Source organism: Planctobacterium marinum, assembly GCF_020687805.1.
Taxonomy (GTDB): Bacteria; Pseudomonadota; Gammaproteobacteria; order Enterobacterales; family Alteromonadaceae; genus Planctobacterium; species Planctobacterium marinum.
Window position 1 is genome coordinate 139,933 of sequence record NZ_JAJEWQ010000003.1, and the last position, 57,671, is coordinate 197,603.

Sequence of the window (57,671 nt, forward strand, 5' to 3'; positions counted from 1 at the left end):
GATAAAGGTTGCTTTAATTGGGTTCGGTAGTGTTGCACAAAACCTGCACCTGCCTTTGATTCGACATCAGTCGCAACTACAAATTACCGCCGTTGCCAGCTCAAAACCGGAATTGGTTGCAAACCTGGTTCCTGAGGCCCGGTGTTATGCCAATTACCAACAACTTTTAGCAGACTCTGACGCAGATTTAGTAGTTATCACCACACCGAATGAATTTCACTACCCCATCGCGATGCAAGCCCTAAAAGCCTCAAGGCACGTGGTTATAGAAAAACCGGTAGCGCTATTGCAAAAGGAAGTTCAGGCCATGCAGCACGAAGCGGAAGAGCATGATGTGCGGTTATTTCCGTTTCATAATCGCCGTTGGGATGGTGATTTTCAGACCGTCGCCCATCTCATCAAAGAGGATCGCCTGGGCAAGGTTAAGCTTTTTGAATCTCATTTTGACCGATTCCGCCCTGAACCGACGGACAAATGGAAAGAAAAAGCCGGTCCCGGCAATGGCATCTGGTATGATTTGGGTCCGCACTTGCTTGACCAGACCTTTCTGTTGTTTGGCATTCCCGAAGCCATCACTGCGCGCTTGCTTGCAACACGCCCCAATTCCAATACCACTGATTATTTTCATGTTCAGCTCCATTACAAAGACAAAGAAGTCCACCTGCGAGCCAGCAACCACAATGCGGCGCCCGTGCAACGGTTTCACGTTCAGGGGAATAAAGGAACCCTGGTAAAATATGAAATGGATGTTCAGGAAAATCAGCTCAAAGCGGGTCTCGCTATCACTGATGACAGCTATGGTATAGACGATGAAGCAAACTATGGCGTGCTCTACGAGGAAAGCGATCAGGGCTTGATATGCAGCCAACGTATCGCCACACTACCGGGTGCCTATCCGCAATTTTACCAACAGGTCGTTGACAGTATTCGCTATGACGCAACACCGCCGGTTTCTGTTGACGCGGCCATTGAAGTAGCTCGCTTTCTACAACTGGGCATGTTGAGTCAGGAACAGGGCAAAACGATTAAAGTCAGGCAGTTCCGGGAAGAATAACGTACCGCCGGACACAATTGTATGTTGTAATTAACCCATTCAGATATCGGAACACTGGTAATAGCTAAACCTCGCTATGACAAAAACAACACTAAAGGGCTTTAACTCCCTCAGAACCCGAATTTTGCTTAATTTCTTGCTGGTACTCAGCATCGTCGTGATTGTCACCTTATACACAGTGCAGTCGGCCACCTATACTCACAGTACCGGACAGTTGATGTCTTATGCGCAAACCTCCGCCAGTGTGGTTGAAGATAAGATTTTAAACCGCTCTGTCTCGTTGCGGGATGCGCTCAATACCCTGAGTAAAGATTTTAGTTTTAAACAGTTGGTAGCCACCAGCGATGATGACACCGCCAGTTTACTGTCAGCACTGGTTAACTTTCAGGCCAGAGCGGGGGCTGACCTTGCCTGGGTGCAGAACAAAGACGGCCGTACGATAACCTCTAACCCGGAACTACCGGTAAAAGATCTCAATATTGATGCGCGGGACTTTTTAACCGATGGCATTCATTGGCACAGTGTTGAAGGTAAACTTTACCTGTTGCGCGCGATGCCGGTTAAGTTTGTAGAAAGCTCTCGTAATATTAATGCCTGGGTGTTGATGGGGGTGCTTGCAGAAAACCTGTTTAACGAGCGTCTCGCCAGCCTGACTGACCTGGATATCAGTCTGATGTTTATCGGGGCGAAAAATCAATTGATAGCCACAACCCATGAGCCTGAATTTGCCAGCGAACTGGTGCAACAGACCATATTAACCAATGGGCAGCTCAACCAATTTAACGGAGCATTGAGCCAATGGATTTACATTGCCAGTGATTTGGGCAGCTGGCGCGGATTACCCATGGAGCTGGTGCTTAGCACGATAGAGGACAAAGCGTACCTGTCTTACAACAGTTTATTGGGGCAACTCATCCTGATTCTGGTTATCGCCGCCGCGATGGCACTGGTGGCAGCCATGTTACTTTCAAACGGCATTACCCGCCCGGTTACTCGCCTGGTAGGTGTTGCCAACAAAATCCGTCAGGGCAATTATGTGCAGGAATTTCCCAAAGCCAGTACCAACGAAGTGGAGTCACTGTCTGATGCCATCCATTCGATGCAGGAAGGTATCAGGCAACGTGAACAGGAAATCCAACACCTGGCTTACTATGACACCCTGACCTTGTTGCCCAATCGCAACCAATTCAAAAATCACCTGACACAACTGATTAAAAGCAATCCGGAGCGTCCATCAGCGGTCCTGATGATGGATCTTGACCGATTCAAAGAAATAAACGACACCATCGGGCACGAGGCAGGTGATCAATTACTGAAAGAAATTGCTAATCGGTTAAAAGCCTTTGCTTATGAAGGGGTTTTTATCGCCCACATTGGTGGCGACGAATTTGCCATAGTGGTTGAAGATGTCAGTGGGCAGGATCCCAAAGCCGTTGCAGAGAACTTTTCAGGGTTATTCGATCGGCCATTTGTGATTGAGCAACTCACTCTGGACGTAGATGTCAGCATGGGGGTAGCCACCTATCCAAACGATGCTGATTCAACGGAAGGTTTATTACAGTGTGCCGATATTGCGCTTTACAGTTGCAAAGGTAAGCATTTCCCCTATGCAATTTATCAGGACAAACTCAATAAGTATTCGGTGCAACGCCTCAGTCTGATGTCGGAACTACGAGGGGCATTGGCAGAAGGTCAGTTGCAGTTGTTTTATCAGCCTAAACTGGCCATTGCTGAGCGCAAAATTACCACGGCAGAATGTCTGATTCGCTGGATTCATCCGGTGCATGGCTTTATCCCTCCCGATGAGTTTATTCCTTTAGCTGAACAAACTGGTGCCATTCGCGATGTCACCCATTGGGCGTTGCGGATCGCCTTTCAGCAATACAAACAATGGCAACAACAGGGCTTTGAAGTTGGCATGGCGGTGAATATTTCCGCTATTGATTTGGTGGATATGAAGCTGCCCACCTACGTCGCTGAATTGATGTCAGAGTTTGACGTAGACAATTCCATGCTGACCCTGGAAGTGACTGAAAGTGCGGTAATGTCTGATCCAGAAAGCGCTTTAAAAGCCCTGAACACACTCAGACGCATGGGAATCACCCTCTCCATCGATGATTTCGGAACCGGTTACTCTTCGATGGCCCAGCTGAAGAAAATGCCGGTAGATGAACTTAAAATCGATAAGGCTTTTGTGTTGGATCTGGCGAAAAGTGAAGATGATAAAATCATGGTTCGTACCCTGATGTCTTTAGCCCAAAATCTGGGACTAAAAACGGTTGCTGAAGGGGTGGAAGATGGTGATACGCTAAACTTTTTACAGGAAGTAGGCTGTACCAAAGCACAGGGCTTTTACATGAGCCGGCCGTTGCCTGCGGATAAATTCAGTGAGTGGCTGGTAAGCTTTGACGCTAATGAGTATTTCCGGGATTAGCCTCGCCGAACGACGGCCGAGAGTTGACGAAAATGGCACTATCCCATACTGAACGTTTTATGCAACTTACCAGGTTGCTTGGTGATTTTGCTATTTTGTGGCGGGATTCGGTTTTTCAGGAAACGTCGCCAAAGTGGAGCAGTCACTATCCGGTACTCTATGAACAACTGTTAACAATTGATGATGAAGAGCTATGCAGACTCGAATCGTCAGCCACTGCACTTCATCACTTTATCAGTCAAACGCTACCGGGTTACAGCGAAATACTGGATGCTATCCGGTTACCAGTGCACCACCAGTCCATACATGCTCCAAAATTCGCTGATGTAGGTGTCCCTGGCAAAAAATGGCAGCAAATCACCGCTTTTTTAAGCGATTTTTTACAAAGACACCCATCGCAAAATACACACTTGCATGAACCTTTACCCGGAAAACTTTTACCAGGACATCCATCCGAAAAAGTAAAAGCATCAGTTGCAGAGCTGGTAGATTGGTGCGCTGGAAAGTCTCACCTTGGCCGCACAGCCGCTTTAATTACCGGGCACAAGCTATATGCCATTGAGCGTGACGAAACTCTTTGCCGGGAGGGTGCATCACTGGCAAATAAAATGGGTGTCCTGGCAAATTTTAATTGCGCTGATGTTTTGCAGCGAAATTTTACGTTTAATAACAGGCAACAGATTTTCGCTTTGCATGCCTGCGGTGATCTGCATAGAAGGTTAATAGCTGAATGGAAACACAGCGACTCCCCTGAATTAACACTGGCGCCCTGCTGCTATGAAAAGTGGTTACACGGCGATTATCAGCCACTATCTGAACTGGCAAAAAATAATAATCTAAAATTGAGCAAGGATCAGGTACGATTAGCCATGCAGGAAACCGTTACAGCTTCACCCCGAGAGCAGGCCCAGATGCACAGGTTACAAATCTTGCGCCTCGCCTTTGACATTCTGCAAAGAGACATTCGCGGAACAGATAAATACTTACCTGCCCCATCACTGCCTTTATCAGCGGCAAACTGGCCGGTTACTGACATATTTACATTTTTAGCAAACAAAAAAGACCTGAAGCTGCCGAAACTCATTGATACCGAATACTATACAAATAAAGCTCATTCACGCTATCAGCAGGTAAGACGATTGCAACTAGCCGCACAAGGGTTCAGACGCCCACTCGAACTGTGGTTGGTGAGCGATTTAGCACTTTATCTGGAAGAAGCAGGTATTCAGGTTACACTTCAGGAATTTTGTCCCCGGGAGTTATCCCCACGTAATATACAGCTGACCGCCTTCCGCTATCAATTATCTGGATAGCCACCATAAATTATCCAGTTAACGGGACAGCCATCAATACTTCAGGCATCAAAACTGTACTTCGGTACAGTTTTCAAACTCACTGATTTGTGCAAAATAGAAGTGGTTCTTATCAGACTCAGGAGGAGTCCAGATGCCAAAAGCCAGGCAAGCACAAATCAGCCTTGAAGATACCCCCTATTACCATTGTGTTTCCCGCTGTGTGCGCAGGGCCTATTTGTGTGGTCAGGACAAACTCACCGGTATCAGCTATGAACACCGCCGTCAGTGGGTTCAGGACCGGATTCATTTTTTATCTCAGATATTCGCCATTGATGTCTGTGCCTATGCCGTAATGAGCAACCACACTCACCTTGTTTTACACATCCATAAAGCCTTGTCAGACAGCTGGGATACTGAAGAAGTAATTCACCGCTGGCACCGGTTACACAAAGGTACATTGCTGAGTCATCAGTTCCTGAATCCTGTGCAGCGACAACACATGCCTGAATCTCAAATGGCTACCCTTGAGGAAACTGTTGAAGTCTGGCGACAACGACTCACCGATATCAGCTGGTTTATGCGCTCATTAAACGAATACATTGCCAGAGAGGCCAACAGGGAAGATGAGTGTACGGGTCGCTTCTGGGAGGGACGTTTTAAATCTCAGGCCTTACTGGATGAAGCAGCACTTGCTGCATGCATGGCGTATGTGGATTTAAACCCAATCAGGGCCGGCATTGCCAAAACGCCGGAACAATCTGACCATAACAGTATTCAGTATCGCATCAATGCTGCCAGAGCAGGTAAAACACCGCGATATCTGACACCTTTTGTCGGAAGTCACAACGATGACAGGCCCCACGGCTTGCCTTTTCATTTAGCCGATTACCTGGCACTGGTGGATATCACCGGCAGAGCCATTGTACCCGATAAAAGAGGGCAATTGACGGCTCTGTACCCGCGATTCTGCAGCGCATCAACATTACACCGATGCAGTGGCAGGAGCTTACCACCCAATTTGAGGATTGTTTCCACCACGCCGCGGGCAGTGAGTCTTATCTGGAGGCCTACCGGCATCGACACAAACTAAAACGGCTCAGAGATAAAAACAGTGCGATAAGATTATTGGGCTGAACCAACATTAATTAATCGCTTTCAATACATTGTGGCCCCACAATGGACCCGGCTTTGCCTTAATTTTGATTTCGATATGCTTCAGCGAGCAATTTTCTGAGGCACAGATTCAAATTAGACAATCAACCGCCCAAAAACTCTAATCTCAGCAAAATAATCCACCAAAACCCCGAATGAACAGCAAAACGGATTAAAGCGTTATATCAAACTAAGTTGAGACAAATTAAGCTGGGTGTCTTGATTATTAAAATGATTAAGGTCACTCTAAAAGGCCAAACTTATAGTGGTCTGAAATACTCAACATCAGGGCATTAATCAGTGCGCCACCACTATCGCCATTTGTCATCACAACAAAACCATCCCCTTGATTTACAAAGGCTCGGAAGTTGTTGGTAAAGCCAAGATTTTTACCGCCGTGACCAAATACCAGCTTACCATTTCGGTCAGACATCTCAGGACCAAGCCCCCAATCGTTTTTATGTTTCCGGAACATGGCTGATAATGTCTCTTTCTTCAAAATACCTGAGCTATCGCCGTTCATAATATTCTGCAGATGGATAACATATTGCGCAATATCTGAAGGTGTGGTCCAAAGGCCCGCAGCAGGTTTTTCGGGGTAATTGTTGTAGACTTGCTGAAACATATTGCCATTGCGATCAAAGGCCGCACTGGCCCTGACTTTTAGATCTTCGGGCAAATCATGCTGATAAGTACTGCTGGTCATGCCCAGCGGCTTAAGAATATTGGCATCCGTATATTCTGCGAATGAAAGTCCGGTTATATCTTCCACAATTTTTTGCATAACAGTATAGCCGCCACCAGAATAACTCCATTTGCTGCCAGGACTTTCTTTGACTTCAACTCTGGCAGTATTCCCAGCACCTTTTAACACCTCAACGGTAGAAGGAATATCCTGCCCTGCATAGCCAGGAAAACCATGAACGGTCAGTCCTCCGGTATGAGTCAAAAGGTGCCGCAGAGTTACTGGATTGTCTTTCTTGAGTTTCTTTCCTTCAACCTTCCACCCCTTAAGGTACTGATTTACATCAGTATCCAGGTCAATCCGGCCCTCTTCCACCAGTTTGAGTGCAGCCAGCGCTCCTACCGGCTTACTGATAGAACCCGCCTGAAATAATGTATTTTCATCAACGTCTAAACCAGTTTCAGCGTTTGCAATCCCCCAACCTTTGGCCCAGACAAGTTTGCCATCGTTTATCACCGCCACACTAGCACCGGGCAAGTGAATTTCCTGCATTTTATCGGTAACTGAAAGTGGCTTTGAGCTTCTGAACAGAAAAAAAACGTCATCTTTAAGATTGTTTTCAATAGCCTGAATATCTGTGTTATCAGCAAATGTCTTAACGTTAAAAAACGTTGAAGCTAAAAATATTGAGGAACAAAAAAGAAGGGATTTACTTAATTTATTAGTTAACTTGCTCAAAATCACGTCCTTTTAGTTTTGTATACAAGGGGTAGAGTTTTACACATGTTAACACCAAATCCCAGCGCGTATTCCAGTGATATTGCAAGGACACCCACTCTAAAACTGAGGATGGCGGTTTCTTAATATGGGTGTCTTAGTAAAAATAGTCGACTTTTAGTATGGGTGTCTCGGTAAAAGTTACTGTTTTTCGGTGGCTTTTAAGGCGAGAAACTCCTGTGCTTGCGCTGACAGGCATCGGTTAGACAGGTAGGATTTGCCGGAGGGTAAATACAGTAACCAGCCCGCCGAGGTTTGTTGGATTTTAGTAATATCCTGCCAGGTGATTTTGCTGTTAACGTGAATGGAGTGACTTTTAACAGCTTCCTCATCGATAGTGAGTGTCACTTTATTATTGGCAGCTTTACTGATCATTTGCCTGGCTAACCACCAGGCTTTGTGAAACCGCACACTCAGTGCTTCCAGTCCCCCTAAACCAATGATAAACCAGGCGATATAGCCGCTGATTTCAGTAGCCAGTAATACGCCACTACCTACTAATGCCAATATCAGGGCTTTGATGTAACCCCGTTTAACAAAGTCATCCGTAACCGACTGATCATAAGTTTCACTGAAGTGACTCTTATCCAATTTGTAAGTGGTTGAATAATGAAATGCTTCAGCCATGGGATACTCAAATTCTCAAAACACCATTTTATCCGGCTTTTGCCCCATTTACAGCAGCAAGCACCGATAAAATGTTCGCCCGTATTTGGGGAATAGCCGCACCTGTGGCCGCTAAAAAAAGTTATACACCAGAGTGATTGCCGTTTCAGTGTCCAGGTTTTCTGAACCCTCTTCCACCTCACTGTTGTGATTGAGGATCACGGACAATTTCATAGACATAGAACCATTAATCTTTGCTGACAAAGACGATTCAGCACGAGACTTGGTGTTGATCGAGCCAATTTCGGTACTCAGAATTTGTTTGATGTTAGCTTTTTTCGAAATTTTCCAGCCATAATCCAGTTGCCCCCGTAATATAGGACCGCTGACATCTTCGCCGTCCTGCAATTCCTGAAAGGCATAACCCGGGCCAATACTGTAGGTAAAGTGGCTATTGGATTTTTTGAACCATTGACTACTCCAGCCGGCAGCAATAGTGGCCTGATATTCAAAGCTGCTGAAGCGGGCATCTTCATAAGACGCAAACCCAAACAACCGATTTGTGGGGTTGTCCAGTTTGTAATTTGCCTGCCCGGAAAGAAAGAAGCGCTGGGTACTGGTTTGAGCTTCTTCGTACTCTTCACCCGTTTCCTCGTCAGTGATCATCACATCGTCCTGACGATACAAGGCTTCTATAACATAATCATTACTCCAGCTTTGCATCTCGTGATGAGATCGCAAACTGCCTTTAAATGATGTTGTTTTGGTATTGCCGCCACTGAAAATCGATCCAAATTCGCCTTCCAGGGTAAAGTCTTTAGCGTCGTCTTCCGATGGTGATTCCGTTGCGATTACCGGAAGACTTAAAGACACAAAAGTTAAATAGCAGAAAGTAATTATTTTTTTCATTGTTCACCTGGCTCTTCGCGGTGAGCATTTTATGCAATCAATAGCGGGAAGTCTAGACGTCCGAATACGTATTCATGACAGGTTTAACCTGTGGATAGCCTTGGTGTTTAGTGAAAATAACAAGCGGGTAAATCAGCTTACCCGCCCGTAAATGGAGAGAAATTAAGTGCGGGATGCTGCAAAAATAGCGTCGATAGATTCACCCAGCATTTGGTTAAACTCAGCGTCAGATTGCTGTGCGGTTAAACCTTGTGCCAATGCACGGGAGAAACTGGCAATCATGCCGTGATTGCGCGCGATCATCGCGTTAGCTTCATCGCGTGAATAGCCACCCGACAGTGCCACAACGCGGATCACATTTTTGTGTTCCATCAGCACTTTGTAGAAGTTATCTTCCGATGGCAACGTTAACTTAAGCATGACCAATTCGTCATCCGCCAGCAAATCTAACTGCTCCAGAATTCTGGTGCGCATAATGGCTTCTGCCTGCGCTTTTTCCGGTGAATGAATATCCACTTCCGGCTCAACGATGGGTACCAGGCCTTTAGCACTGATCTGTTTCGCAACCTCAAACTGCTGCGCAACCACATCACTGATCCCCTGCTCATTCGCCAGTTTAATCACTGAGCGCATTTTGGTACCAAACACGCCTTGTGCAACAGCTTTGTCCAGTAAGGCATCCAAAGCCGGCATAGGCTTCATTACCTGCACCCCATTTACTTCGTCGGCCAGGCCTTTATCCACTTTCAAAAAGGGGACAATCTGCTTGTTTTCCCACAGAAAGGCGGCACTCATTTTGCCTTCAATCTGACGATCCAGTGTATTTTCAAACAGGATTGCTCCTAACACTTTTTCACCGGTAAAGACAGGGCTGGTAATGATGCGGGTTCGCATGGCGTGTACCGTATCAAACATTTCTTCATCATTGCTGTAGGCGCTTTCATCGACGCCATATTGCAATAATGCTTTTGGGGTACTGCCACCACTTTGATCCAGTGCAGCGATAAATCCGTCAGTTTCACTGACCTTTTTCAACATTTCAGCGTTGGCTGGTAAAGCCATCGTAATTTCTCCTGAGTGCGAGCCCGCCAATTAGTGACCTAAGCCCATGGGTTTACAGTGGAAAATGTCCCTTTTGTGGTTCTTTATTCCCGTGATTTATTTCGTCTCGCCCCGATTATCCGGCGCGTTTCTCTAACATCGCAACTGCGGGCAACACTTTACCTTCCAGAAATTCCAGAAAAGCACCGCCACCGGTAGAAATGTAGGATATTTTATCGCCAATGTCATACTTGTCTACCGCTGCTAATGTATCGCCGCCGCCGGCGATAGAAAACGCCTCACTATTGGCTATGGCCAGTGCCAGCGCTTTTGTTCCTTCGCCAAACTGGTCAAATTCAAATACCCCAACAGGGCCATTCCACACAATAGTACCTGCGGCCTTAATCATTTCAGCGAGGCGACCCGCAGTTTCTGGCCCGACATCAAAAATCATATCTTCATCGGTAACTTGTTCAACATCTTTCAAATGCGCAGCAGCATCTTCCGCAAATTTATCACCGACAATCACGTCCACCGGCACCGGGATATCTCCGCCATTGGCCTGCGCTGTTGCCAGTAAACGATTGGCTTCCGGAATTAGATCGGCTTCATATAGCGATTTACCGACATTGTGACCCTGAGCGGCAATAAAGGTGTTGGCGATACCACCGCCGACGATAAGTTGATCCACCTTGCTGGATAAAGACTCCAGCACGGTTAGTTTAGTCGAGACCTTTGAGCCCCCCACAATAGCCAGCATCGGCTTTTTAGGGTTGTGCAGCGCTTTGCCCAAGGCATCCAGCTCAGCAGCCAACAAAGGCCCGGCACAGGCAACCGGTGCATGTAAGCCAACACCATGAGTAGAAGCCTGCGCGCGATGCGCAGTACCAAACGCATCCATGACATAGACATCACACAACGCGGCATATTGTTTTGATAACACTTCGTCGTCTTTTTTCTCGCCGACGTTGAAGCGAACATTTTCCAATACCACCAGTTCCCCGTCAGCAACCTCAACGCCATTGAGGTAATCTTTTTCTAATCTGACTTTATTGCTCAATGCGTCCGAAAGGTAATTTACCACAGGTGCCAGGCTAAACTCTTCTTCGTACTGTCCCTCTGTTGGCCTACCCAGGTGCGACATCACGATCACTTTGGCACCGGCTTTCAGAGCCAACTCAATCGTTGGTAACGCCGCTTTTAAGCGGGCATCAGAAGTTACCTTACCGTCTTTTACCGGAACGTTTAAATCTTCCCGGATCAATACTCGCTTACCAGCGAGATCCAGATCGGTCATTTTGATAATGGACATGTTCGTAGTCTCCAAAGTTGTGTGTATTCAGTTTTATAATGCATCTTTATTATTTGCGTTATTGCATCATCGCCAGGCTGGTGTCTAACATTCGGTTGGCAAAGCCCCATTCGTTATCACACCATACCAGGGTTTTTACTAGTTTTTTATGACTCACCCGGGTTTGCGAACCATCCACAATACAGGAGTGCGGATCGTGATTAAAATCGCAGGAAACCAGGGGTTCTTCCGTATAGGATAAAATGCCTTCCAGGCGGCCTATTCGCGCCGATTCCAGTGCTGCATTGACGGTTTTAATGCTGACATCCTGACTAAGGGTGACACTTAAATCCATGGCAGTAACATTGATGGTTGGAACCCTGACAGCAATCGCTTCAAAGCGCCCGGCAAATTTAGGCAGTATCCGCTCTACCCCCAACGCCAGTTTGGTATCCACCGGAATAATGGATTGGGAGGCGGCGCGGGTTCTGCGCAGATCAGGATGGTAAGCGTCGATAACTTGCTGATCGTGCATAGAAGAATGAATCGTAGTGATAGTGCCACTTTCAACCCCAAAGTGGTCATCCAGCACCTGAATCACCGGCACGATACAATTGGTAGTACAGGAGCCGTTAGATACAATACGATGTTGCTTTTCTAACAGGTGATCATTAATACCAAAAATCACCGTGGCATCCATATCAGCCTTACAGGGCTGCGAAAAAAGTACCTTTTTAGCGCCTGCGGCAATGTGTTTTTCGCCGTCTTCCCGGTCGCTAAACTCACCGGTGCATTCCAGCACCAGATCCACATCCAGTGCCTGCCAGGGAAGGTCTTCAATGTTGGCGTGATTCAGTAATTGTATTGCTTTACCGGCAACGGTGAGAGTGCGATTGTTCAGAGTGACGGGGAATCTAAAGCGACCATGGGAGGTATCGTATTTGAGGAGGTGAGCAATGCCTTCAGGCTCTGCCAGTTCGTTGATGGCGACAACTTCTATAATGGCATCACGTCCGGTTTCAAACAAAGCGCGTAGTACGTTTCTGCCAATTCGACCAAAACCATTAATGGCCACTCTTATCATGTTGGTTCCTGAATCTACCCCTTTTTGAAAACCCGGAGATACTACATCATTTCCAACAAAAAAGCAGGTCCGAAGACCTGCTTTAACTGCAATTAATTGAATTTCTGAGCGGGTTACAGAATTTCTTTTGCTGCCGCAACAACCGCTTCGCTGGTGATGTTGAAATGCTTAAACAAATCACCCGCCGGTGCAGACTCACCAAAGGTGTCCATACCCACTATGCGACCGTTTAGTCCAACAAACCGGAACCAGTAATCCTTGATACCGGCTTCAACTGCAACCCGTTTAGTGACAGCAGCTGGTAAAACAGATTCCTGATACGCTGCATCCTGGTTCAGGAAAACATCAGTAGAAGGCATAGACACAACACGTACCTTTGTGCCTGATTCAGTTAACGCTTGTGCCGCGTTGACCGTCAACTCTACTTCAGAGCCTGTCGCAATTAAAATGACTTCGGGTGTGCCGTCACAGTCTTTCAGGATATAGCCACCTTTAGCGATAGCTGCAACCTGTTCAGGTGTACGCGCCATTTGCGCCAGTCCCTGACGGCTAAAGATCAACGAGGATGGACCATCCTGACGCTCGATTGCCGCTTTCCACGCCACCGCAGATTCAACCTGATCACAGGGACGCCAGTTCACCAAATTAGGGGTTAAACGCATGGAAGCCAATTGTTCTACCGGTTGGTGAGTGGGACCGTCTTCGCCCAGACCAATGGAGTCGTGAGTGTATACAAAAATTGAAGGTACTTTCATCAGTGCCGCCATGCGCACTGCGTTACGGGCATATTCCATAAACATCAGGAAGGTGGCGCCGTAAGGCTTAAAGCCACCGTGCAAGGTAATACCGTTCATAATGGCAGACATACCAAACTCACGCACACCGTAGTACAGGTAGTTGCCACTGGCGTCTTCTTTGCTAACGCCTTTGCTGCCAGACCAGATTGTCAGATTGGAGCCAGCCAAATCGGCAGAGCCACCTAACAACTCGGGTAAAATTGGGCCATAGGCATTTAACGCATTTTGCGATGCTTTACGGCTGGCTATTTTCTCTGGATTGGCTTGCAAATCGGCGATATAGGCCTCAGCCTGCGCCTGCCAGTCGGCCGGTAATTCGTTATTCAAACGACGCTGTAATTCTGTCGCCAGCTCAGGGTGAGCCGCTTTATAAGCAGCAAACTTTTCATTCCAGGCTGCTTCTTTTTGCTTGCCTGCTTCAACCGCATTCCACTGTGCAGCAATCTCAGTCGGGATTTCAAATGCCGGTGAATTCCAACCAAGACGCTCACGGGTTAAGGCAATTTCATCGTCACCAAGTGGTGCACCGTGGCAGGACTCCTGCCCTTCTTTATTAGGTGAACCAAAGCCAATCACGGTTTTACAACAAATCAGTGTGGGTTTGTCTGTTTCTGCTTTAGCCTGCTCAATAGCGGCGCTGATCTGCTCAGGGCTGTGACCATCAACCGCGCGAATTACATGCCAACCATAGGCTTCAAAACGCCCCGGTGTATCATCGGTAAACCAACCTTCTACTTCACCGTCAATGGAAATGCCATTGTCATCCCAGAAAGCCACCAACTTACCCAGGCCGAGTGTTCCAGCGAGGGAGCAAGCTTCGTGAGAAATACCTTCCATCAAGCAACCGTCACCTAAAAACGCGTAGGTGTGGTGATCGACCACGTCATGGCCTGGACGGTTAAACTGAGCAGCCAGTACTTTCTCAGCAATTGCCATACCCACGGCATTACTGATCCCCTGACCTAAAGGTCCTGTCGTTGTCTCAATGCCCGGCGCATACCCATATTCCGGGTGACCTGGCGTTTTGGAGTGCAATTGACGGAAGTTTTTTAGCTCTTCGATTGGCAATGCGTAACCCGTCAGGTGTAACAATGAGTAAATCAACATAGAGCCATGGCCGTTGGACAAAACAAATCTGTCTCTGTTTGCCCAGTCGGGATTCGCAGGATTGTGCTGCAAATAGTCACCCCAGAGTACCTGGGCAATATCTGCCATGCCCATAGGGGCACCTGGATGACCTGATTTCGCCTGTTGTACGGCGTCCATACTCAATGCTCTGATAGCATTGGCTAATTCTCTACGCGTTGGCATTATTACTCCTGTTCGCAAGCTATAGCACCGCTGGCATAGCGGTTTGGGAGGCATATTCTGGCCCAGGAGGACAATCGATGCAACGATATTCCCTAATCAATTCGGCTTTCTTTATTACTTTTATTTCTAGTGCCGATATAGACAAAGTACAGCAAGGGACTTTACCCCTTGTTTTGTTTACACCCCCTACGGACTGAAAAGCGGGCCCCAAAAAACCCGCCGGCGCCCAAAAATCTTGGCTGCCTTGTTCCCGGGAGAAGAATAAAAAATATAAATGTACTTATTTTTCATGCATTTAAATTTAGACATTTAGACGTCTAGAAGTAAACAATGGATTTTTTCCTTTTTTCCAGTACACTTGCCACTGTAAAAAAACGAATTAGTTAAAATTCATTTAAAAGAATCAGATAACGACAGAATCAGGAATCCCTATGGCAAAGCATTTATTTACTTCAGAGTCAGTCTCTGAAGGTCATCCGGATAAAATCGCGGATCAGATTTCCGACGCGGTACTGGATGCCATATTAGAACAAGACCCTAAAGCCCGTGTGGCCTGTGAAACCTATGTAAAAACCGGCATGGTCATGGTCGGTGGCGAAGTTACAACATCCGCCTGGGTCGACATTGAAGATTTAACCCGCAAAACTGTACGTGAGATTGGTTATGTTCATTCCGATATGGGGTTTGATGCCGACAGTTGCGCAGTGCTCAATACCATCGGAAAACAGTCCCCGGATATAAACCAGGGCGTTGACCGAAGCCGTCCCGAGGATCAGGGTGCCGGCGATCAGGGCCTGATGTTCGGTTATGCCAGCAATGAAACTGATGTGCTGATGCCTGCGCCGGTTACCTATGCCCACCGACTGGTTAAAAAACAGTCTGAAGTGCGTAAAGACAATGTCCTTCCCTGGTTGCGTCCTGATGCCAAGAGTCAGGTAACGTTTGCGTATGAAAATGGCAAACCTGTTGGTATTGATGCCGTGGTGTTGTCTACTCAACACTGTGATTCTGTGAGCCTGAAAGAGCTGCAGGAAGGGGTAATGGAAGAAATCATCAAACCCGTGCTTCCGGCAGAATGGCTAAACGCTGAAACCAAATACTATATCAATCCAACGGGCCGATTCGTTATCGGTGGTCCAATGGGAGACTGTGGGTTAACGGGTCGTAAAATCATCGTAGACACCTACGGCGGTATGGCCAGACATGGTGGCGGTGCGTTTTCAGGTAAAGATCCGTCTAAAGTCGATCGTTCAGCAGCCTATGCGGGTCGTTATGTAGCAAAGAATATTGTGGCCGCTGGATTAGCCGATAAGTGCGAAATCCAGGTGTCTTATGCTATCGGTGTGGCAGAGCCAACTTCCATCAGCATTGATACCTTCGGTACCGGTAAAATTGACGACAGCAAACTCACTGACCTGATCAAAGCACACTTTGATTTACGCCCTTATGGCCTGATCAAAATGCTGGATCTGGAACGCCCTATTTATCAGGCAACAGCAGCTTACGGTCACTTCGGTCGGGATATCTTCCCCTGGGAAGCCACCGACAAAGCCGACGAGTTACGCGCCGCGGTCAACCTGTAAAGGTATTTTCTATTTCATTTCCTAAAAGGCTCGTTGTTGAGCCTTTTTTTATACCTAAATGTCAGACTGTGTTTATAATGAGAGCCTGTTGACGATTTTTTTTACATGGAGCTTAGTGTATGTCCTTCAGACGACTGTCAATCGCTGTTCTGCTTAGCAGCTTAGTCTTTTCCTGCGCCAAATCACCCACAGGGCGAAACACCATAAAATTGTTTTCCTCTGATCAGTTAAACGAAATGGGCGTGCAAGCCTTCGACAGCCTCAAATCAGAGGCCAAGGTATCTAAAGAGCCGGTACAAAACGCCTATGTCCACTGCGTTGCAGATCACATCATTAAACAGGTACCTAAAAGCACGTTTCCCGGTGAATGGGAAGTCGTGGTATTCGAAGATGAGCAGATAAATGCGTTTGCTTTGCCAGGCGGTAAAATTGGTATTTACACCGGCATACTGAAAGTTGCAGAAACACAGCATCAGTTAGCCGCCATTATCGGCCATGAAGTGGGCCACGTCATTGCAGAGCACGGTAACGAACGCATGTCGCAAAGCACTTTAGTGGGTGTTGGTATGGAGGTAACCAACCAACTACTGCGCACTAATGAAGTCAGCCACAATCAGGAAATCATGGCGGCAATAGGTTTGGGGGTCCAGGTTGGATTACAATTGCCATTCAGCCGCACTCATGAGTCAGAAGCCGACTATATCGGTCTGGACTTAATGGCTAAGGCAGGGTTTAAACCCAGTGAGTCAGTTACCCTTTGGCAAAACATGGAAAAAGCCGCAGGCGGTGATCGTCCGATGGAGTTTCTTTCCACTCACCCTGCTCCGTCAACACGTATCAAACAATTGCAAAAAAATATGGCGAATGCCAATGCGCTGTACAAAATGGCGCCGGAAAAAGCCAACTGCGTACAGAGTTAAGCTACCTTCACATATCACGTGACGGGTTAGCGCCCGTCACCTTCCCAGCGAAACAGCAAAGCACTCAGCGCTAAAAACAGCAATGTCATGGCCGTTAATGCCAGTACAGACACGCGTAAATCCCACAAAGAAGCCCCATCTGTCATAATACTGCGGGCCGCATCGACTAAATGTGTCAGAGGCAACATCTGAGCCACGGATTGCAACCACTGAGGCGCGCCTTCCAGGGAGAACCAGACACCGGACAAGATCATCATAGGCCAGGTTACCAGGTTGAGCAGGCCACCGGTTAACTCTTCGCTGCGACTGCGGCTGGCCACCAGCAAACCTAACGAAATCATACATATTGCCCCCAGAATGGCCGCAATTAGCAGGTCGATTGCCGAACCCAACATATAAAAATCGAACATCCAGTCGGTCACTAAAAACACGCCGGCTGACAGCGTGACCACAATAAACAAGCGCGACATCACCTGCGCTAAAATAAACTCAATAGGGTTTAACGGTGTGGCCTTCAGGCGTTTTAAAACGGATGCTTTGCGGTAACGTACAATGACGTAGCCGACCCCAAATAAACAGCTAAACATCATGTTCATCCCCAGAATCCCTGGCAATACCCAATCCAGATAGCGAATCGCTTTGCCGTCAATTGCCACCCGTTCAAAGCCAGAGGTTTTCGCTAAAAACAGTTGCTCCAGTGTGTAGCCGGTGGGTGAGGTGTCATTGACCCAATAGCGGCGCTGTGTCGGCGCCACCAGCAAGTCAATTTTGTGTTTCCTTACATTATCCAGCGCCACACTTTGTGCCGTGTACTGCACCGTTTCGAGGTAGCGCAATGTCAGAAAATCCGACAGTGGCGCCTCATCTGCATTAGCTGCTGAAACCGACTCTGCGACAATAATGCCCACTTTAAATTGGGTCTTGTCGTCTTCACCAAATACGAATGAAAACCCCACAAGAATCAAAACCGGAAAGGCAATGTTCCAGCTCAATGAAGATTTATCCCGGAAAAACTCTAAATTTCGGGCTTTAAACAATGCAAAAAAACGTCGCCATACGGCAATCACAGAATGATTCAAAGTTTAATCTCCTAATTGCTGACCGGTGAGTTTTAAAAACAAATCATCCAGATTGGCTGATTTAACATGAAGCCCCTCCAGTGACACCTGGGCCTGCACTAACTGCGCTAATGTTTGTTGCACATCGTGGGTATTAATATCCCAAAAATCGTGGTTTTGTTCCGGTGCCAATGCGCCGATCACTTCATTTGTTAATGGCTGCATTGGAATGCGGATCAGCGCCCCGGAAAAGTGTTTGTTTAACAGTCTCCCGGGATGGCCTTTTTCAATAATTTTGCCTTTATCCATCAGCTCGATATGGTCACACAGAAACTCGGCTTCATCCATGTAATGGGTGGTTAATACTACTGTTTTGCCCTGCCCTTTAATCTTTCGGATCAACTCCCAAAAATTACGTCGGGCATGTGGGTCCAGGCCCGTGGTAGGTTCGTCCAGGAACAAAATATCCGGATCGTTGACTAAAGCCAGGCCCAACAAAAGTCTTTGTCGCTGTCCGCCTGAGAGCTTGCGGTGATCCTGATTGAGAAAATCCTGCAACTGACACAACTCAATGATTTCCTGCTCTGCCAGACCTTGCTCATAGAAGCTGCGAAACAGGCGAATGGTTTCCAGCGTAGTCAGATAATCCTGCAATGCGGTATTTTGAAACTGAATACCAATGCGTTTTAAGGATTCACGACTCAATGGACTCCCTTCGAACAGGATCTCACCGGAATCGGGTTTGGCGATGCCTTCCATCATCTCAATGGTGGTGGACTTACCCGCCCCGTTTGGCCCCAATAATCCAAAACATTTGCCTTTTTCTACACTGAACGACACATTGTCTACAGCTTTCAAACCATTAAAAGCCTTGCTAAGTTGCCTGACCTCGATCATAACTGCCATGCAGTAATTTCCTTTTCGCTGAATTGCTAACTAAATTCATATAAACTAGCGACAAAAAACTGAATCAATCATTTCATGCGCATTCCCAGAATATACTACCCCGACACTTTGCAATCTGACACCCAAATTGAGTTACCAAAAGATTCTGCCGTTCATATTACCAACGTTTTACGCCTGAAACCCGGACATCCGGTGGTGATGTTTAACGGTGATGGCAATGAATACAGCGGCGAAATTCAGGAAGCCAGCAAAAAGTCCACAACGGTGTTCGTATCCGCCAAACTGGGCCTCAGTGTGGAGTCCCCCTTAAACACCCACCTTGCCCAGGGAGTGTCCAAAGGAGAGCGAATGGATTTGGTGATGCAAAAATCTGTCGAACTGGGGGTTTCCGAAATCACGCCCATCATTACCGAGCGCTGCCCGGTAAAGCTCAGTGAAGAACGTTGGCAAAAGAAACTGCAGCACTGGCAGAAGATTATCATTTCCGCCTGTGAGCAATGCGGCCGCAATACCCTGCCGATACTCAATCAACCGGTTTCCTATCAGGCCTGGATTCAGCAATCCACCAATCAGTGTCGTTTAATGTTACACCCGCAGGCGCAGTTGCGGTTAAATCAGTTAGCACTGCCACCTGAAGGTGTGCGTCTGCTCATTGGTCCGGAAGGTGGTTTATCCGATGCTGAAATTTATCAGGCCCGGGAATTTGGCTATGAAGAAGTACTGATGGGCCCCAGAATACTGCGCACCGAAACAGCCGCCCTCGCGGCCCTGGCCATTTTACAGGCAGGGTTTGGTGACATTTAATCGGTTAGCTACGAATGTAACGCCAGTAGCGGGTCAAACCAGACTCGCTAATCAGACGGCGCATCTGTTGTTCACTGTCTTCGGCATCAGGGAAAATACTGAGTAAATCTTTAAAGCGCATCAACGCCCGATAATATCGGCCACTTTGCCAATGGTTCAGGGCCAGATATTCAAGCCGAAATTTGAGCCGTTCTTCGGTCATGGAAGTGGCTAACACAATATTGTGTAAAATCATGTAGGAGATCAGCTCTGGTGATACTTCTACCTTGGCCAGAACCTGCTCCAGACGCTCGTGAATTTCTCTGGAGGCATTGTGCTTTTCCAGTTTGTTAGCAGCATAAAGCAACACATTTAACTGAGACATATCCAGTTTTTTCAGTTGCAACAACAGCAGTTCAAATTGCTCTTCTGCGATCGCCTTGCCTTCGTGCAATGCCATACCCAGTCCCAGAAAAGGTGCATATACCGAGTATTTGAACTCGCCTTTTTGCCAAATTCTGTGATCTGCCATCTCCTGCAACATCATATAGACATCCACCCTGGACAGGCTATCCAGTTCACCGGTGGCCAATGCCACAAAATAAAGCTTGGTTTTAGTGGCAATAAGATTGCTGTAGAGCATGGACGTTCGGGATGCCTTGCTCAACCGGCCATTGATAAACGACAGTGCTTTTTGCAACCCCTCGGCCTGTTGCAACAACAGCGCATAAGCTTGTGCATCATTGCCTCGTAAACTTTCCAGAGGTAATTGCTGGAACAACCTTAAAGCACTGCGGTAATTGCGTTCGGCAACATTTAAATAGGTCATCAAATACACGCGCCCAAACAAGAAACGGTTCTTTTTCTGCGCATCAGCCACCAGCGAATTAATGGCATCATCCTGCCCTGTCACTAAATTGATGTAAGCTAACTCCCGAAATTGACAGGCGGGATCTTTGATCTTATTTGCCAGTTTAAGTGCCAATTCAGGTTGTTTTGCCTGCATCAGCAACTGCAATTTCATCACCAGTAGCTCATCATCCAGAATTGGATCGCGATTTTTAATGTTGATGTCCGTGACTTTTTTTACCAACTCAGCGGGTGCCATCTTGTGTAATTTAGCCAAGATAGGCTTAAACAACTTGATTGAGGTAATAGTGCGATACACCAGATATCTGATGTTTTGGAAGTTAACCGGCAAATGCAGTATTTCCGTCTGCAAATAACGGAAAATCGGTGCCGATAATTGATAAGAGGTGTCACTGCTGACAATGACAAATTTACACCAGGCCGGTACCAGATTGTCACGCGTCAGAAAGCGAATAATATCAGGAGCAGATAATCCAAATCCCACATCGGCATTGATCAACACCAGGTCACAAGGCAACGGCTTATCGCGATTAAACAATTGTCTGGCGTCAGACTGTAACAACACATCGGGCTGGCCAATCTGAGTCAGAATATCCTTAAACATATTTCGGTTTTGCAATGAAGGATCGATTATTCTGATTTTCAAATCAAAGAATGCCAAGGCCTTACCACTTATACAGGTCAGATGAGGGGCAATACTGTATTTGATGTAAAAACAATGAGCAAGCCCTGAATCAAATGATACCGCTTTCAATCGCTTTTAGTACCGCCCGGGTACGATCCCTGACTCCCATTTTAGCCAAAATGGTAGACACCTGGTTTTTCACAGTACCTTCAGACTTGTGCATCGCGAGCGCAATTTCACGGTTGCTGCAACCGGCGGCCATCAGGCGCAGAATTTCCTGCTCTTTTTCAGACAGGGGTTCTGGCTCACTAAAACTCTCAAAATCGGTGCTTAACCCCTGCAACCCTTGCAGAACTTTTTCAGTGATACTGGGTTGGATCAGCGTTTTACCGGCCGCCACATCTTTTATCCCGGTGACCAAAATGTCCAGAGATACGTCCTTCAACAAATAGCCTTTCGCGCCAGCCTGCAATGCAGCCATTACCAACTGGTGATCGTCAAAGGTGGTTAACATAATCACAGGCGTTGTCAGACCCGCCTGATGCAACGCTTTTACGGCGTCGATACCGTTAACCCTGGGCATGCGAATGTCCATCAGAATCACATCCGGCAGATGCTCGTTTACCAACGCTACCACCTGCTCACCATCGTCAGCTTGTGCCACCACCTGCACCTCTTCCGACAAGGCCAGTAAACTGGTAATGCCCTGGCGCACCAAAGTTTGGTCGTCCACTAATAGCACTTTGAGCAAGATTACGCCTCCCGAAAGCAAATAAACGTATGAAACCCACCCTCAGAAGGCTCAAACCGAATGCTGCCACCCAGCGCTAAAATGCGTTCTTTCATGCCTGACAGGCCATTGCCCACTTTAAAATTTAGCGCAGCTTTGCCATTGTCCGACATTGCCAGTTTTAGCTCAGACGCCTCTCGTCGCAGCGAAATCATAAAACGGTCTCCATGACTGTGCTTCAGGGTATTGGTTAAGCTTTCCTGTACACAGCGCAATATTGCATCGGCCAGTTCAACATTTTGAATATCTAAATCCTCTTCTAAATTCAGACTGACAGTAAGTCGCGGAACGGCGCTGACCAACGCCTGGAGTGCGTCTTTTAATTGCAGAGCCGATTTTTCCCGGATTTCCGTTACTGCTTCGCGCACATCGGATAACAACAATTTAGCGATGGCGTAACTCTTTTCTACCTGCTGTTTAGCCTCGCCATCGGTTTTGTGCATCGCTACCTGCAAATTAATGGTTAGCGCGGTCAGGTGATGCCCTAACAAATCGTGAATATCTCTGGCAATTCGGGTGCGTTCAGATTGCCGTGTAGCTTCTTTTAACAAGCTTTGTGCGGCGATGAGCTCCCGGTTTAATTCTTCGCTGGCCTCTTTGGCAAGCGTCTCCTGAATCCAGGAGTTCACTGTTGATACAGTAAACAAACATAACATCCAGTACAGCGGCGTTGAAAACAACATGTAATCAAAGCCCCAATACCAGGTAAATATCGCATAGTAAAAGAACATCAGCACCGGCGTTGTGGCTAACGCCCGCCCCAGACTCATAAAGTGCAGCAAGTTGCCGCACCAGATACCCAACAGGATTGCAACAAAGTTGTAGGAGGCTGTAAAAAACAATGCGTACAACACCAGTAATTGCGCAATTACAGCCGCCATCAAATGTTTACGAGAAACAGGTTGCTCACCGGTAGTTACCAACTCTAACCCAAGGAAACTGGCGAACAACCAGACTAACACCGACACCTGCCCATAATCAGGATGTGCCCCGTCCAGAGCGAGAAAGATCGCGACCATTGCGACGGTGAAAATCGTGGTCAGGCCGATCAGCCTGACCACATTAAATTGCTGAATGAAGGTTTTCATACTGCCATTTTGCCGTATTTTTTCTATCTCCACTATAGGCCAAAAGTCATGTTTTACATCATGACCTATGGCACTACGCCAGACGTCATTAAATAAATAGCATGGTAGCCAGTTCACCTTGTCAGATTTAATAAAACCCGATTGAGAGGCCACTATGATAACCATCCACACTATTGCATTTTACCTGCATGTCGTTGTCGGCAGCGCTGCCTTGCTGTTGTTTTGGATCCCCATGACAGCGCGAAAAGGCCAATTTAATCACAGATATTTTGGCGGGTTTTACAATAAAGCCATGTACATCGTCGCCATCACCGGTGCCCTGATGGCACTGATGGTACTTTGGGATCCGATGGCCATTCACGGCCATCGCCTGAGCAACCTTGACAATCAGGCTCACTTCGAAACCCAAATGCGGGTTTTCTATAGCCTGCTGCTCTACTTAAGCCTGTTGGTCTACACCGGACTCGAGCAAGGGATTCTGGCTTTGCAATGCAAAACCAGTACAAAACCACTTGCGCGTCCGCAGGTGATTCTGGGCAATGGCTTGATGGTATTAAGCGCACCGCTGTTATTCTGGGCTGGTTGGCAATTTGAACAGACACTCCCCAAGGTATTCGCCATTTTAGGCTTGCTGTCAGGGCTCAGTAATTTGCGTTTTATATTCACCAGGAAACCCATTGGCAATCGCTGGTTAAAAGAGCACATCGGCGCACAAATTTCCACAGCAATCGGCGCATACACCGCGTTTCTGGCCTTTGGGGGCAGAGCGTTGCTGAGCAACATCGGCGAGTGGCAATTGGCATTTTGGATGGCACCGGGGGTTATTGGTGCGTTAGTAATTCGCCACTTCACCCTAAAATACGCAAATCCGAAAACTCAACAACTAAACAAAGGTTAATATGATGAAAAACTTTTTCGCAAAATTTCCGGCACTTGTATTAGCCACCTGGCTGGCGCTACCGGTTTGTGCTGACTCAACGCTCGATACCGCAATAACCCTGTTTGAGCAACAAAATGACACAGCCGCCTATCCGCTTTTTGTGCAGGAAAAAGGGGCGATTTCACTGATGTATCAGGCACGCATCATGGCAGACAAGGATTTGGATAAAGCCGAAGAGCTGATTGAGCAAGCGCTTGAACTGGAACCCGACAACGCGCAAATTGAGTTTACCAAAGGCCAGATAATGGCCAAACAAGCCAGCAATGCCTTTTTCTCAGCGCTGAGCTATGCCGGAAAGTCACTGGCCAGTTTGCAACGCGCCACCCAACTACAACCCAACAATACCGAATACCTGATGGGACTCATGACATTTTACCTGGAAGCGCCCGGTATTGCCGGTGGTGATCAGGATAAAGCGCGGGAAACCCTTGAACAAATTAAACAGCTGGATGCAGAACAAGGCGCTCTGGCGCACCTGAAATTTGAACGCGCACTGCGTTCTCAAAAATCCGCAGATTTTATTTTAACGCAATTAACCAGACACCCACATTTCGCATCGCTACACTATGAACTGGGATTGTACTATTTATATCAAGATGACTTTGCAAACGCGGCGTCGGCTTTTCACGCAGCCCGGCAAAAACTCACTTCCAATGAAGTACATCTGCGTTGCCAGATTGATTATCAACTCGGGAAACATGCGCTGCTTGCTCAACAGAATCTGGCCGAAGGCGTAACGGCAATGCAATATTATATAGAGCACTGCCCTGTCACCCGTAAAATGCCCTCTGTCGATTGGGCCAGGTTTCGCCTGGCAAATTTGTATCACCTGACCGGGCAGGCTGACCAGGCGGCGGCACTTTACGCTGACTTAAAGCACAGTGAAGATGCTTCATTACAGGAGGCAATGCGCGAGGTTAAGCAATAGCATTTGCAGATAATCAAATAGGTGCCGATTGAATAACGTCAAATTGTCACTATAACTATGGCAGTGTAAATGAACTGGAAAGCCCATGACCATAAAACTTGCCATAGTGATGGACCCCATCGCCGACATCAACATCAAAAAAGACACCAGTTTTGCCATGTTACTGGCGGCCCAAAAACGGGGATATCACCTCACCTATTTGGAAATGAGCGATCTCTATCTGGACACGGGAAAACCCATGTGCAGTGCGCGAGCATTGACCGTACAGCGCAATGCGGAGAACTGGTACACACTGGGGGAACCTGAACAAAAATCACTTGCCGCTTTTGATGTGATTTTAATGCGCAAAGATCCTCCGTTCGATGCTGAGTTTCTCTATGCTACCCAGATGTTAGAATTAGCTGAGAAAGCCGGAGCATTGGTGGTCAACAAACCTCAGGCATTAAGAGACTTTAATGAAAAATTGTTTACCGCCTGCTTTCCGGATTTGATCCCGGCCACTCTGGTAACACGGGATTCAAAACGCATACGGGAATTCCACGCCAAACATCAGGACATTATCTGTAAACCGCTGGACGGTATGGGCGGCACCTCAATTTTCAGAGTCAAAGAAGATGGTAACAACCTGGGCGTTATCATCGAAACACTGACTGCGTTGGGTCAGCAATATACCATGTTTCAGGAATTTCTGCCTGCCATCAAAGATGGCGACAAGCGAATTTTAATTGTTGACGGCGAAGTCATCCCGTTTTGCCTTGCCCGATTACCTACCAAAGGTGAAAACCGCGGAAACCTTGCCGCCGGAGGCACCGGAAGACCTCAACCTATTTCAGATTCAGACAGAAAATTAGCCGACGCCATTGCGCCTACATTGCAAGACAACGGTTTACTGTTTGTTGGTATGGACGTTATCGGCGACAGAATTACTGAAATAAATGTCACCAGTCCTACCTGTGTTCAGGAAATTGAAGGAGCCTATGACGTTGATATAACCGGTAAGTTATTTGATGCCATTGAAAACCGGCTGAACCGGTCCTGATCATAAACTAATGGCCAGGTTCGACTAAAGTTGACTGGCATAGCTCAGCAACACTGCTACTATGCATGGTGTGTCATCCTCTCGTTCTACTACGCTTGTGATGACACCTTCGGTTCAATACTTTGAGTAACGGGTACGTATTTTGGACAACAGCTTACAGAATCACTTCTTAATTGCCACGCCTTCGCTGGACGGTTCGTATTTTGGCAAAACGGTCACCTATATTTGCGAGCACAATGATCATGGTGCGATGGGCATTGTTATCAATCAAAGAACCGAACTAACCCTGAAACAACTGTTGAATTTAACCGATGAAGAAGTGCGAATTGACGCGCAACACGAATCTCATCTGGTGATGGAAGGTGGACCGGTAAGCCGGGATCGCGGTTTCATCCTGCACACCTGCCAACCCGGCTGGAGTTCCAGTTTGGAATTAACTTCAGAAATCATGGTCACCACCTCGAAAGACATATTACGCGTGATAGGCAATGAACAAGGCCCAGAAAAAGCCATTGTAGCCCTGGGTTATGCCGGCTGGTCTGCAGGTCAGCTGGAAGAAGAGCTGGAGAGCAACTCCTGGCTTACGTTAAAAGCCGATACCGATATATTGTTTAACGTTCCCATTGAACAGAAATGGGACAAAGCAATAGAAAAATTAGGTATCAACATTTGGCAATTGTCACCACAAGTCGGACACGCCTGAGCCATTCAGGCAGAAGTACACCAGCAGTCCCGTTAATTATTTAGAGTCTGATGATTGAGCGCAGCCCGGCAACTTAATCCCCTCCTTAAGATTCATTCATAATCCTTCATTTTTTAACCCGTGACGGTGGGATAAACTATGGATAAGATTCACTCTTATTCTAATTCCCAACACGACTCAGCAGTAAAGCTGCCGGGAGTCGATGACTGAAAATAACAATGAGCATTTGCAAAATTGGTATTAGCCATAACGACCTGACACTGCCAAAACTGATACTGGTATTGGCGTTTTTGTGTCTTTGTGGAAGCTCGGCGGCACAGGAAGATAGTGTTTTAGGTCAGGCGCGAAAACTGCAACAAAACGGGCAATCCCAGGCCCTGGTGGAGTATCTGATACCAGCCATTCACAACGGCGAGCTGCGCGGCAGAGACAAAATACTGGGTATCGATATGCTGGTGCGCACACACCTCTCTTTGGGGAATATAGAGCAGGCATTGGATCACAATAGCCAGCTAAAACTGGAAGCTGAACACCTTAACGATGAGTTATACGTTGGCAGAGCGTTCCTCAACCATGGTGAAATTGTACAATCACAGGGAAAGCATCAGGAAGCCATCAGTCTTTTTAAACAAGCCTTAACCCACTATCAAACCGCCGGGGATGCCAAATTTATTGCCAACGCGCTGCTGGAACTCAGTTCATCTTACGGTCACATCAATCAAAATGTTGACGCGCTAAACTATGCGCAACAATCGCTAAAAATCGGCGAAGACATTGAAGATCTGGCTACCATTGCCAACGCCTATAACAGTATCGGCATGCAACATGACCGTATGGGAAATTTATCAGATGCGCTTGCCGCACACATGAAAACCATTGAGCTGGATCGACAACGGGGCGATATTGATGAATTGGCCACCAGCTATTTTAATGTCGCCAGTATCTACAAAAAGATGAAAGACTTTGAAAATGCACGATTCTTCACCCTTGAAGCTTTGGCTCTGGATCTACCTGGCAACAATCCTGGCTTTTTAGGTCATGACTACAATATGCTGGCTGAACTTGATCTTGCCAGCCAAAACATCGACGCCGCACTGCAAAATGCAAAGCTGGCCGAACAGTATTTCGAATCCATCAATGCCGAAGGCCACCTGGGACAGGTGTACAACAATCTGGCCAGAATTTACTTACAAAACAACAATACCAAAGAAGCAACCACCTATGTAGACAGGGCAACAGCGCTCAATCAAAAAGTCGGTCAGGATAACCAATTGGCTCACAGCGCACTGATTAAAGCGGAAATTTTGATTGCAGAAAGTCGTTTTAGCGATGCTTTAGGCATCCTGGAAAACAAAATCGACGACACCCTGGAACAAAAAAACTTTGAGCATATTCGCACCCTTTTTTCACTGCGCAGCGAGGCCTATGAGCGTTCAGGCCAGGCAGAAAAAGCACTGCAGGCTTACAAGGATTATTACCGCCTGAAAGATCAGTATGAAGCAGAAAATCACAGCAGCATTATGGCGCAACTGCAAAACCAGATGGACTATCTGCAAAAGGAGCACCGCATAGAATTGCTGGAAACTCAGTCAAACTTAAAACAGTTGCAACTGGAAAGCGCAGAGTTGGAGAAAAAGCTGTGGATCACCGGTTTGTTAATAGTCGTTTTATTACTGGCCATACTCGGCTACAAAGAACGAACCCGGCGCAAACTCGCAGCAATAGAGAAAAAGCTACTGGCCGATTCAGTGCAGCAAAAAAATGCCATGCTAGCGGAAGTGGCGCATGAACTCAGAAGCCCCCTGACCGCGCTTAAACTGCAAATTGAATCCTTGCAATACAACCTTGAAGATCAACCTGAAGTCGCGTACCAACGGCTTAACAACAAGATAGATGAATTGAACAGCCTGATCGAAGATCTGTACGATTTAGCCAGAGCAGACAATGGCTTGCTGAAACTCAATTTTGAACCGGTCAAAGTCAAGGCACTGCTACTGGAAATCACAGAGGGCTATCGGGAAGTCGTGGAGCACAAAGGCCTTAAGATCACCACCTCTGTAAATATTACTGAAGACGAACAATTCAATGTGGATGGCACACGGCTAAAGCAGGTAATTGCCAATTTACTGCGCAACAGCATCAATTATACGGATGCTCCAGGCACCATCAACTGCAGTGTTTCACGTCAGAATGACCAAGTACAAATCATTTTGGAAGACTCCGCTCCCGGTGTCTTACCGGAAGAAATTCCCAGATTATTCGAAAGAATGTATCGCGCCGATGGCACTAAAGATCATGATCAACATGGTTCGGGGTTGGGCCTGTCTATTTGCAAAAGTTTGGTGGAGGCCCACAACGGCAAAATTAACGCTGAAGTTAGCCATTTAGGCGGACTAAAGATCAGCATCCAGCTTCCTGCGGACCTGAGCACTGATCACTTAAAAAAGGCAGCTTAACACCTTTCGGTTCAGATTTTCCCTATTATCCTTGGTGCGAAACAGCTTGAGCCGCAAGCACGGAACAGAGTCCGAGTATTTGGCGACAGTTTAATGAATTGTAACATAATGAACTATAGTGTTTCAGACTCGCTCAGACAATAGCAGACTTAGGATCACTAAATGAAATGACATTCCAGTTTAAGATTCTGTTGGCGGTTGATACCGCAATCCGGGTAACTGTCAGATCAGGTCTGAGCTACTACACATTAGCGGGCGTTTAACGCTTCAAGAAGAGGCGTGCGTTAGGGCGTCTTTCTTACTTGATTTGTTAGGCAAACGTTAAATTCCGCAACTTCCTTAATTGCTTTGAAATCAGGATCAGTTTGAGCCTGTTCTCTATATATTTGGTTCAGTGACATTGCAGCCTCTAAGTCTTCGACTATGCTAGCGATACTATAATTTTTATGATTTAAAGCTTTAATACAAGCCCTATTATATAGGGCCCAAGCATTGTCTTTATTTAGTGTAAGTGCTTCTGTAATTAATTGAACCGGGTAAGAGTGATTTTTCTCATCCATATAATTTAACGCATTAGCTAAGCCAACTTTTGCATCAGCATCGTCGGGGTATGCTTTTAAAGCATCTTTGAAAAGCTCTGATGCATGCATAAACTCTTCACTTTTTAGCGAATCCATCCCCCTTCTGACTAAAGATTGAGCTTGCGTTATTGCATCTAATTTATTCTCAAATTCTTCTTTTACTTTGTCACTAACAACATCCAATTTTTCGTCTAGAAGCTGCATAAAGTGCTTGTCATCTTTAAAGTCAGATGGTGCATATAGAACACTATGGTTATTGTATAAGGTCCAGAAGAAAACAAGAACCAAACATATAGGAAAACCCATTAAAAACCATACGTATATTGATTGAATATCCTTCTCCAAAAGAGGCAAAACAATTGTGCCTCCAATTTCTGCCAAACCAGCAAATATAGCGATAATTGTTAAAGGATTTGATACAGGCTTAATTTTCTCAATCATAATTCATCCTTATTTGCCTAACAGTTTATTAGTGCGACCATGCAAAGTCGCCTACCTTGAAAGCTAGATTACCTTGTAAGGTTGCAAAGTCCTATGTCCGCTATTCGCTCATTGTTGCCATTCAGGTGTTAACCCGCAAATATCGGCAATACATACCACGCAGTCGTCCCATCTCAAACAATCGAGGCAGCTAATGTCACCTAGCTTAACTAGTCCATGGCTTCACAGGCAGTAATCACACCAAAGCCGCCGTTCACTAGACAATACAAATCAGGCGGCTTCAAACAATAAGCGGGTCTTCAGCTTTACGTTTTAAAACTTCCGATTTGTGCCAATAGCAGCCTTCAAAAAATTTTCGATTGAACAATTTAAACAACGGTTTGCTCCCATAGTCAGGAAAGCGACCCAGTGGGTAGTTTCAGTCCTCAGACCAGATATCAAGAAACCTCTACTTCAAATGAGTGGCTTTGCTTAGGCTAATTTGTTTTCGCAAGCACAAAGTATATAATTAACCCAAGTTAAAGTAAAAAAATGACCTTTTGGGTCAAAATTAAATTGTTATACATCACGATTTGGCAACCAAATGAGCGATAAAGGACAATGTTTTTTAGAGAGCACTACACATTAACTATTGGGCTTATAGTCGCGCTAGCTATAATAGGAATATTCGACCTTGCTTATTCAGATGCAGTTGAGCTATTTACAGGCGGGGACTTAACAGGACAGCCATCTTAAATCATAGCCGACTAAAACACTCGCGGGATACGCAAACTGGCTTTTTTAATTTTCTTTTCGCTTTTGCGCATCAACTTACCTCTCCCTCAATCTTAAAGTGGGTGTCCTCGTTAATTCAGTTAATTAGTTTTCCGGAACTCCGGAGTTATTTCGCATATTTCTTCGCTGCGCAAGGTTAAAACTTCATAGCCATTTTGGGTGACAAGTATTGTGTGCTCCCACTGTGCCGACAATCTTTTGTCCCGTGTTACTACAGTCCATCCATCCTTTTTCATTTTCGTTTTGTGAGTGCCCTGATTGATCATTGGCTCGATTGTAAAGGTCATTCCGGCCACAAGTGCCTGCCCCGTTTTAGGCTCACCAAAGTGCAACACCTGTGGCTCTTCATGCATCTGCTGCCCTATGCCATGTCCGCAATATTCGCGTACTACGCTAAAGCCATGTTTCCTGGCGTGAGTTTGAATCGCATGGCCAATGTCACCGAGGGTAGCGCCTGGTTTAACAGTTTCAATGCCTTTCCACATAGCCTGGTAGGTAACGTCAACTAATCGCCTGGCAACGGGAGAAACCTGGCCTATCAGGTACATTTTACTGCTATCCGCGATGTAACCATTTTTCTCCAGGGTAATATCAATGTTCACGATATCGCCCGATTTCAACTTTTTCGCGGCCGACGGTACCCCATGGCAAACGACGTCGTTTACTGAAGAGTTTAGTACATACTCATAACCATATTGGCCTTTACTGGAAGGACGCGCCTGTAATTCTTCGACAATATAGTTTTCAACAAAATCATTGATCTCAAGCGTTGACCGCCCTGCCACCACAAATCGATCTAACTCGCTGAATACCTGCGCCAGCAGTTTTCCGGATTCACGCATTAACTCTATTTCTTGTTGCGATTTAACGTGATTGCTATTCATTGATCAGTCTTATTGTGGTGACGTTTTGAGCAAGCATTTCACGTTCTAAAATTTGCTCATAAGTTAGTTTTGGGTTTTGCTCCGCCAGTCGTCCTATCTTGAGCCAGAACTCTGCCTGGGAGTTTATTGAACGCTCCATTACTGTACTCGTTTTTCTGACCTCATCATGAAGTTCGTCTGAAATTTTTACTATACCCATTCGCAATACCATTAACTACACTATATATACAATATGTATCATTTTATAGCTTCTGTCTACCGCAGCATTTGAGTTTGAATAGTGCTAAACGAGGATTTTAAGCCGAATGTTGGTTGACGTTTTTCCCGATCAGATATGCGATTTTGTCAGTTGTAGTCCATGTCAGAATTAACAGAGAGAATTAGTTGGGAGAATTGTCAGAGTGAAACGTATCCCGCAGTTGCAACTCAGTAAAACGGAGAGCTCCCTCTCCGTTGTGCCGTATGTGTTACTTATTTAATTGCCAGTTCGGTGTTTAAGTATTTTAAGCAATATTCCTGAGCATCAGCATTGACTGATACCTCTTCATTACTTCTTAACTCAAGATAGATTGATATCACGTTATTTAGAGCATTCACCAAAGACGCCTTATCGTGACCTGCCAATGTCATCTTCAATTTATCTGCAAAGCTCGGTAACCTTGTTTCCAGGTTTCTGACACCCGATGGCACCATCCCGTTTTGCTGCAACGCCAGTGGCGAAAGCACCGTCGTTCTTAAAAATGATAAGAATTCAATCGCCTCAAAGTACTCTCCCCGGGCTATTTTACCAACAGCATAGTGCACCCAAACCCAAAATCGGTTTTCAATCCAATTTATATCAGGCTGGGGATACTGATAATCAGAGGCAGCGAAGACGTCAGTTAAACAATTTTGTCTCTCCCACAATACCTTAGTGTTGTCCACCCGATTAGCCGCGTCGTTTAATGTCACAAACTTAAAATCAACATGGAGCAATTCCGGTAGAAAAAGCGCAATAATCAAACGAGGCTCCCCGACATGTTCGCCCGTAAAACTGACTAAACACCCGCTGATGCTGTTAATCATTCTTAAGCGTGCATGCATTACCTCTTCAAAATCTGATGGGTCTGTCGCGATAACTAAATCTAAATCACTGTATCGATCCATATTATCGGATGCGAATGACCCCCCGGCTCCAATTCCCAGGATCCTGGCGTCTTTTGAAAGTTCGATGATTATTGTGTTGAGCAAGCGCTCATGTGCCGCAGACAGCGTTTTTGGATAACTCATATTTTACCTGCTGTGATGTAAGGTTAAGAACTGCAAAAAGCAGTTAGTGCGGTAAAATTAGCGCAGCATTACAGCGTACGGTGCAGGGGCATAAATTTCAATCAATTTGTACTTTTCGCTGGTCACACAACCACCACCGCTATCATTCTGACAGCCAGCAAGGTCAATAGTATTTTAATGGCGAGAATGATGTGTTCATTAGGTACAGCAAGTCGTAATTTAGTACCAATGAAAGAGCCAAGTATGGCGCCAGCCACCATAAAGAGTAGTAATTCTACGTTGCTAAAAAGCTCAGCCGTTACATAGGCAAACACCGGTATTTTCGCCAGGTGACTAATCGTCATAAACATGGAACTGGTGGCGATAATGTCATCTTTAGAATCCAGTTCTTTCGTTAACACAGATAGCGACAATGGCCCGGTTGCACCAACCACTAAGCCCAGACCCGTTTGCAAAAACCCGATAAGGTAATAGCTCTCAAACCGTTTTATAAAGTCCGCGAAATGAGCACTCCACAGATTCAGCAGAATATATACACCAATTGCTAACGGCACATAGGTGGTGGGCACGCTGAGCAAGATGTAACCAAATAACAAAACCCCAAACAGTGAGCCAATGAAGAACTTAGGAAACAGTGCCCACCTGACATGAGACAATGAAAACACCATTCGTGAAGAATTGCTGGCAATTTGGGTTATGCCATGTATCGGGATGATTAAAGCGGGATTTAAAAATACAGGAAGGATGGCAATTAACAGCATACCACCGCCAAACCCCACCACACCGGCTATCGCGGAGGTGCACAGTGAGATTAACCACAGAACAATCTCAGTACTCAAATAGTTACCTTGCTCTTTAGCATTTAATTTTTGAACTTCAGATTATCTGATACTGGCAATAACCAAACAACCATCATAATTATTGCCAAATAGAAAACCATATAAATGACAATCAACTGAGCTTAGTTCATCAATGGCAACTCCAAGGGCAAGAAAGCCAACTTTGCGAAAAAAACTCTAAGGTACTTAAGCGCTATATCGACCGCTAAGGACGATCGAATTTTTGTCTGGCTTTCTCTACCTTTTCGCGAGAGTGACATCCGATTTGGTGATCATTGATCAATCCCATTGCCTGCATAAACGCGAACACGGTCGTGGGCCCAACAAACTTCCAGCCACGTTTTTTCAGATCTTTAGACAGCGCCACAGACTCCGCTGAAGTGGATCGGGTTTGCGGCTCATGAGCACTTGTATCTGTCGGTTCAAAAGACCAAAAGTAAGCCGCCAGTGAACCAAATTCCCGTTCCATGTCAATGGCTTTTTGGGCATTATTAATGACTGCTTCGATTTTGCCTCGGTGCCTGACTATCCCTTTATTTTGCAGTAGTTCGGCAACATCGTTGTCGCTAAACCCGGATATGGCGTGAAAATCAAAGTGGGCAAATGCGACTCTGAACGCATCTCTTTTCGCCAGGATAGTGCGCCAGCTCAATCCTGACTGAAAACCTTCAAGGCAAATTTTTTCAAATAACCTGCGATCATCCTTTACCGGAAAGCCCCACTCTGTATCGTGATACTCCGCAAACTCCTCGGTCGTCGCAGCCCAAGCGCAACGAATCACAGCGTCATTCTCTGTTTCTGCTATTGTCATATTCCGGCTCCTGGTTCAGGCTAAGAATGCTAAACGACTGTCAATTTTAGACGGTGCAATCTCATGGATTTCAGCGGTCACCACCCGCTGTTCTACGAATGGGTCCTGGGCAATCCTGTGCTGTAACTTATCCACCGCAGTATTGTGCGCAATGATTGACCCGCCTTTGCCTGGTTTGATACTACCCGCCAACAGAAATACACCATCATCAAATCCTTGTTGCAACCAGGCGTTGTGTGCCGCCATCAACTCACCGGCCTGAGCCTTGTTTTCCGAAAATGTCAAAAATACGATAAACATCTAGTTATTCCTCTCGTTTGCTGAATTCGCTGTGTCGCTGCGGTGTAACTCATCAATCCATATGCACATCGCAGTGACTTCGCGTTTCACATAAATAAAGTCGCCAAAGGCACTGCCTAAAACCGCGACCCCCTGACTCCATGACAACACCCGCATCGCATATTCATCAGCCTTGTCTGATTCGCCGATCTCCGTAAATTGCTGCCGCAACCAGACGCGAAATAACGCAAATACTTTTTGCGCGTCTTTATTTTCAGGATCGCGTTTTACCAATTCATTAGACAGCGTACCCACCGGACAGCCAAAGACTCTGATTTTGTCCCAGTTTTGAATAACAATATTGATGTAGTGTTTGATCCTTTCTTGCGGCCCGGTGCTGGCGCCCTCCCAATGTTGCAACATATTCGCCGTTTCGCTTAACCGAAAGCCCACCACCGCATTCAATAAAGCGTCTTTAGATTTGAAGTGGTGGTACAAGTTTCCTTTTGAGATGCCAAGCCGACTGGCAACATGCAAAAAAGACGTGGCCTCAAATCCCTGCTCATAAAACAGGTCACTGGCTACAGCAATGATTTTTTCCCGGGTATTCACATTCACAGTCGATGCCTCTGGTGCAGCCTATTAACTAAGCTGGTACTTACACATTAAATGCGTTTATTAGTATGCAACTATACTCTGAGTTTAGGACGATCGTCCCAACAACACAATAGGACGGTCGTCCTATTTTATAATTACATGAATTTCCTGGTAATTTTCTTTTTGCAGGCGACTGCAACGGTCAATAAATCTGGATTTACCGGTAATTTTCGGGAAACTGAAACAGTAATACCTACATTCACTTTGAAAAACGCTGAAAATACAGCTGTAATTAGGGCCATAACACTCTTTCAGTAATACCGGGGCACCGCCTCACAAACTGATAGTTTCCGGAGATTATGATGCAGAAAATCGCGTATTTAACCTTGATAATTTTGCTGTGGAGCTTCAGCCAGGCCCAAGCTGTTGAAATTGGTTTCAGTGGCATGGCCAGAATAAATGCCGACTCTTTTCTGGTAGTCACCGACAAAAAAGGCTATCAACAGGGGGACCGCCTGGGCGTGTTAAAAACCCGAACCGATGCGATACCGGAATTTACTGCCATCAGCATTGCCGACTGGAAGCACAGTGACGGCCAGGCCAGCGATCTGGAGTCGGTCTGCCAGATCCCGGGGAAAAGTAACGAGTTTCTGCTGGCGGAATCCGGCTACTGGAAGGGTCAGTTTGGCCGACTTTTTCACATTGCCTTAACTATACCCACTGCCGTTGTCAAAACCGTGTATCAATTACCGATGTTAACAGGCAGCGATGACAAAATTGATGGCGATAACTTCGAAGGTATCGTCTGCCTTGAACACAACCGTAAATTCTATGTAGTGTTAGGAGAAAGAGGCGGAAGTGAGGCCTACCCAAATGGTGTGCTGCGCATCGGCGTTTTAGATTATGATCGAAGTCTGCTTTCCTGGGATGAATATCAGGACAAAGCTGTCACTGTTGTCGCTCCTGAATTGTGGGGCAATCCTCAGCTCAGACGTACTATTTCGGATCTGCATCTGGACAATCAGGGTACGGTTTGGGCCGTTGCCACCGAGGACGCTGGTGATGAGGGCCCATTTCGTTCAATTGTATACCCTGCAGCGTCGGTTACCGATGCGACACACTCAGAGCCGCTGCAAAGGGTCAATGCCCCCAAAATATTCTGGCAGATTGATGGATTTAAGGTAGAAGCGTTAGCCGCTCCCTCAGTAATGGTTCCGGGCAGTGTGTTGAGCATTGGAACAGAAGACGAGTCTTACGGTGGCACCTGGCGACCATTATTTGCGGCGCCGCAGTAAACCATAGAATGCGCTCTAATGAAGCCAGATGCTGTGACATTGATCCGGTCGCCTTCGCATAAAACCGGTCCTATTAATCCGGTTTTAATAAAAACTGGTTCAATACAGAGCACAGTCTGATTACAATTCGCTGTATGACAAACTACCCCATGGCAAAAATTCCAGTTCACCATGAATACACTTCTCGGATTTGATTTTGGTACCCGCAGTATTGGCGTTGCCGTTGCGCAGGCGATAACAGGTACTGCAGCACCACTGGAGGCATTAAAAGCCACTGATGGCATACCCGACTGGCAGAAAGTGGAAGCCTTATTTGCAGAGTGGCAACCTGATCGCGTGGTGGTGGGATTACCGCTGAATATGGATGGCACCTGGCAACAGGTAACCTATGGCGCCCAGAAGTTTGCCAACCGCTTGTCCAATCGCTTCAGAATGCCAATAGATACCTACGATGAGCGCCTGACTACCGCCGCTGCCAAAGAAAAGTTATTTGAATTGGGCGGCTATAAAAAACTGCAGAAAGGCAAAATAGACAGTGTTTCTGCCTGTTTGATTGCGGAAAGTTGGTTAGAGAATGTCTATTATCAGGAATAAGCTGAGCCAATTTAGTCATCTCGTTCCTTGAATCACTCCATCAGGGTGAAAATTCAGTGCCGCATTGCCAGCAGATTTCAAAACTGGCTTCGTTTTCTTCCTGACACTGGCGGCAAATCCAGGGGCTGCCCTGCACTTCAGAAGCTTCAAATTCAGCAATCAATTTGCTGGCCCGGTTAAACCACTCATTGTCGGTTAACCAGATTTCTGGCCAGGCATCAAACGGGGAAATTTCCCCGACACCGCCAATGGCAAATTCGTTTTTGATAAAGCAGGGAATACCGTAACTATCCAGCAGATCTTTAATCTGCTGGATGCGTAAACGATTTTCACTGCAAAACACTTTTACCAAGTTGTTATACCATTTCCATTATATATTTGCCCACCTCAGTGGGTGATGAAAAGCATTTAGACAAGGCGGATGTTTGCCGGTCTAGTGGGCCTAAATCAAAAACATCCAACACAGTATAAATGCTTTTCAGCCCCATCGTAGACGCGCCTCAAGAACATTATTTCTTTGTTGCGCGAAGCTCACAAGACCACCAGTATTCTTTCATTCGCACGCCTCGAACTAATGTCCCTGAGGCTGCGCTGAGAGGGTAAATATACAATAGAAATGGTATCTATCAGTCCATATCAATTGTTACGTCGCTCAATGAGCCCAGGGTGTTACCCGCATCACTGTCCAGTTTGATCATCAGGCGCAAATCATTGGGCGAATCAGCATGATGCAGCGCCTGATCCATGGTGATCTTTTCTGCTTTTAGCAGATCATAGAGTGCCATATCAAAACTCTGCATCCCCATCTCTTTGCCTTTTCTCATGGCTTCTTTCAGGCCGGAGATTTCGCTACGCTGGATCATATCGGTCACTAAAGGCGAGTTAAGCAATATCTCAATGGCGGCAACGCGCCCTTTACCATCCACGGTGGGTACCAGCTGCTGGGCCACAATCGCCCGCATATTCAGACTTAAATCGTAACGCAATTTGGCGTGTTGCTCTGGCGGCGCTAAATGCATGATCCGCTCAATCGCCTGGTTGGCGTTATTGGCGTGCAATGTGGCCACACATAAATGACCGGTGTCGGCAAAGGACATGGCATATTCCATGATTTCCATAGAACGGATCTCACCAATCAGAATAACATCCGGCGCCTGACGCAATGAGCTTTTCAAAGCATCATCAAAAGACAGAGTATCGATACCCACTTCCCGTTGCGTAATGACGCAATTCTGGTGTTCGTGCACAAACTCGATGGGATCTTCAATGGTCAGGATGTGGCCATAGGAGTTCTTATTGCGATGGCCAATCAGGGCGGCCAGTGAGGTGGATTTACCGGTACCGGTTCCCCCGACAAACAAGATCAGACCGCGCTTGGCCATAATGATGTCTTTTAATACCGGCGGTAGCCCAAGGTCTTCCGCATTGGGGATTTGGGTGACGATACGACGCACTACCATACCCGCCTGATCCCGTTGCCAAAATGCACTGCAACGAAAACGCCCGATGCCTTCGCGCACGATGGCGAAGTTACACTCCCGCGATTGAGCAAATTCTGCCCGTTGTTTTTCGTTCATGGCCTGATGTACCAGGCTCAGGGCACCGGCTTCATCCTGTGCCCCCTTTTGAAGCGGGGTCATTTTGCCATTGATCTTTGAGCTTACCGGAAAACCGGCGGTCACAAACAGGTCGGAACCGCCTTTGTCCACCATAAACTTCAAAAATGCGTCTAACTCAATTGCCATTGTTCTGTTCTCTCATTATTTTCCGGACGGCTTTCGCCGTTCCGGATTAGTCCATTTTATTAAAGCCAGCCCTGCACTTATCCGCCGAAACCACTTTGTTTATTGGTGCTCTTCGATGCGGCATCCTGAGGAGAAATCAGCCCCTGAGCCACCAATTTTTGCAAACACTGATCCATAGTCTGCATACCGTGTTGCATACCGGTCTGAATTACCGAGTACATCTGCGCCACTTTGTCTTCGCGGATCAGGTTTTTGATAGCCGGGATACCCACCATAATTTCATGGGCCGCAACACGACCACCGCCCACCTTTTTCAGCAGAGTCTGTGAAATAACCGCACGGATAGATTCCGACAACATGGAACGTATCATGGCTTTTTCTTCCGCCGGGAACACGTCGATAATACGGTCGATGGTTTTTGGCGCAGAGTTGGTGTGCAGTGTACCAAACACCAGGTGACCGGTTTCTGCCGCACTGATGGCCAATCGGATGGTTTCCAGATCCCGCAATTCACCCACCAGGATGATATCCGGATCTTCCCGCAATGCAGAGCGCAATGCATTGTTAAAGCTATGGGTATCGCGGTGCACTTCCCGCTGGCTGATCAGGCACAGTTTGTTTTGATGCACAAATTCGATGGGGTCTTCAATGGTCAGTATGTGTTCCCGCTTAGAACTATTGATGTAATCAATCATAGCCGCCAGCGTGGTACTTTTACCCGAACCCGTGGCCCCGGTAACCAATACAATGCCAGTGGGATGCTGAATAATTTCCCGGAAGATATCCGGAGCACCCAACTGATCCAACGTTAACACTTCGCTGGGAATGGTCCGCAACACCGCTGCCGCACCGCGGTTTTGCACAAATGCATTTACACGAAAACGGGCCAGATCTTTGACCTCAAAAGAAAAATCCGTTTCCAGATTTTCTTCGTACTCTTTGCGTTGTTTGTCGTTCATGATTTCATAGACCAGCGCTTTAACCTGCTTGTCATTGAGAGGATCGATATTGAGTTTTCGCATTTCCCCATCAACCCGAATAATGGGTGGCAACCCTGCAGAAAGGTGTAAATCGGATGCTTTATTCTTGACACTGAAAGCCAAAAGTTCGGTAATATCCACGGTGTTAACTCCGTACAGTTTATTTTTTAATGAGTATATGAATACAAAAATAGCAGATAGCCTGCAAAGCGCACTGGAAACTATCCATCAGGCTGCTCAATCGGTCAATAGACAAGCAACAGAAATAAAATTGCTGGCGGTCAGCAAAACCAAACCCGCCGTTATGGTAGAAGAAGCCTGGCAGGCTGGACAAAGGGCATTTGGCGAGAACTATGTGCAGGAAGGACTGCAAAAAATTGCTGATACCCGCCATTTAGAAGACATCGAATGGCATCTCATCGGGCCATTGCAATCCAATAAATGTAAGCCGGTGGCTGAACATTTTGACTGGGTACAAAGTGTGGACAGGGCTAAGATTGCACAACGCCTCAATGACAACCGCCCGGAAAATCTACCGCCACTCAATGTCTGTCTGCAGGTGAACATCAGCGCTGAAAGCAGTAAATCCGGTCTGTCTGAATCAGAGGTTTTGTCTTTGGCCGACAGCATTGTACAAACCATGCCACGGCTGCAATTGCGGGGTTTGATGGCCATTCCCTCCAATACCGATGATGTTCAAAAATTGTGTGATGAATTTCAACAAATGCAGCAACTCTTTAGCCAACTGCAACTAAGCTATGATAAGGTAGACACCCTTTCGATGGGTATGAGCGGCGATGTGGCGCTGGCCATTGCTAAAGGCAGCACCATGGTGCGTATCGGCACCGCAATATTTGGCGCCCGCTCCCCAAAACTATAAACCGTTAACGGAGTTTCGCTTTGCAAAAATCTACTATTGCCTTTATCGGCGCAGGAAATATGAGTCGTGCCATCATCTCTGGATTGGTATCCGGCAACTACCCCACTGACGCAATTATGGCAAGCAACCCGTCCACTCCCAAACTCGACGGCCTGAAAGCTGAATTTGGCATTCTGACCACCCAGGACAATGTCGAAGCCATTAATTTTGCCGATGTGGTGGTGCTATCAGTAAAGCCTCAATTAATGGCCGAAGTCTGCGCTGCATTCAGTGAAAAGTGCGACCTGACCGGCAAGTTATTCGTTTCTGTCGCGGCAGGCATCAATGCTGCGAGATTGCAGGAGATGTTAGGTGGTCAGTACCCGCTGATCCGCACTATGCCCAATACCCCCTGTGCACTGGGTAAAGGCGTTGTAGGCTTGTACGCTTCACCTGAGGTTAGTGACGAACAAAAAGCGTTTGCACAATCTCTGATGGCCAACACCGGAGAGGTGATTACGGTAGACCAGGAGTCCATGATAGACGGCGTGATTGCAGCGGCAGGCAGCAGTCCGGCTTACTTCTTTTTATTCTTAGAAGCCATGCAGAAAAAAGCCATTGAGCTGGGCTTCAGCAATGAACAATCACGGGTGATGGTGCAGCAAGCCATGTTGGGCGCTGCAGAAATGGTTTGTCACAACCCACAACTTGAATTATCCGAACTTAGAGCCCAAGTCACCTCTAAGGGCGGCACTACGGCTAAGGCTGTAGAACACTTACAAAATAGCGGCTTAGAAGATATTGTTGCAGGCGCAATGCAGGCAGCTATTGATCGGGCCAGGGAAATGTCGGAATTGTTTTAGGAAACTCTATGAACGCAACCTATTTTTTAATCAGTACCCTGTTTGATTTGTACCTGATGGTGGTTTTATTGCGCCTCTGGTTACAACTGGTTCGGGCTGATTTTTACAATCCTTTCAGTCAGTTTGTGGTTAAAGCCACCCACCCCATTGTGGCTCCTTTGCGCCGAATTTTACCCTCTATCGGCTCACTGGATACCGCCACTTTAGTATTGGCTCTGGCAATAGGTATGCTCAAGGTAACCGTGCTGGCACTGATGTTTGGCACCGGCCCGGTTACCCCGGTTGCGATAGCATTTTCGGGTGCCATTGTAGTATTCAAGGAAATATTCTCACTACTGTTTTGGGTATTGGTGATCCGGGCGTTATTAAGCTGGTTTAGTCAGGGTTACAATCCGGTTGAACTCGTGCTGCACCAGTTAACAGAGCCATTGTTAGCCCCCATCAGAAAGATCATTCCCCCAATGGGCGGACTGGATTTATCGGTACTGGTGGCGTTGTTAGGGCTGCAGTTTATCCAGCTATTGCTGCAAGACTTAATTCCGTTCTTTTAACGCTTCGGAGAACTATCATGGCTAGATTGATTAAAGTGCGCTTACTTACGTTGCTGCTGTGCAGCGTCGCGGCATTATTTAATGCCGCTAACGCCGAGCAGTACGAAACTCTGGGCAACTGGGATGTGCACTATATTGTGATTAACACCAGCTTTCTGACTCCGGAAGTAGCCCGTGCTTACGGTATTCAACGCAGTCAGTTTCAGGGGCTGGTGAACATATCAGTATTGGATAAAGATAGCCATGAAGCCCAGTCCGTCTCGGTAATGGGTGATGCCACCAACCTCCTGGGCACCAAAAAATCACTCACCTTTAAAGAAGTTAAAGAAGGTGATGCCATATACTATCTGGCGGTATTGCCTTTCAGGGATCAGGAACAATATCGCTTTAACATCAATATCCAACACGGTAACGAACAACAAACGCTGAAGTTTAAACACAAATTTTACAGCGAATAATCAGCAACTACCCACTGAATTCGGCCTCCGGTTCTGATTGAGGCCCTTTCCCCTTGCTCAAGTTAATGAAATACGATAAAACGTAAACTAAATGTAAACATATTTCAGTTTCAGCGCAAAAATCGCTAAATATTGGCTATAATTCCATGACAAAGCGCCAAAACTGTAATTTGTTTTCGTTTTACTCAAGGTCTGACAGTGTGCAGACGTTAACTGTGAATTGAATAAGTATAAGACGGCCCAATCTATGAGATTAAATTCTGCGTTTTTGATCATCATCTCGATGTGCATCTCCATAACGACCTCTGCGGCAGAAATTGCCGTTAAACACCCTAACGTTGACCCCAACTCACCGCGCGATTACTGGCCCGTAGAATTACTCAAAATGGCGTTGCGCTATGATACCGCCAATACCTATAACACCTCTCCGGCTGCTGAGCAGGAAGTCAACCAGGCGCGATTAAAAAGTATGATGAACGATGGTTCATTACACGTTTTCTGGATTGGTACCTCCACCGAAGTTGAGCAAGAATTCAGACCGGTAAGAGTTCCCTTGTTTAAAGGCCTGCTGGGTCACCGTATTTTTATTATCCGGCAAGGCGACCAGGCAAAATTTAGCCGGGTCAATACCATGTCAGACTTGTTACAACTGCAGGCCGGCCAGGGGCGATTCTGGTCAGATACTCCGATACTGGAGTCAGCAGGTATTGAGGTGGTAAAGCCAGTCAAATACATCAACCTGTTTCATATGTTAGATGGCGGCCGATTTGATTATTTTCCAAGAGCTGTTCACGAGCCCTGGTCAGAAGTGAACCGCGATCCTAAGTTATCGCTGACCATTGAAACCGATTTAATGCTCATTTATCCCATGCCCCTGTATTTCTTTACGGCAATAGACAATATTGAGTTGGCTTCGGCAATTGAATCCGGATTGCGCAAGAGTGTCGCCGACGGTACCTTCGACAAGATGTTTTTTGAAAACCCGGATATTCGCTCTGCACTGGAAAAAACAAATGTTGCCCGTCGCAAGGTATTTCGCATAGATAACCCCAGTTTGTCGCCGCAAACACCACTGGACGAAAAAGAATTGTGGTTTGATATTGAGAGCGTATCGAATCTTTAGTTCCTTCGAATCATTGAGCAGGTGTAATCGTTTTTACACCTGCGCAATGCAAAACTGTTAAAATTTTTCATTCTCAGTCTCATTTTACTAATCACCTGATACCAGCCAGATATAGAGCAGTATTCTGAGCGAGCAATTCTTTATTCTGATTGGTATCACCAGCCAATTCGGCTAGCATTAATATTTTTCGATAATCCTTGCCTTCTGTGCACGGTTACGTAGACTAGACAGTCTTATATAAGATACATGTTTTAATCAATTTAGTGGCTGGAATGATGAATCTTCGCAAAAGTAATCTCACAAAACTGGGTAAACAAGACTTTGACGTGCTAATCATTGGCGGTGGCATCAATGGCGCAGTATCTGCATCGTCTCTGGCTGCCAAAGGGGCCAAAGTGGCTCTGATCGACAAAGGCGATTTTGCCGGATTCACCAGCTCTAACTCTTCAAACCTGGCCTGGGGAGGCATCAAATATCTCGAATCCCATGAATATGGACTGGTCTACAAATTGTGTAAGAGTCGCAATCACCTTATGCGCCAGTATCCCTCAACAGTGCAGGAAATTCGGTTTTTAACCAGTATTCAAAAAGGCTTCCGCTTCCCGCCCTTTATGGTATTCCTGGGCACCATTTTGTACTGGATGATTGGCAAGTTTTTCACAATCGCCCCTAAATTTCTCAGCGCCGGAAACATCAAAAAATTAGAACAGGTGGTCAACACCCAAAACGTAGCCGGTGGATTTGAGTATTCTGACTGCTATTTACACGATAACGACGCCCGCTTTGTATTTAATTTTATTCGCCAAGGCATGAGTTACGGATGTATCGCCGCCAATTACGTGGAAGCCAGCAATGCCGTCTACGAAGATGGCCTGTGGCAAACCCAGGCAAGAGATACGATCAGCGGCGAAACCTTTACTATTCGCTCAAAAGTGTTCATCAACGCCGCCGGCCCGTTTGTCGATACCATCAACCAAACCATCCGGCAACAAACTGAGCATCACCATGTATTTTCAAAGGGCATCCATTTAATTGTGAAGCAAATAACCGATAGCGGTAAAGTGCTGACCTTCTTTGCTGATGATGGCCGTTTGTTTTTTGTCATTCCGATGGGGCGACGCACCTGTATTGGCACCACCGATACCCAGGTTGACTCGCCCTATTCCAGCGTTACCGAAGCTGACAGACAATTTGTTTTAGACAATGTAAACCGCTTGCTGGACCTGGATGAACCCCTGACTCAGGCTGATATCATCGCTGAACGTTGCGGGGTCAGACCGCTGGCCATCAAAGGCAAAAATGGCAAGGCGGACTGGGTGCAACTCAGCAGAAAACACGCAGTGGACATCAATCCTGCATACAAGCACCTGTCCATTTTTGGCGGTAAACTAACGGATTGTATTAATGTCGGCGATGAAATCGCGCACGAAGTTGAGAAGCTCGGGATCCATCTCCCCTACCGAGAACAGAAATGGTACGGTGAACCCGGGGATGCAGTAAAGCAAGAGTTTCTCCATCGCGCCCGGTTAATGGATTTGGATGCTATGACACCGGAAGGTGCCTCAGAACCGCTGACACAACGATTCTGGCGGCGCTATGGACGTAACGCCATTAGTATGTTGGAGAGTATTCGTGAAGACGCCAGCAAAGCCGAACGACTGATCGCCAATGCTGAGTACCTGAGAGTGGAAATAGAGCATGCAGCCCGTAGGGAAATGGTGACTAAACTGGAAGATTTTCTGCGCCGCCGCTCCAAAATTTCGCTGGTAGTGCGTCACGAAGAGATCCTGGCGGCTCCGGGACTGCGGGAAGCCTGTGATATCTTATTTGGTGACGAAGCAGAAGCCAAACTGCAGGAGTACATTCAGGATATGGCCAGCAATTCCAACCGGTAAAAATCCTTGTGCCCTCAGGGTTAATGTCACAATTACAATTCGCCATACGCGGTTGCAGAAACTCTGATTGTCTATCTGTCCCGTATAACACAGTAATAGTGATATTTTGCCAAAAATACAGTAGGTCCAGATAATTTACCCAAAAGCCACTTTTAGCACCTGATTTATATAACATTTTTATTAAATTTGGAGGTGAGCTATAGGCATTTATAGAATTATAGTTATAATCGTTTTCGATTATAGGCTTCGGGCAGGACAGCAATGGGCAAAGATTCGAAAGAAAAGAGCAGGATTGAAAAAAACCTGGATAAAATCGCTGCTACAGAAATCAAACGCCATATTAAAGCTGAAATGGCGCTGGCGGGTTTAACTTATAAAGATCTCGCTGAGCGAATGTGCCAATTAGGCCGCCCTATCTCAGAGCAAAGCTTGCGCAACAAGGTAAGTAAAGGCTCACACCGAACCACATGGTATTGGGATCTGATGCGCGTGATCCGCAGCAACCCGGAAACTCCAATCCTGCCACCTCAGCAGTCAGAAGAAGATTAATCCCATGCCTGGCTCAACAGGCCCTAATACTCTGATGCACAAATTCCAGCTTGGCGATAACCTTAGGCGACAGTACAAAGGGGTAGGCATGACTATGTCCCATACTGCGGTTCAGACTATTCAAGGCATAGGTTAGCGGCAGCCAATGCTCAATAATGATTTTAAAATCTGACTGATTGTAGGGGTTAAACTCAACATCGGCTTCATAACCCTCCGATTTGGCCGCTCTTGGTCGCACCTGTAAATCAAATTGATACGCGGTTTCGAGTGTATCTACAATATGTAAATAGTGTGCAAAACTCTCCGCCCAGTCCTCCCAGGCATGGCTACTGGCGTAACTACTGACATAGTCATTTTGCCAGTTTTCAGGTGGGCCTGACGCGTAGTGAGATTGCAACGCCTGCGAATAGTCGCGGGTTTCATCGCCAAACACCGCCCTACAAGCCTCCAGCAGCGGACTATTTGCGATAAGTCGATCCCAGTAATAGTGCCCTGACTCGTGCCTGATATGACCCAAAATGGTCCGGTATGGCTCCGCCATTTGATGTCTCATACGCTCCCGCTCAGCAGGATCAGCTTCTGCAAGATTGATGGTAATATGTCCCTGGCTGTGCCCCGTCATAACCCGCTCACGTTCAGAAAATTGCGCCGGAGAATCACTTAAAAACGAAAAGGACAAACCGGCCACTGTATCCTGCTCTTTGCCCGTTAATGGCAACCCCAGCTGAATGACGCTGTATATCAGGCGTCGCTTTTCTTTTTCCATCGTATGCCACAGGGATAAGTTACCTTCAGTGGCCAAATTGGGGATGGTGTCATTCAGTCGGCAAGCGCGGCAGTATTCTTCGTTGTCCGATTCGGCCACCAACCAGTTGCAGACATTGTGTTCAGAATAGTTTTTACACTTCCTGTACGCAGCAGATGCCCCCACAGGAATGCGGTTTTCAGTGACATCGTCCTGCAGGGCCACAATACTCAGAATCTCAGGGGCAAAGCCTATCTGGTGCCCGCACTGGGTGCAGACAACGTTCTCAAAATACAACAAATTACGACAAACCGGACAATTGAATAAACGCATGTTAACCCCTCTGACATTGATGCAATACAGACGGCCCTGGCTTGCAGAAAGTCACATCAGCCTTCGAGTTTATGGAAGTATTCACCGACGATGCGATTGCGCCCTTCACTTTTGGCCCTGTACAGTAATTTGTCAGTCATTTTGACCAATGTATCTGCAGCCTGGTCTACCGGAAAGGCCGTACACAGACCACTGCTAAAGGTAGCGTAGTCGGCCACGGCTGAAGCAGCATGAGGAATCGCCAGCGCCGCGAAATCTTGTAACAACCCCTGCATTATTTTCGTGGCCTGCTCGAGGTCACAATCAAACAAAATGACAGCAAATTCCTCACCGCCGTATCGGGCCACAAAGTCTGAACCACGCTTGATGTTGGACTGTAAACAATCAGCCATGGACTTCAAACACTCATCCCCTGCCGGATGACCATAAATATCGTTGTATTGTTTAAAAAAGTCGATATCAATCAATGCCAGTGAGATGGGCGCTGAAATGCGACGGGCGTGACTCCAGGATTTTTCTAAATAGTCATTAAATGCACGTCGGTTGGAAATTTCGGTCAGGCCGTCTATACGTGCCAAATTTGCCAGCAATTCAGTTTTGCGAATAAGCTGTGCCTGAAGGTCTACACGCGCTTTTAGCACCGAGACATTGATTGGCTTTGAGATGTAATCACTGGCGCCTAATTTGAGGCCTTCTATTTCGTCTGATGGCTTATCTTTGCCGGTGATAAAAATAATATTCAGGTCGCCATAGAGATCGTGATTGGCTTTAACTTCCCGGCAGATATCCAGACCACTGCCATCCGGTAACCCAATATCCAGTAGCAGTATTTCAAAAGGTTGAGTCTGGAGCTTTTGCATCGCCTCAGCTTTATTGGCGGCGATGGTCAGGCGATAATTTTCTTCCAACTTTTCAGCAATGATTTGCTGACTGGCAGCGTCATCTTCCACAATGAGGATGCGATAGTTGTATTGTGAATTAGGCATAGGTCACAGTCCTGTAGGTCATCACAGCTACCATACAGGACGAAACTAACAGATGTACAGAGCAGGCCGGAATAATTTGGCGCACAAAACAAAAAAGCCCGAATCTTTCGATTCGGGCTTTCTCTGGTATGGCGCGTGTGGAAGGATTCGAACCTCCGACCGCCTGGTTCGTAGCCAGGTACTCTATCCAGCTGAGCTACACACGCTTTAAAACTTGTTCAATTTTTGAGATGTACGAGCACCTATTTAATTCAGCTTAAACTTCCACCTAAGGTAGTTTAACCCTTCCCTGGTGAAGGCTTCCAGCTCGGCGTCCGCTTGCCTCGCGTTCAAACCGGAAATTGCTCCAGGTATTCGCAATTTCAATTTCGGTTTTCACCCAGCTGAGCTACACACGCTTTAAAACTTGTTCAATTTTTGAGATGCAGCTGCATCTCTGTTTAGCGCTAAACTAAACTCATTATAATGGGTGAGCCAGATACTTCAAATATTGGAAACCATTTCAGGAATGGCGCGTGTGGAAGGATTCGAACCTCCGACCGCCTGGTTCGTAGCCAGGTACTCTATCCAGCTGAGCTACACACGCGCAGATATTTGAAAATCTACCAATTAGTCTTAAAAACTAAATGGCGGAGAGGGAGGGATTCGAACCCTCGATACCAGTAATAGGTATGGTTCCTTAGCAGGGAACTGGTTTCAGCCACTCACCCACCTCTCCTAACTTTGTCGCCAACTCCGTTACGAATAACAGCGTCAGTGCCAAAATGTGGATGCGAAGTTTAATGATTAGTGTGGCGAAGTCAAACAATTTTTTAAGGAAATTATTTGGATGCTGGCTATTTGAACAATGAAGCTAATAATTAACCAAAAAGTCAATATTTAGCGATGTTAATAACAAGCCGGCAATGGCCACATAAAGAAGAAAGGCTGGATAACCAGCCTGCTTTTAGAGATCAATCTTCGCTCTTATCAGCGCCCGATTCATGGGCTGCCAGCTGAGCATTTTTCTCTGCTTGTATGCGCATGTAAATTTCTTCACGATGCACAGATACTTCTTTTGGTGCATTCACACCGATTCGAACCTGGTTTCCTTTAACCCCTAAAACAGTGACTGTCACTTCATCACCAATCATCAGGGTTTCACCAACACGTCTGGTCAATATTAGCATTCTCTTGCTCCCGTTCCGTTATTCCAATGGTAAATCCTTTTCTAAATTCCAAGTGCGCCAATCATCCGGTTCAGCGCACCCGATACCGTTCCTTATTTTTTTGCGTCATTAAAAAACTGGTATGTAATTTGGATTATAGCTTATCTTCTAACCATGTCGAGATAGACTTTAGTCCAACTGACAGATTTTCGGGTTGAGTGCCACCTGCTTGGGCCATATCTGGTCGTCCACCACCTTTACCACCCACTTGTTGCGCTACAAAGTTAACCAGTTCGCCAGCTTTTACCTGATTGGTTAAATCTTTGGTAACGCCAGCAATCAAATTAACCTTGTCATCACTTTTCACAGCGAGAAAGATAATTCCTGAACCAATTTGATTTTTTAAATCATCCACCATGCCGCGCAAAGCTTTTGGTTCAACCCCTTCTAATTCAGAGACCAGCACTTTGGTACTTTTTATTTCAACAATTTTTGAAATAAGATCGTTCCCCGCCTGACTGGCCAACTTCTGTTTTAACTGTGCAACTTCTTTTTCCAAAGATTTTTGCTGTTGTGTTATCGCGTCTATACGGTCTGTAACCTTGTTCGGATCGGTTTTAAGTTTATCAGCAATGGTGCTTACTGCTTCAATGGCAGACTGCGTATAGGCCAGCGCGGCTGCACCTGTAATGGCTTCTATACGTCTGACACCCGCAGCGATGCCACCTTCAGAGGTAATTTTAAACAGGCCTATGTCGCCGGTACGCTCCACGTGAGTACCGCCACACAACTCAACGGAGAAGTCGCCCATGGAAACTACACGCACTTTTTCATCGTATTTTTCACCAAATAACGCCATAGCACCGGACGCTTTCGCCTCTTCCAGTTCCATCAATTTGGTCTGAAGACTGTTATTAGCCCGAACCTGTTGATTAACCATGGTTTCAATCTCACGCAACTGAGCCTTGCTGACCGCTTCCAGGTGAGAAAAGTCAAAACGCAGTTTGTCAGCCTCAACCAGGGAGCCTTTTTGATTAACATGGCTACCCAGAATTGTGCGCAGTGCAGCATGTAACAGGTGAGTGGCACTGTGATTTAATTTAATCTGTTGACGGCGTTCTGCGTCAATTTCAGTGGTTACTGTGTCGTTGACACTCAGCGCCGATTCCGCTTTGCCTTTATGAGCAACTGCTTTACCTAACTTAATAGTATCTGCGACAACAAATTGGCCATTTGCCACTTTCAGATAACCGGTATCCCCAACCTGACCACCAGATTCAGCGTAAAACGGTGTTTGATCCAAAATCACAACACCTTCATCTCCGGCGTTAAGTGATTGTACTGCCTGACCATCCTTAAACAACTCGACAACTTTAGCTGAGCCCTGTTCCTGCTCATAGCCGGTAAAATCAGAAATCTGTTCTGATTTCAGCATGTTATTGTAATCTGCACCGAAGTTGCTGGCCTGCTGTGAGCGTTTCTGTTGCTCTGCCATTGCAGCTTCAAAACCCGCTTCGTCTACTTTTAATGATTTTTCCCGCAGCACATCGTTGGTCAGATCCAATGGAAAACCGTAAGTGTCGTATAACTTAAACGCCACATCACCCGCCAGCGTGTCACCTTGCAACTGTGCGATAGCGTCATTCAGGATATTCATGCCACGATCCAAAGTACGGGAAAACTGCTCTTCTTCCAGCTTCAATACTTTCTCTACAACCGCTTGCTGCTCTTTCAGCTCTGGATAAGCTTCGCCCATCTGCGCAACCAGAGACGCCACCAGCTTATAGAAAAATACATCTTTGGCCCCCAGCTTATTACCGTGACGAACCGCGCGGCGAATAATTCGGCGCAACACATAACCACGGCCCTCATTAGACGGCATAACACCATCACAGATTAAAAAGCCACAGGAGCGAATGTGATCGGCAATAACCCGTAAGGATTTATCTTCCAGATCGCTAACCCCGACAATCCTGGCGGCATCAGCAATTAGATTCTGGAAAATATCTATTTCATAGTTGCTGTGTACGTTTTGTAAAATGGCTGAGATTCGCTCAAGTCCCATGCCGGTATCGATAGACGGTTTAGGTAGGGGTTCCATGGTGCCGTCAGCCTGACGGTTAAACTGCATGAAAACCAGGTTCCATATTTCAATAAAGCGATCACCGTCTTCTTCAGGCGATCCCGGTGGGCCACCCCAGATATGTGCACCGTGATCATAAAAAATTTCGGAGCAAGGACCGCAGGGGCCGGTATCGCCCATTGACCAGAAGTTGTCTGAGGTAGAAATGCGAATTATCTTTTCTGCCGGTACACCAATTTCTTTGTTCCAGATGTCGAACGCTTCATCATCCTCGGAATACACAGTAACCAGCAGTTTCTCTTCCGGCAGGCCCAGATTCTGAGTCAGAAAATCCCACGCGAAACGAATCGCTTCATTTTTAAAGTAATCACCAAAGCTGAAATTACCCAACATCTCAAAAAAGGTATGATGACGGGCTGTATAACCTACGTTTTCTAAGTCGTTGTGTTTACCACCGGCACGCACACAGCGCTGCGAACTTACCGCCCGGGTGTAACTGCGCTTATCCGAACCAAGAAAAACATCTTTAAATTGATTCATACCCGCGTTTGTAAATAGCAGCGTGGGATCGTCATGAGGCACCAGTGAGGAACTGGAAACTAATTGGTGGTTGTGACTCTGAAAATATTCAAAAAACGAGTTTCTGATCTCAGCCGTACTTTTGGTCATCGGGCATCCTAATTAAAATTCGCGAATTGTTTTGAAATAGGGCGCAAGATAGCATGAATCAAGGGCTAATTAAAATTGATTAGTTTTACCTGAGTATAAATAAACAGCTTTAATCCGAATTTTGATGGTTGCCGGGTAAAAGCGCTGCCAAAATCCCACACTAGGCCGTTTTTTGGGCAATGACAGTTTGGTAAAAATCCTGTTAGCATGTGGTTATTGCATCGCAACCCCAAGGACGAGAGAAAGACCAATGAATTTCTACACAGCCGTGATTCTGGGCGTAGTGTTAACCATCACTACCATGACACAGACAAAAGCGACGGAACACAACAATATGAACTTAAACCGCAGCCAACTTAGTCAATACCTCGATGCCCTGAATCAAAACCACAAAGCCATGTCTGCGGTTTATATCTCGGTTCAGGGACAACCCGTTTTTGAACACTATGCCGGCAGTGCTTCGGTGGCCAACCGGGTGCCGCTTTCCGCGACTACGCGATTTCGTATCGGGTCAGTAACTAAAACCTATACGGCGGTGTTGGTAATGCAGGCCATTGAGCAGCAGAAATTACGCCTGGACAGCCCCCTGAGTCGCTACTTTCCTGATATTCCCAATGCTGATGGCATCACAATCCAGCACTTGTTGAATCATCGCTCCGGTATACACAGTTTTACCGATGAACCCGATTACCCAACCTACATGACCAAAGCCAAAACGCAGGCTGAAATGTTGGATATCATAGTGCAATACCCCGCTGATTTTGAGCCGGATGAACGCCACGCCTACTCCAATTCAAACTACGTTTTACTGGGTTACATACTGGAATCTGTGTATCAAAAACCCCTTGCTAACATCATCGCGGAACACCTCAGTGAACCTCAGCAATTCACGGCTACACTTTATGGTGACGCCATAGATAGCGAGACAGAAGCCAGTTCTTATTATTACGCCGATGGCTGGCAATTGTCGCCGGAAACCCATTTAAGTATTCCTCATGGCGCCGGGGCAATGGTGTCAACGGCTAAAGAAGCTAATCAATTTATTAGTCGATTATTTCAGGGCAAGCTGGTGTCAGATGACAGCTTACAGGCCATGATCCGCCTGCAAGATGGCTATGGATTTGGTTTATATGCCCTGCCCTTTCACGAACATACCTTTTTAGGTCACAACGGCTCAATAGACGGCTTTTTATCAGCCAACGCCTATAACCCGGAAGATGACGTAGCCATCACTGTGTTAAGCAACGCCATGAATTACAGTTTCAACGACATTCTCATTGCGGTATTGAGTAGCCTGTATGGCAAAGAATTACTGATTCCTGACTTTTCCGCTAAAGCCCAGGCCCTGAACGAAACAACGATGACGAAATTGACCGGCGATTTCAGCAGTGAGGACCTGCCGTTGGATATCCGTGTTTTTATTGAAAATCAAAAACTGATGGCTCAGGCCAGCGGACAAGGCGCATTTCCGCTTACTGCCTATTCTGAACTGGAATTTCGTTTTGATCCTGCCGGTATTGTCATTAAATATGACGCAGACAGCCTGAAATCCAATAAATTTCAACGCTTTACGCTGATTCAGGGTGGCGGCAAATTTCTCTACAACATGAAATGAGTGAGCTTCAGAGCAAACTTAATCATCGTCGTTGCTCGTTAATGCATATTGGATCTGCTCTTCGGAAAAGCCCCGCTGCCACAGGTAACGTTTTTGTTTTTGACGAGCCTGCCAGTCCTGTGGCTCGGCGTCGCGAAACTTGCGTTGCCGCGCCTGACGGCAAAGTTCAAACCAATCTACCTGTGCATCTGCGACAGCTGTCTGAATTACTGCTGCCGACACCCGGTGTTGTTGCAGTTCGTCTCTGATCCTGGCAAACCCATAATACTTAGCAGCTCTGGACCGGATAAACATCTGGGCAAACCGGGAATCCGACTGATAATCTTGTTCTTTCAGGCGCAATACTTCAAGATGACAGGCGTTTTCATCAAAGCCCTTTTGCGTCAGCTTGCGTATAAGCTCAACCTGACTATGCTCGCGCCTGCTCAGTAAGCGAATAGCCGCTTCCCGAATCGGTGCAGTCAATTTGTTCTGGGATTCTTCAAACACGAAATCAGTTGGCCGTTTAATGTCGTTAAAATTGCAATTTTGTCCTGAATTAACTCAAATTAATAGTGAGCAGTGGGATCAACTGACACGCCATCACTATCCATTTTTACGTTATGCGTTTTTGCAGGCACTGGAAACATCAGGTTCAGTTACCGCAAAAACCGGATGGCAACCTTATCACTTATGGGTCACAGACAATAGCACACCGGTAGCCTGCATGCCGCTTTACATCAAAACCCATAGTTACGGTGAATACGTATTTGACTGGTCCTGGGCTGATGCCTATCAACGCTATCAGCTAAACTACTACCCCAAACTGGTAAACGCTATTCCTTTTACACCGGTAACGGGGCCGCGAGTAATAACATCAGCAACAACCGATAAGGCGACTATCGAAGCACAGATATTAAGCGCATTACAACAGGAGTCGCAAAAGTTAGGTTTGTCTTCCATCCATGTGTTATTTCCGGAATCGCTACCGGCACGCGACAATGCAACTTGGAGCACAAGACACAGTGTTCAGTTTCAGTGGTATAACCGGGGTTACAATGATTTTAATGATTTTCTGAGTCACTTTGCCTCGCGCAAGCGGAAAAATGTGAACAAAGAAAGACGCAAAATCCACGACAACAACATTGTTATTCGCCGTTTCTGTCAGGACAGTTTGCAACCGGAACATCTGGAATTTTTCTACAGCTGCTATCAACAAACTTATCTGAAACGCAGTGGTCACGAGGGATACCTCAACCTGGACTTTTTTAAAACACTATTTGCCACTATGGCGGATAATTTACTGATTGTGCAGGCGGAAAAGCACGGAGATCCTGTTGCGGCAGCACTTTATTTTTACGACAAAAATGGCCTGTACGGGCGCTATTGGGGCTCACTGCAAGACATTGACGGACTGCATTTTGAATGTTGCTACTATCAGGGCATAGAGTTCGCGATTGCCAAGCAAATACCGTTGTTTAATCCGGGTACCCAGGGCGAGCACAAGATTCAACGCGGCTTTGAACCCACCTTGTGCTACTCACAACACTGGTTGGCAAATCCGCAGTTCAATCGAGCGGTTCAGGATTTTGTGCACAATGAGCAACAGCACATCGCACAGTATCAGGCGCAGGCATGCAGCCTGTTGCCGTTTAAGCAAACCTGATGTTTATTGCACACCCCAGCGGCTCTGAATTTGCGCCAGCTCACCGTTGTCTTTTAATTGCTGTAAGGCGTCTTTGAATTGTTGTACCAGTGCATCGTCTGTCAACACATTAAAGGCAAAATACAGCTCACTGTTAAGTGACGGGAAGGCTGTAACTGGCTGCAGTGCGTTGAAGTCCAGGCCATTTCGCCGGGTTCTTTCCATCAGACCATTACGCGATTCGATAATCAGGTGGGTACGTTCCATAAAGAGCATTTTAAGACTGTTATTTGCATCTACAGAGCGAGTGATATTGCTAAATTCGAGTCCGTCCAGATATTCCGCAGCATTAGTACCAATAGTGACGGCGACATGGTAATCACGTAACTCATCAATTTGCGCAACAGGTTGCCGGAAACGAGATTTTAAGCCCCAAAACCAGGCTTTTTCTTCTCCTACTTTACCCACCCACTTAAACATGTTTTCCCGTTTCGCCGTGCGTGCAATGGAAAAAATCAATGCATTCTTTTGATTCAGGCTGTTTTTAAATGCCCGCGCCCAGGGCAATACGCGAATTTCATACTGCTGTTCCGTCAACTGAAAAAGACGACGCAATACCTCAACCGAATAACCGGTTAATTGCTGATTATCATCACGGTACTGAAATGGATACAGTATTTCGGTGTAAGCAATAATAGGCTGTGCGGTTACTTTAGTGCACCACAACACACATACCATTATTGCGACTGAAAAAGCTTTAAAACTCAATGAATCTCCTTAGTGCCGGAAGAGGATTGAAAGCGCCAACCCGCTTCGAAACAAACTTGTTTTTCCTGCCTTTCCACTAAACTAATACGCTCGTGAAAAGAACAACGCTCGTGAAAAGAACGGATTAAAATAAGTTGAAACGATGCAAAGGTCACGATTATTCCATGAATTTTCTGCCAGACAAATTCAATTACCCTCTAATTTATACAGAGCACCCCATAATCCGAGCCATCCCTGCCTGTTTTGTATTTCTCTTTTGTTTCTGTTGATTGCAAAACCCGACTCAATATATGCAATACAACTAACTTTCGTGGCGCAAAATTAACAATTCTGTTGAACATAATCATCTTTCGATTATATTTTAAGCATTCAGGTCAAATTTTTAGACCAAAGTATGATTGCTCCGACTGGTGACAAAATGCACTATTTTGTGGGAGGAGATTCACTAACCGACAAGCATGTGTTACAGTTTATCAATCGGTAAATTAATAACTCATCAATGTCTCAACGATAGTAAACATCATGCGAGTAAAAAGTAACAATCCAAAACATCTGGCTAAATCTAAATTGCTGCGCCAAATGCGCAAGGACGCTGGACTTACCCAACAGGAGATGGCGGAGCGACTTTTTATATCCAGAGAAACCGTGGTCGCTATAGAGAACTGTCACCAGAACACTATAGAAACGATCGAATCTGATTTGCAGGAAAAGTGGTGGGAGATCTGCCGTCCGCGTGCAACACCTAACACTTATCAAGCTTTCAAAGACTTTGTACTAAAATCCTTTAGGCTTTAATGCTGGCATTAGCCTTTGCGGAAAAAACCCTCTCAGGGCTGGTTTTCTCAGCCCTGGTGGTTGGCATCGCCACCTATTTTGGCCAACCCTTTATATTCGATCCAATTGTTCTAATATGTTTTATTGCAATCGCTATCACATTTAGAAGGAATATAGACTTACTTTCCATATGTTCAGTTTTCATAGCTGAAAGAGCTTTGGAAGAACTGATGTGGCGCTTTTTAGAGAATACGATCGCATTCAAAATCCCAAGTTACCTGATGCTCATCGCGATATGCTTTTATTTTTCTTCCGGTTTTATACGCGCCTATGCTTTAACATTTCTTACTTTAGCTGCGTCTATAGAGTTTTATTGGTACATCTCGGATTACGACGCTCCTTTTATACTCTGGT

At 46.3% G+C, this 57,671-nt stretch carries 53 protein-coding genes, 3 tRNA genes and 1 pseudogene (2 of these 57 only partly in view); 25 read left to right on the top strand and 32 right to left on the bottom strand.

Going from position 1 to position 57,671, the window contains the following annotated elements:
• The 4 genes and pseudogenes from LJ740_RS10370 to LJ740_RS10385 all read left to right on the top strand — a co-directional run.
• Positions 1-1,054 carry the 3' portion of an oxidoreductase gene (locus LJ740_RS10370; RefSeq protein WP_229529026.1) on the top strand. 2 nt of this gene lie to the left of the window's left edge, so 1,054 of the gene's 1,056 nt are visible here — the last part of the coding sequence; only part of the start codon is in view: it crosses the left edge, with 1 base visible at position 1; it ends in the stop codon at positions 1,052-1,054.
• 76 nt (positions 1,055-1,130) lie between these two features.
• Positions 1,131-3,488 carry an EAL domain-containing protein gene (locus LJ740_RS10375; RefSeq protein ID WP_229529027.1) on the top strand — a complete coding sequence of 786 codons (2,358 nt, stop codon included), beginning with the start codon at positions 1,131-1,133 and terminating at the stop codon, positions 3,486-3,488.
• A gap of 32 nt (positions 3,489-3,520) precedes the next feature.
• The gene (locus LJ740_RS10380) at positions 3,521-4,801 is read left to right on the top strand and encodes a methyltransferase (protein ID WP_229529028.1); all 1,281 of its coding nucleotides are present in this window, start codon (positions 3,521-3,523) and stop codon (positions 4,799-4,801) included.
• A 133-nt stretch (positions 4,802-4,934) separates the two neighbouring features.
• Positions 4,935-5,917 (top strand): annotated as a pseudogene (locus LJ740_RS10385) (transposase).
• 259 nt (positions 5,918-6,176) lie between these two features.
• Here the strand turns inward: LJ740_RS10385 and LJ740_RS10390 are convergent.
• The 7 genes from LJ740_RS10390 to tkt all read right to left on the bottom strand — a co-directional run bounded on the left by LJ740_RS10390 (position 6,177) and on the right by tkt (position 14,436).
• Positions 6,177-7,364 (bottom strand): serine hydrolase domain-containing protein, encoded by a 1,188-nt coding sequence (locus LJ740_RS10390; protein ID WP_229529029.1) that lies wholly within the window; start codon positions 7,362-7,364, stop codon positions 6,177-6,179.
• A 174-nt stretch (positions 7,365-7,538) separates the two neighbouring features.
• Entirely contained in the window at positions 7,539-8,024 is a 486-nt protein-coding gene (locus tag LJ740_RS10395; RefSeq protein WP_229529030.1) for a YcxB family protein, read from the bottom strand.
• A 111-nt stretch (positions 8,025-8,135) separates the two neighbouring features.
• Positions 8,136-8,912 carry a DUF481 domain-containing protein gene (locus tag LJ740_RS10400; protein WP_229529031.1) on the bottom strand — a complete coding sequence of 259 codons (777 nt, stop codon included), beginning with the start codon at positions 8,910-8,912 and terminating at the stop codon, positions 8,136-8,138.
• A gap of 162 nt (positions 8,913-9,074) precedes the next feature.
• On the bottom strand, positions 9,075-9,974 hold the full coding sequence (locus tag LJ740_RS10405; protein ID WP_229529032.1) for a fructose bisphosphate aldolase: 900 nt from the start codon (positions 9,972-9,974) through the stop codon (positions 9,075-9,077).
• Between the two features lie 115 nt (positions 9,975-10,089).
• Positions 10,090-11,265 carry a phosphoglycerate kinase gene (locus LJ740_RS10410; RefSeq protein WP_229529033.1) on the bottom strand — a complete coding sequence of 392 codons (1,176 nt, stop codon included), beginning with the start codon at positions 11,263-11,265 and terminating at the stop codon, positions 10,090-10,092.
• 58 nt (positions 11,266-11,323) lie between these two features.
• Positions 11,324-12,328, bottom strand: coding sequence for an erythrose-4-phosphate dehydrogenase (gene epd, locus LJ740_RS10415; RefSeq protein ID WP_229529034.1), 1,005 nt, complete (start codon positions 12,326-12,328; stop codon positions 11,324-11,326).
• A gap of 113 nt (positions 12,329-12,441) precedes the next feature.
• Positions 12,442-14,436 (bottom strand): transketolase, encoded by a 1,995-nt coding sequence (gene tkt / locus LJ740_RS10420; RefSeq protein ID WP_229529035.1) that lies wholly within the window; start codon positions 14,434-14,436, stop codon positions 12,442-12,444.
• A 431-nt stretch (positions 14,437-14,867) separates the two neighbouring features.
• Between tkt and metK the strand changes: the two genes are divergently transcribed.
• Together metK and LJ740_RS10430 are read left to right on the top strand one after the other, a co-directional pair.
• Positions 14,868-16,019 (top strand): methionine adenosyltransferase, encoded by a 1,152-nt coding sequence (gene metK, locus LJ740_RS10425; RefSeq protein WP_229529036.1) that lies wholly within the window; start codon positions 14,868-14,870, stop codon positions 16,017-16,019.
• A 119-nt stretch (positions 16,020-16,138) separates the two neighbouring features.
• Positions 16,139-16,939 (top strand): M48 family metallopeptidase, encoded by an 801-nt coding sequence (locus tag LJ740_RS10430; RefSeq protein ID WP_229529037.1) that lies wholly within the window; start codon positions 16,139-16,141, stop codon positions 16,937-16,939.
• Between the two features lie 26 nt (positions 16,940-16,965).
• Here the strand turns inward: LJ740_RS10430 and LJ740_RS10435 are convergent, their stop codons facing one another.
• Positions 16,966-18,018: an ABC transporter permease gene (locus LJ740_RS10435; RefSeq protein ID WP_229529038.1), complete on the bottom strand. Its 1,053-nt coding sequence runs from the start codon at positions 18,016-18,018 to the stop codon at positions 16,966-16,968.
• A gap of 3 nt (positions 18,019-18,021) precedes the next feature.
• Complete coding sequence (locus tag LJ740_RS10440) at positions 18,022-18,903, bottom strand: ABC transporter ATP-binding protein (protein WP_229529039.1); 882 nt, start codon at positions 18,901-18,903, stop codon at positions 18,022-18,024.
• Between the two features lie 75 nt (positions 18,904-18,978).
• On the opposite strand from LJ740_RS10440, the gene LJ740_RS10445 reads away from it, so the two are divergent.
• Entirely contained in the window at positions 18,979-19,707 is a 729-nt protein-coding gene (locus tag LJ740_RS10445) for a 16S rRNA (uracil(1498)-N(3))-methyltransferase (protein WP_229529040.1), read from the top strand.
• A gap of 4 nt (positions 19,708-19,711) precedes the next feature.
• Here LJ740_RS10445 and LJ740_RS10450 read toward each other — a convergent pair whose 3' ends face one another.
• The 3 genes from LJ740_RS10450 to LJ740_RS10460 all read right to left on the bottom strand — a co-directional run bounded on the left by LJ740_RS10450 (position 19,712) and on the right by LJ740_RS10460 (position 23,224).
• A complete protein-coding gene (locus LJ740_RS10450; RefSeq protein ID WP_229529041.1) occupies positions 19,712-21,202 on the bottom strand; it encodes a response regulator in 1,491 nt (496 codons plus the stop codon).
• A gap of 88 nt (positions 21,203-21,290) precedes the next feature.
• Positions 21,291-21,935, bottom strand: a complete 645-nt coding sequence (locus LJ740_RS10455) for a response regulator (RefSeq protein ID WP_229529632.1) — start codon at positions 21,933-21,935, stop codon at positions 21,291-21,293.
• Positions 21,935-23,224 (bottom strand): sensor histidine kinase, encoded by a 1,290-nt coding sequence (locus tag LJ740_RS10460; RefSeq protein WP_229529042.1) that lies wholly within the window; start codon positions 23,222-23,224, stop codon positions 21,935-21,937. The genes LJ740_RS10455 and LJ740_RS10460 overlap by 1 nt, the downstream gene beginning before the upstream one ends.
• Here LJ740_RS10460 and LJ740_RS10465 point away from each other — a divergent pair.
• The 5 genes from LJ740_RS10465 (at position 23,214) to LJ740_RS10485 (ending at position 29,125) form a co-directional block, all read left to right on the top strand.
• Entirely contained in the window at positions 23,214-23,957 is a 744-nt protein-coding gene (locus tag LJ740_RS10465; RefSeq protein WP_229529043.1) for a hypothetical protein, read from the top strand. The genes LJ740_RS10460 and LJ740_RS10465 overlap by 11 nt on opposite strands.
• Positions 23,958-23,961: 4 nt before the next feature.
• The gene (locus LJ740_RS10470) at positions 23,962-24,927 is read left to right on the top strand and encodes a tetratricopeptide repeat protein (protein ID WP_229529044.1); all 966 of its coding nucleotides are present in this window, start codon (positions 23,962-23,964) and stop codon (positions 24,925-24,927) included.
• 85 nt (positions 24,928-25,012) lie between these two features.
• Positions 25,013-25,966 (top strand): glutathione synthase, encoded by a 954-nt coding sequence (gene gshB, locus LJ740_RS10475; RefSeq protein ID WP_229529045.1) that lies wholly within the window; start codon positions 25,013-25,015, stop codon positions 25,964-25,966.
• A gap of 142 nt (positions 25,967-26,108) precedes the next feature.
• Positions 26,109-26,669 (top strand): YqgE/AlgH family protein, encoded by a 561-nt coding sequence (locus LJ740_RS10480; RefSeq protein ID WP_229529046.1) that lies wholly within the window; start codon positions 26,109-26,111, stop codon positions 26,667-26,669.
• Positions 26,670-26,887: 218 nt separating this feature from the next.
• A complete protein-coding gene (locus LJ740_RS10485; protein ID WP_229529047.1) occupies positions 26,888-29,125 on the top strand; it encodes an ATP-binding protein in 2,238 nt (745 codons plus the stop codon).
• A gap of 284 nt (positions 29,126-29,409) precedes the next feature.
• On the opposite strand, the gene LJ740_RS10490 is transcribed toward LJ740_RS10485, so the two are convergent.
• From LJ740_RS10490 to LJ740_RS10525, 8 genes are all read right to left on the bottom strand, one after another.
• Positions 29,410-30,147: a TPR end-of-group domain-containing protein gene (locus LJ740_RS10490; protein WP_229529048.1), complete on the bottom strand. Its 738-nt coding sequence runs from the start codon at positions 30,145-30,147 to the stop codon at positions 29,410-29,412.
• A gap of 854 nt (positions 30,148-31,001) precedes the next feature.
• Positions 31,002-31,805 carry a type I methionyl aminopeptidase gene (gene map, locus LJ740_RS10495; protein WP_229529049.1) on the bottom strand — a complete coding sequence of 268 codons (804 nt, stop codon included), beginning with the start codon at positions 31,803-31,805 and terminating at the stop codon, positions 31,002-31,004.
• Positions 31,798-32,004: a ParD-like family protein gene (locus tag LJ740_RS10500; protein WP_229529050.1), complete on the bottom strand. Its 207-nt coding sequence runs from the start codon at positions 32,002-32,004 to the stop codon at positions 31,798-31,800. Before LJ740_RS10500 ends, map begins: the two co-directional genes overlap by 8 nt.
• A gap of 272 nt (positions 32,005-32,276) precedes the next feature.
• Positions 32,277-33,074 carry a nucleotidyltransferase domain-containing protein gene (locus tag LJ740_RS10505; protein ID WP_229529051.1) on the bottom strand — a complete coding sequence of 266 codons (798 nt, stop codon included), beginning with the start codon at positions 33,072-33,074 and terminating at the stop codon, positions 32,277-32,279.
• A 122-nt stretch (positions 33,075-33,196) separates the two neighbouring features.
• Entirely contained in the window at positions 33,197-33,913 is a 717-nt protein-coding gene (locus LJ740_RS10510; protein ID WP_229529052.1) for a sulfite exporter TauE/SafE family protein, read from the bottom strand.
• 205 nt (positions 33,914-34,118) lie between these two features.
• Positions 34,119-34,724: a DNA-3-methyladenine glycosylase I gene (locus LJ740_RS10515; protein WP_229529053.1), complete on the bottom strand. Its 606-nt coding sequence runs from the start codon at positions 34,722-34,724 to the stop codon at positions 34,119-34,121.
• A gap of 15 nt (positions 34,725-34,739) precedes the next feature.
• Positions 34,740-35,024 (bottom strand): YciI family protein, encoded by a 285-nt coding sequence (locus LJ740_RS10520; protein ID WP_229529054.1) that lies wholly within the window; start codon positions 35,022-35,024, stop codon positions 34,740-34,742.
• Positions 35,025-35,621, bottom strand: coding sequence for a TetR/AcrR family transcriptional regulator (locus LJ740_RS10525; protein WP_229529055.1), 597 nt, complete (start codon positions 35,619-35,621; stop codon positions 35,025-35,027).
• 341 nt (positions 35,622-35,962) lie between these two features.
• Between LJ740_RS10525 and LJ740_RS10530 the strand changes: the two genes are divergently transcribed.
• Together LJ740_RS10530 and ruvX are read left to right on the top strand one after the other, a co-directional pair.
• Positions 35,963-36,895 (top strand): hypothetical protein, encoded by a 933-nt coding sequence (locus LJ740_RS10530; protein WP_229529056.1) that lies wholly within the window; start codon positions 35,963-35,965, stop codon positions 36,893-36,895.
• Positions 36,896-37,066: 171 nt separating this feature from the next.
• Positions 37,067-37,489, top strand: a complete 423-nt coding sequence (gene ruvX / locus LJ740_RS10535; protein ID WP_229529057.1) for a Holliday junction resolvase RuvX — start codon at positions 37,067-37,069, stop codon at positions 37,487-37,489.
• A 40-nt stretch (positions 37,490-37,529) separates the two neighbouring features.
• Here the strand turns inward: ruvX and LJ740_RS10540 are convergent, their stop codons facing one another.
• From LJ740_RS10540 to LJ740_RS10550, 3 genes are all read right to left on the bottom strand, one after another.
• The gene (locus LJ740_RS10540) at positions 37,530-37,832 is read right to left on the bottom strand and encodes a putative signal transducing protein (protein ID WP_229529633.1); all 303 of its coding nucleotides are present in this window, start codon (positions 37,830-37,832) and stop codon (positions 37,530-37,532) included.
• 283 nt (positions 37,833-38,115) lie between these two features.
• The gene (locus tag LJ740_RS10545) at positions 38,116-39,234 is read right to left on the bottom strand and encodes a PilT/PilU family type 4a pilus ATPase (RefSeq protein WP_267498231.1); all 1,119 of its coding nucleotides are present in this window, start codon (positions 39,232-39,234) and stop codon (positions 38,116-38,118) included.
• 77 nt (positions 39,235-39,311) lie between these two features.
• Positions 39,312-40,355 (bottom strand): type IV pilus twitching motility protein PilT, encoded by a 1,044-nt coding sequence (locus LJ740_RS10550; protein WP_229529058.1) that lies wholly within the window; start codon positions 40,353-40,355, stop codon positions 39,312-39,314.
• 37 nt (positions 40,356-40,392) lie between these two features.
• Between LJ740_RS10550 and LJ740_RS10555 the strand changes: the two genes are divergently transcribed.
• The 7 genes from LJ740_RS10555 (at position 40,393) to LJ740_RS10585 (ending at position 46,512) form a co-directional block, all read left to right on the top strand.
• Positions 40,393-41,094 carry a YggS family pyridoxal phosphate-dependent enzyme gene (locus LJ740_RS10555; protein ID WP_229529059.1) on the top strand — a complete coding sequence of 234 codons (702 nt, stop codon included), beginning with the start codon at positions 40,393-40,395 and terminating at the stop codon, positions 41,092-41,094.
• Positions 41,095-41,114: 20 nt separating this feature from the next.
• Positions 41,115-41,936: a pyrroline-5-carboxylate reductase gene (gene proC, locus LJ740_RS10560; protein WP_229529060.1), complete on the top strand. Its 822-nt coding sequence runs from the start codon at positions 41,115-41,117 to the stop codon at positions 41,934-41,936.
• A gap of 8 nt (positions 41,937-41,944) precedes the next feature.
• Entirely contained in the window at positions 41,945-42,487 is a 543-nt protein-coding gene (locus tag LJ740_RS10565; RefSeq protein ID WP_229529061.1) for a YggT family protein, read from the top strand.
• A 17-nt stretch (positions 42,488-42,504) separates the two neighbouring features.
• Positions 42,505-42,945 (top strand): DUF4426 domain-containing protein, encoded by a 441-nt coding sequence (locus LJ740_RS10570; RefSeq protein WP_229529062.1) that lies wholly within the window; start codon positions 42,505-42,507, stop codon positions 42,943-42,945.
• A 247-nt stretch (positions 42,946-43,192) separates the two neighbouring features.
• Entirely contained in the window at positions 43,193-44,068 is an 876-nt protein-coding gene (locus LJ740_RS10575) for a diguanylate cyclase (RefSeq protein ID WP_229529063.1), read from the top strand.
• 272 nt (positions 44,069-44,340) lie between these two features.
• Positions 44,341-45,963 carry a glycerol-3-phosphate dehydrogenase/oxidase gene (locus tag LJ740_RS10580; protein ID WP_229529064.1) on the top strand — a complete coding sequence of 541 codons (1,623 nt, stop codon included), beginning with the start codon at positions 44,341-44,343 and terminating at the stop codon, positions 45,961-45,963.
• A 261-nt stretch (positions 45,964-46,224) separates the two neighbouring features.
• Positions 46,225-46,512, top strand: coding sequence for a DUF6471 domain-containing protein (locus tag LJ740_RS10585; RefSeq protein WP_229529065.1), 288 nt, complete (start codon positions 46,225-46,227; stop codon positions 46,510-46,512).
• 13 nt (positions 46,513-46,525) lie between these two features.
• On the opposite strand, the gene LJ740_RS10590 is transcribed toward LJ740_RS10585, so the two are convergent.
• The 7 genes from LJ740_RS10590 to alaS all read right to left on the bottom strand — a co-directional run bounded on the left by LJ740_RS10590 (position 46,526) and on the right by alaS (position 52,476).
• Positions 46,526-47,590, bottom strand: coding sequence for a zinc-binding metallopeptidase family protein (locus LJ740_RS10590; RefSeq protein ID WP_229529066.1), 1,065 nt, complete (start codon positions 47,588-47,590; stop codon positions 46,526-46,528).
• A gap of 56 nt (positions 47,591-47,646) precedes the next feature.
• Positions 47,647-48,576, bottom strand: a complete 930-nt coding sequence (locus LJ740_RS10595; RefSeq protein ID WP_229529067.1) for a GGDEF domain-containing response regulator — start codon at positions 48,574-48,576, stop codon at positions 47,647-47,649.
• A gap of 129 nt (positions 48,577-48,705) precedes the next feature.
• A tRNA-Arg gene (locus tag LJ740_RS10600) sits at positions 48,706-48,782 on the bottom strand.
• A 303-nt stretch (positions 48,783-49,085) separates the two neighbouring features.
• Positions 49,086-49,162: transfer RNA gene (locus LJ740_RS10605), tRNA-Arg, on the bottom strand.
• 41 nt (positions 49,163-49,203) lie between these two features.
• Positions 49,204-49,294, bottom strand: a tRNA-Ser gene (locus LJ740_RS10610).
• A 235-nt stretch (positions 49,295-49,529) separates the two neighbouring features.
• Positions 49,530-49,745, bottom strand: coding sequence for a carbon storage regulator CsrA (gene csrA / locus LJ740_RS10615; RefSeq protein ID WP_229529068.1), 216 nt, complete (start codon positions 49,743-49,745; stop codon positions 49,530-49,532).
• Positions 49,746-49,878: 133 nt separating this feature from the next.
• Complete coding sequence (gene alaS, locus LJ740_RS10620) at positions 49,879-52,476, bottom strand: alanine--tRNA ligase (protein ID WP_229529069.1); 2,598 nt, start codon at positions 52,474-52,476, stop codon at positions 49,879-49,881.
• 250 nt (positions 52,477-52,726) lie between these two features.
• On the opposite strand from alaS, the gene LJ740_RS10625 reads away from it, so the two are divergent.
• On the top strand, positions 52,727-54,091 hold the full coding sequence (locus LJ740_RS10625) for a serine hydrolase domain-containing protein (protein WP_229529070.1): 1,365 nt from the start codon (positions 52,727-52,729) through the stop codon (positions 54,089-54,091).
• Positions 54,092-54,109: 18 nt separating this feature from the next.
• Here LJ740_RS10625 and LJ740_RS10630 read toward each other — a convergent pair whose 3' ends face one another.
• Positions 54,110-54,556 (bottom strand): regulatory protein RecX, encoded by a 447-nt coding sequence (locus LJ740_RS10630; RefSeq protein WP_229529071.1) that lies wholly within the window; start codon positions 54,554-54,556, stop codon positions 54,110-54,112.
• A gap of 43 nt (positions 54,557-54,599) precedes the next feature.
• On the opposite strand from LJ740_RS10630, the gene LJ740_RS10635 reads away from it, so the two are divergent.
• Positions 54,600-55,736: a GNAT family N-acetyltransferase gene (locus LJ740_RS10635; protein ID WP_229529072.1), complete on the top strand. Its 1,137-nt coding sequence runs from the start codon at positions 54,600-54,602 to the stop codon at positions 55,734-55,736.
• A 3-nt stretch (positions 55,737-55,739) separates the two neighbouring features.
• Here LJ740_RS10635 and LJ740_RS10640 read toward each other — a convergent pair whose 3' ends face one another.
• Complete coding sequence (locus LJ740_RS10640) at positions 55,740-56,483, bottom strand: substrate-binding periplasmic protein (RefSeq protein ID WP_229529073.1); 744 nt, start codon at positions 56,481-56,483, stop codon at positions 55,740-55,742.
• A 522-nt stretch (positions 56,484-57,005) separates the two neighbouring features.
• Here LJ740_RS10640 and LJ740_RS10645 point away from each other — a divergent pair.
• On the top strand, positions 57,006-57,278 hold the full coding sequence (locus LJ740_RS10645; protein WP_229529074.1) for a helix-turn-helix transcriptional regulator: 273 nt from the start codon (positions 57,006-57,008) through the stop codon (positions 57,276-57,278).
• Positions 57,278-57,671 carry the 5' portion of a hypothetical protein gene (locus LJ740_RS10650; protein WP_229529075.1) on the top strand. The gene runs 320 nt beyond the window's last position, so the window shows 394 of its 714 coding nt (coding positions 1-394); it begins with the start codon at positions 57,278-57,280; its stop codon lies off the right edge, out of view. The genes LJ740_RS10645 and LJ740_RS10650 overlap by 1 nt, the downstream gene beginning before the upstream one ends.

Excerpts from the sequence above, each read along its gene's own strand:
- LJ740_RS10375 (WP_229529027.1), top strand. The coding sequence starts at position 1,131 with ATGACAAAAACAACACTAAAGGGCTTTAACTCCCTCAGAACCCGAATT.
- LJ740_RS10380 (WP_229529028.1), top strand. The coding sequence starts at position 3,521 with ATGGCACTATCCCATACTGAACGTTTTATGCAACTTACCAGGTTGCTT.
- LJ740_RS10395 (WP_229529030.1), bottom strand. The coding sequence starts at position 8,024 with ATGGCTGAAGCATTTCATTATTCAACCACTTACAAATTGGATAAGAGT.
- LJ740_RS10400 (WP_229529031.1), bottom strand. The coding sequence starts at position 8,912 with ATGAAAAAAATAATTACTTTCTGCTATTTAACTTTTGTGTCTTTAAGT.
- LJ740_RS10405 (WP_229529032.1), bottom strand. The coding sequence starts at position 9,974 with ATGGCTTTACCAGCCAACGCTGAAATGTTGAAAAAGGTCAGTGAAACT.
- LJ740_RS10410 (WP_229529033.1), bottom strand. The coding sequence starts at position 11,265 with ATGTCCATTATCAAAATGACCGATCTGGATCTCGCTGGTAAGCGAGTA.
- epd (WP_229529034.1), bottom strand. The coding sequence starts at position 12,328 with ATGATAAGAGTGGCCATTAATGGTTTTGGTCGAATTGGCAGAAACGTA.
- tkt (WP_229529035.1), bottom strand. The coding sequence starts at position 14,436 with ATGCCAACGCGTAGAGAATTAGCCAATGCTATCAGAGCATTGAGTATG.
- metK (WP_229529036.1), top strand. The coding sequence starts at position 14,868 with ATGGCAAAGCATTTATTTACTTCAGAGTCAGTCTCTGAAGGTCATCCG.
- LJ740_RS10430 (WP_229529037.1), top strand. The coding sequence starts at position 16,139 with ATGTCCTTCAGACGACTGTCAATCGCTGTTCTGCTTAGCAGCTTAGTC.
- LJ740_RS10440 (WP_229529039.1), bottom strand. The coding sequence starts at position 18,903 with ATGGCAGTTATGATCGAGGTCAGGCAACTTAGCAAGGCTTTTAATGGT.
- LJ740_RS10445 (WP_229529040.1), top strand. The coding sequence starts at position 18,979 with ATGCGCATTCCCAGAATATACTACCCCGACACTTTGCAATCTGACACC.
- LJ740_RS10465 (WP_229529043.1), top strand. The coding sequence starts at position 23,214 with ATGATAACCATCCACACTATTGCATTTTACCTGCATGTCGTTGTCGGC.
- LJ740_RS10460 (WP_229529042.1), bottom strand. The coding sequence starts at position 23,224 with ATGGTTATCATAGTGGCCTCTCAATCGGGTTTTATTAAATCTGACAAG.
- LJ740_RS10470 (WP_229529044.1), top strand. The coding sequence starts at position 23,962 with ATGAAAAACTTTTTCGCAAAATTTCCGGCACTTGTATTAGCCACCTGG.
- gshB (WP_229529045.1), top strand. The coding sequence starts at position 25,013 with ATGACCATAAAACTTGCCATAGTGATGGACCCCATCGCCGACATCAAC.
- LJ740_RS10485 (WP_229529047.1), top strand. The coding sequence starts at position 26,888 with ATGAGCATTTGCAAAATTGGTATTAGCCATAACGACCTGACACTGCCA.
- LJ740_RS10490 (WP_229529048.1), bottom strand. The coding sequence starts at position 30,147 with ATGATTGAGAAAATTAAGCCTGTATCAAATCCTTTAACAATTATCGCT.
- map (WP_229529049.1), bottom strand. The coding sequence starts at position 31,805 with ATGAATAGCAATCACGTTAAATCGCAACAAGAAATAGAGTTAATGCGT.
- LJ740_RS10500 (WP_229529050.1), bottom strand. The coding sequence starts at position 32,004 with ATGGGTATAGTAAAAATTTCAGACGAACTTCATGATGAGGTCAGAAAA.
- LJ740_RS10505 (WP_229529051.1), bottom strand. The coding sequence starts at position 33,074 with ATGAGTTATCCAAAAACGCTGTCTGCGGCACATGAGCGCTTGCTCAAC.
- LJ740_RS10515 (WP_229529053.1), bottom strand. The coding sequence starts at position 34,724 with ATGACAATAGCAGAAACAGAGAATGACGCTGTGATTCGTTGCGCTTGG.
- LJ740_RS10520 (WP_229529054.1), bottom strand. The coding sequence starts at position 35,024 with ATGTTTATCGTATTTTTGACATTTTCGGAAAACAAGGCTCAGGCCGGT.
- LJ740_RS10530 (WP_229529056.1), top strand. The coding sequence starts at position 35,963 with ATGCAGAAAATCGCGTATTTAACCTTGATAATTTTGCTGTGGAGCTTC.
- ruvX (WP_229529057.1), top strand. The coding sequence starts at position 37,067 with ATGAATACACTTCTCGGATTTGATTTTGGTACCCGCAGTATTGGCGTT.
- LJ740_RS10545 (WP_267498231.1), bottom strand. The coding sequence starts at position 39,234 with ATGGCAATTGAGTTAGACGCATTTTTGAAGTTTATGGTGGACAAAGGC.
- LJ740_RS10555 (WP_229529059.1), top strand. The coding sequence starts at position 40,393 with ATGAATACAAAAATAGCAGATAGCCTGCAAAGCGCACTGGAAACTATC.
- LJ740_RS10565 (WP_229529061.1), top strand. The coding sequence starts at position 41,945 with ATGAACGCAACCTATTTTTTAATCAGTACCCTGTTTGATTTGTACCTG.
- LJ740_RS10570 (WP_229529062.1), top strand. The coding sequence starts at position 42,505 with ATGGCTAGATTGATTAAAGTGCGCTTACTTACGTTGCTGCTGTGCAGC.
- LJ740_RS10575 (WP_229529063.1), top strand. The coding sequence starts at position 43,193 with ATGAGATTAAATTCTGCGTTTTTGATCATCATCTCGATGTGCATCTCC.
- LJ740_RS10580 (WP_229529064.1), top strand. The coding sequence starts at position 44,341 with ATGATGAATCTTCGCAAAAGTAATCTCACAAAACTGGGTAAACAAGAC.
- LJ740_RS10585 (WP_229529065.1), top strand. The coding sequence starts at position 46,225 with ATGGGCAAAGATTCGAAAGAAAAGAGCAGGATTGAAAAAAACCTGGAT.
- LJ740_RS10590 (WP_229529066.1), bottom strand. The coding sequence starts at position 47,590 with ATGCGTTTATTCAATTGTCCGGTTTGTCGTAATTTGTTGTATTTTGAG.
- LJ740_RS10595 (WP_229529067.1), bottom strand. The coding sequence starts at position 48,576 with ATGCCTAATTCACAATACAACTATCGCATCCTCATTGTGGAAGATGAC.
- csrA (WP_229529068.1), bottom strand. The coding sequence starts at position 49,745 with ATGCTAATATTGACCAGACGTGTTGGTGAAACCCTGATGATTGGTGAT.
- alaS (WP_229529069.1), bottom strand. The coding sequence starts at position 52,476 with ATGACCAAAAGTACGGCTGAGATCAGAAACTCGTTTTTTGAATATTTT.
- LJ740_RS10625 (WP_229529070.1), top strand. The coding sequence starts at position 52,727 with ATGAATTTCTACACAGCCGTGATTCTGGGCGTAGTGTTAACCATCACT.
- LJ740_RS10635 (WP_229529072.1), top strand. The coding sequence starts at position 54,600 with ATGTCGTTAAAATTGCAATTTTGTCCTGAATTAACTCAAATTAATAGT.
- LJ740_RS10645 (WP_229529074.1), top strand. The coding sequence starts at position 57,006 with ATGCGAGTAAAAAGTAACAATCCAAAACATCTGGCTAAATCTAAATTG.